At 56.9% G+C, this 56,165-nt stretch carries 56 protein-coding genes (2 of these 56 only partly in view); 24 read left to right on the top strand and 32 right to left on the bottom strand.

Annotated elements, in window-relative coordinates:
• The 3 genes from ACOSDM_RS05335 to ACOSDM_RS05345 form a co-directional block, all read right to left on the bottom strand.
• Positions 1-1,055: the 5' portion of a Fic family protein gene (locus ACOSDM_RS05335; protein ID WP_420723457.1), read on the bottom strand. It extends 34 nt beyond the left edge of the window; 1,055 of the gene's 1,089 nt are visible here — the first part of the coding sequence; it begins with the start codon at positions 1,053-1,055; its stop codon lies off the left edge, out of view.
• A gap of 88 nt (positions 1,056-1,143) precedes the next feature.
• Positions 1,144-2,697: a choline-sulfatase gene (gene betC, locus ACOSDM_RS05340; protein ID WP_420723458.1), complete on the bottom strand. Its 1,554-nt coding sequence runs from the start codon at positions 2,695-2,697 to the stop codon at positions 1,144-1,146.
• Between the two features lie 72 nt (positions 2,698-2,769).
• Positions 2,770-3,996 carry an MFS transporter gene (locus ACOSDM_RS05345; protein WP_420723459.1) on the bottom strand — a complete coding sequence of 409 codons (1,227 nt, stop codon included), beginning with the start codon at positions 3,994-3,996 and terminating at the stop codon, positions 2,770-2,772.
• Between the two features lie 342 nt (positions 3,997-4,338).
• On the opposite strand from ACOSDM_RS05345, the gene ACOSDM_RS05350 reads away from it, so the two are divergent.
• Together ACOSDM_RS05350 and ACOSDM_RS05355 are read left to right on the top strand one after the other, a co-directional pair.
• Positions 4,339-4,851, top strand: coding sequence for a hypothetical protein (locus ACOSDM_RS05350; protein ID WP_420723460.1), 513 nt, complete (start codon positions 4,339-4,341; stop codon positions 4,849-4,851).
• Between the two features lie 102 nt (positions 4,852-4,953).
• Positions 4,954-6,168: an argininosuccinate synthase gene (locus ACOSDM_RS05355; protein ID WP_420723461.1), complete on the top strand. Its 1,215-nt coding sequence runs from the start codon at positions 4,954-4,956 to the stop codon at positions 6,166-6,168.
• Between the two features lie 362 nt (positions 6,169-6,530).
• On the opposite strand, the gene ACOSDM_RS05360 is transcribed toward ACOSDM_RS05355, so the two are convergent.
• The 4 genes from ACOSDM_RS05360 to ACOSDM_RS05375 all read right to left on the bottom strand — a co-directional run bounded on the left by ACOSDM_RS05360 (position 6,531) and on the right by ACOSDM_RS05375 (position 10,484).
• Positions 6,531-7,508: an HpcH/HpaI aldolase/citrate lyase family protein gene (locus ACOSDM_RS05360; RefSeq protein WP_420723462.1), complete on the bottom strand. Its 978-nt coding sequence runs from the start codon at positions 7,506-7,508 to the stop codon at positions 6,531-6,533.
• Between the two features lie 100 nt (positions 7,509-7,608).
• Positions 7,609-8,520 carry a site-specific tyrosine recombinase XerD gene (locus ACOSDM_RS05365; RefSeq protein WP_420723463.1) on the bottom strand — a complete coding sequence of 304 codons (912 nt, stop codon included), beginning with the start codon at positions 8,518-8,520 and terminating at the stop codon, positions 7,609-7,611.
• A gap of 10 nt (positions 8,521-8,530) precedes the next feature.
• Positions 8,531-10,279, bottom strand: coding sequence for a hypothetical protein (locus ACOSDM_RS05370; protein ID WP_420723464.1), 1,749 nt, complete (start codon positions 10,277-10,279; stop codon positions 8,531-8,533).
• Positions 10,280-10,340: 61 nt separating this feature from the next.
• Entirely contained in the window at positions 10,341-10,484 is a 144-nt protein-coding gene (locus tag ACOSDM_RS05375; protein ID WP_420723465.1) for a hypothetical protein, read from the bottom strand.
• Between the two features lie 179 nt (positions 10,485-10,663).
• Between ACOSDM_RS05375 and ACOSDM_RS05380 the strand changes: the two genes are divergently transcribed.
• The 4 genes from ACOSDM_RS05380 to ACOSDM_RS05395 are packed head-to-tail and all read left to right on the top strand — an operon-like array spanning position 10,664 to position 14,346.
• The gene (locus ACOSDM_RS05380) at positions 10,664-11,224 is read left to right on the top strand and encodes a shikimate kinase (protein ID WP_420723466.1); all 561 of its coding nucleotides are present in this window, start codon (positions 10,664-10,666) and stop codon (positions 11,222-11,224) included.
• A 5-nt stretch (positions 11,225-11,229) separates the two neighbouring features.
• The gene (aroB, locus tag ACOSDM_RS05385) at positions 11,230-12,417 is read left to right on the top strand and encodes a 3-dehydroquinate synthase (RefSeq protein WP_420723639.1); all 1,188 of its coding nucleotides are present in this window, start codon (positions 11,230-11,232) and stop codon (positions 12,415-12,417) included.
• Entirely contained in the window at positions 12,414-13,703 is a 1,290-nt protein-coding gene (locus tag ACOSDM_RS05390) for an HlyC/CorC family transporter (protein WP_420723467.1), read from the top strand. Before aroB ends, ACOSDM_RS05390 begins: the two co-directional genes overlap by 4 nt.
• Before the next feature lie 25 nt (positions 13,704-13,728).
• On the top strand, positions 13,729-14,346 hold the full coding sequence (locus tag ACOSDM_RS05395) for a DUF2889 domain-containing protein (RefSeq protein ID WP_420723468.1): 618 nt from the start codon (positions 13,729-13,731) through the stop codon (positions 14,344-14,346).
• 24 nt (positions 14,347-14,370) lie between these two features.
• On the opposite strand, the gene ACOSDM_RS05400 is transcribed toward ACOSDM_RS05395, so the two are convergent.
• Together ACOSDM_RS05400 and ACOSDM_RS05405 are read right to left on the bottom strand one after the other, a co-directional pair.
• Positions 14,371-14,670, bottom strand: coding sequence for a ribbon-helix-helix domain-containing protein (locus tag ACOSDM_RS05400; RefSeq protein WP_420723469.1), 300 nt, complete (start codon positions 14,668-14,670; stop codon positions 14,371-14,373).
• A 136-nt stretch (positions 14,671-14,806) separates the two neighbouring features.
• Entirely contained in the window at positions 14,807-15,082 is a 276-nt protein-coding gene (locus ACOSDM_RS05405) for a BolA family protein (protein ID WP_420723470.1), read from the bottom strand.
• 111 nt (positions 15,083-15,193) lie between these two features.
• Here ACOSDM_RS05405 and ACOSDM_RS05410 point away from each other — a divergent pair, with 111 nt between their 5' ends.
• The 5 genes from ACOSDM_RS05410 to ACOSDM_RS05430 all read left to right on the top strand — a co-directional run bounded on the left by ACOSDM_RS05410 (position 15,194) and on the right by ACOSDM_RS05430 (position 20,184).
• Positions 15,194-15,790, top strand: a complete 597-nt coding sequence (locus tag ACOSDM_RS05410; protein ID WP_420723471.1) for a J domain-containing protein — start codon at positions 15,194-15,196, stop codon at positions 15,788-15,790.
• A gap of 80 nt (positions 15,791-15,870) precedes the next feature.
• Complete coding sequence (gene cobS / locus ACOSDM_RS05415) at positions 15,871-16,878, top strand: cobaltochelatase subunit CobS (RefSeq protein WP_420723640.1); 1,008 nt, start codon at positions 15,871-15,873, stop codon at positions 16,876-16,878.
• A gap of 15 nt (positions 16,879-16,893) precedes the next feature.
• A complete protein-coding gene (cobT, locus tag ACOSDM_RS05420; protein WP_420723472.1) occupies positions 16,894-18,801 on the top strand; it encodes a cobaltochelatase subunit CobT in 1,908 nt (635 codons plus the stop codon).
• A gap of 106 nt (positions 18,802-18,907) precedes the next feature.
• Complete coding sequence (locus ACOSDM_RS05425) at positions 18,908-19,864, top strand: acetyl-CoA carboxylase carboxyltransferase subunit alpha (protein ID WP_420723473.1); 957 nt, start codon at positions 18,908-18,910, stop codon at positions 19,862-19,864.
• Between the two features lie 26 nt (positions 19,865-19,890).
• Positions 19,891-20,184, top strand: coding sequence for a hypothetical protein (locus tag ACOSDM_RS05430; protein ID WP_420723474.1), 294 nt, complete (start codon positions 19,891-19,893; stop codon positions 20,182-20,184).
• Positions 20,185-20,192: 8 nt separating this feature from the next.
• On the opposite strand, the gene ACOSDM_RS05435 is transcribed toward ACOSDM_RS05430, so the two are convergent.
• From ACOSDM_RS05435 to ACOSDM_RS05450, 4 genes are read right to left on the bottom strand one after another with little or no spacing between them, the layout of a single operon-like run.
• Positions 20,193-20,621 (bottom strand): MarR family winged helix-turn-helix transcriptional regulator, encoded by a 429-nt coding sequence (locus tag ACOSDM_RS05435; RefSeq protein ID WP_420723475.1) that lies wholly within the window; start codon positions 20,619-20,621, stop codon positions 20,193-20,195.
• Complete coding sequence (locus tag ACOSDM_RS05440) at positions 20,618-21,514, bottom strand: DMT family transporter (protein WP_420723476.1); 897 nt, start codon at positions 21,512-21,514, stop codon at positions 20,618-20,620. The genes ACOSDM_RS05435 and ACOSDM_RS05440 overlap by 4 nt, the downstream gene beginning before the upstream one ends.
• 3 nt (positions 21,515-21,517) lie before the next feature.
• Positions 21,518-21,838, bottom strand: a complete 321-nt coding sequence (locus tag ACOSDM_RS05445) for a DUF3253 domain-containing protein (RefSeq protein ID WP_420723477.1) — start codon at positions 21,836-21,838, stop codon at positions 21,518-21,520.
• Positions 21,835-22,155, bottom strand: a complete 321-nt coding sequence (locus tag ACOSDM_RS05450) for a hypothetical protein (protein ID WP_420723478.1) — start codon at positions 22,153-22,155, stop codon at positions 21,835-21,837. Before ACOSDM_RS05450 ends, ACOSDM_RS05445 begins: the two co-directional genes overlap by 4 nt.
• Before the next feature lie 78 nt (positions 22,156-22,233).
• On the opposite strand from ACOSDM_RS05450, the gene ACOSDM_RS05455 reads away from it, so the two are divergent.
• Positions 22,234-22,935 (top strand): NnrU family protein, encoded by a 702-nt coding sequence (locus ACOSDM_RS05455; RefSeq protein WP_420723479.1) that lies wholly within the window; start codon positions 22,234-22,236, stop codon positions 22,933-22,935.
• 19 nt (positions 22,936-22,954) lie between these two features.
• Here the strand turns inward: ACOSDM_RS05455 and ACOSDM_RS05460 are convergent, their stop codons facing one another.
• Together ACOSDM_RS05460 and ACOSDM_RS05465 are read right to left on the bottom strand one after the other, a co-directional pair.
• The gene (locus ACOSDM_RS05460; RefSeq protein ID WP_420723480.1) at positions 22,955-23,182 is read right to left on the bottom strand and encodes a hypothetical protein; all 228 of its coding nucleotides are present in this window, start codon (positions 23,180-23,182) and stop codon (positions 22,955-22,957) included.
• Position 23,183: 1 nt separating this feature from the next.
• Positions 23,184-23,654 (bottom strand): Hsp20 family protein, encoded by a 471-nt coding sequence (locus tag ACOSDM_RS05465; protein WP_420723481.1) that lies wholly within the window; start codon positions 23,652-23,654, stop codon positions 23,184-23,186.
• A 198-nt stretch (positions 23,655-23,852) separates the two neighbouring features.
• On the opposite strand from ACOSDM_RS05465, the gene polA reads away from it, so the two are divergent.
• Positions 23,853-26,630 carry a DNA polymerase I gene (gene polA / locus ACOSDM_RS05470; RefSeq protein WP_420723482.1) on the top strand — a complete coding sequence of 926 codons (2,778 nt, stop codon included), beginning with the start codon at positions 23,853-23,855 and terminating at the stop codon, positions 26,628-26,630.
• A gap of 115 nt (positions 26,631-26,745) precedes the next feature.
• Here the strand turns inward: polA and ACOSDM_RS05475 are convergent, their stop codons facing one another.
• Positions 26,746-27,609, bottom strand: coding sequence for a DUF3800 domain-containing protein (locus tag ACOSDM_RS05475; protein WP_420723483.1), 864 nt, complete (start codon positions 27,607-27,609; stop codon positions 26,746-26,748).
• Between the two features lie 117 nt (positions 27,610-27,726).
• Here ACOSDM_RS05475 and ACOSDM_RS05480 point away from each other — a divergent pair, with 117 nt between their 5' ends.
• Positions 27,727-28,200, top strand: coding sequence for a DUF3429 domain-containing protein (locus tag ACOSDM_RS05480; RefSeq protein ID WP_420723484.1), 474 nt, complete (start codon positions 27,727-27,729; stop codon positions 28,198-28,200).
• Positions 28,201-28,205: 5 nt separating this feature from the next.
• Positions 28,206-29,081, top strand: a complete 876-nt coding sequence (locus ACOSDM_RS05485) for a 3-keto-5-aminohexanoate cleavage protein (RefSeq protein ID WP_420723485.1) — start codon at positions 28,206-28,208, stop codon at positions 29,079-29,081.
• On the opposite strand, the gene ACOSDM_RS05490 is transcribed toward ACOSDM_RS05485, so the two are convergent.
• The 5 genes from ACOSDM_RS05490 to ACOSDM_RS05510 form a co-directional block, all read right to left on the bottom strand.
• The gene (locus tag ACOSDM_RS05490) at positions 29,061-30,026 is read right to left on the bottom strand and encodes a DMT family transporter (protein ID WP_420723486.1); all 966 of its coding nucleotides are present in this window, start codon (positions 30,024-30,026) and stop codon (positions 29,061-29,063) included. The genes ACOSDM_RS05485 and ACOSDM_RS05490 overlap by 21 nt on opposite strands.
• 299 nt (positions 30,027-30,325) lie before the next feature.
• A complete protein-coding gene (locus ACOSDM_RS05495) occupies positions 30,326-31,075 on the bottom strand; it encodes an SDR family oxidoreductase (protein WP_420723487.1) in 750 nt (249 codons plus the stop codon).
• A 15-nt stretch (positions 31,076-31,090) separates the two neighbouring features.
• The gene (locus ACOSDM_RS05500; protein ID WP_420723488.1) at positions 31,091-32,428 is read right to left on the bottom strand and encodes an NAD(P)H-dependent oxidoreductase; all 1,338 of its coding nucleotides are present in this window, start codon (positions 32,426-32,428) and stop codon (positions 31,091-31,093) included.
• Positions 32,429-32,434: 6 nt separating this feature from the next.
• Positions 32,435-33,250, bottom strand: coding sequence for a phytanoyl-CoA dioxygenase family protein (locus tag ACOSDM_RS05505; protein WP_420723489.1), 816 nt, complete (start codon positions 33,248-33,250; stop codon positions 32,435-32,437).
• Between the two features lie 52 nt (positions 33,251-33,302).
• The gene (locus tag ACOSDM_RS05510) at positions 33,303-33,962 is read right to left on the bottom strand and encodes a GntR family transcriptional regulator (RefSeq protein WP_420723641.1); all 660 of its coding nucleotides are present in this window, start codon (positions 33,960-33,962) and stop codon (positions 33,303-33,305) included.
• Positions 33,963-34,122: 160 nt separating this feature from the next.
• Here ACOSDM_RS05510 and ACOSDM_RS05515 point away from each other — a divergent pair, with 160 nt between their 5' ends.
• Together ACOSDM_RS05515 and ACOSDM_RS05520 are read left to right on the top strand one after the other, a co-directional pair.
• Positions 34,123-34,938 (top strand): EI24 domain-containing protein, encoded by an 816-nt coding sequence (locus ACOSDM_RS05515; protein WP_420723490.1) that lies wholly within the window; start codon positions 34,123-34,125, stop codon positions 34,936-34,938.
• Between the two features lie 35 nt (positions 34,939-34,973).
• Positions 34,974-35,450, top strand: a complete 477-nt coding sequence (locus tag ACOSDM_RS05520) for a hypothetical protein (protein ID WP_420723491.1) — start codon at positions 34,974-34,976, stop codon at positions 35,448-35,450.
• A gap of 33 nt (positions 35,451-35,483) precedes the next feature.
• Here the strand turns inward: ACOSDM_RS05520 and ACOSDM_RS05525 are convergent, their stop codons facing one another.
• The 6 genes from ACOSDM_RS05525 to ACOSDM_RS05550 all read right to left on the bottom strand — a co-directional run bounded on the left by ACOSDM_RS05525 (position 35,484) and on the right by ACOSDM_RS05550 (position 42,982).
• Positions 35,484-35,936: a tetratricopeptide repeat protein gene (locus tag ACOSDM_RS05525; RefSeq protein ID WP_420723492.1), complete on the bottom strand. Its 453-nt coding sequence runs from the start codon at positions 35,934-35,936 to the stop codon at positions 35,484-35,486.
• A gap of 132 nt (positions 35,937-36,068) precedes the next feature.
• Positions 36,069-37,583 carry a tetratricopeptide repeat protein gene (locus ACOSDM_RS05530; RefSeq protein ID WP_420723493.1) on the bottom strand — a complete coding sequence of 505 codons (1,515 nt, stop codon included), beginning with the start codon at positions 37,581-37,583 and terminating at the stop codon, positions 36,069-36,071.
• 180 nt (positions 37,584-37,763) lie between these two features.
• A complete protein-coding gene (locus ACOSDM_RS05535; RefSeq protein WP_420723494.1) occupies positions 37,764-39,719 on the bottom strand; it encodes an acetoacetate--CoA ligase in 1,956 nt (651 codons plus the stop codon).
• Between the two features lie 678 nt (positions 39,720-40,397).
• Complete coding sequence (gene mutT, locus ACOSDM_RS05540; RefSeq protein ID WP_420723495.1) at positions 40,398-40,847, bottom strand: 8-oxo-dGTP diphosphatase MutT; 450 nt, start codon at positions 40,845-40,847, stop codon at positions 40,398-40,400.
• 9 nt (positions 40,848-40,856) lie between these two features.
• Positions 40,857-42,089 (bottom strand): bifunctional glutamate N-acetyltransferase/amino-acid acetyltransferase ArgJ, encoded by a 1,233-nt coding sequence (gene argJ, locus ACOSDM_RS05545; protein ID WP_420723496.1) that lies wholly within the window; start codon positions 42,087-42,089, stop codon positions 40,857-40,859.
• Between the two features lie 32 nt (positions 42,090-42,121).
• The gene (locus ACOSDM_RS05550; RefSeq protein WP_420723497.1) at positions 42,122-42,982 is read right to left on the bottom strand and encodes a peptidylprolyl isomerase; all 861 of its coding nucleotides are present in this window, start codon (positions 42,980-42,982) and stop codon (positions 42,122-42,124) included.
• 249 nt (positions 42,983-43,231) lie between these two features.
• Here ACOSDM_RS05550 and secA point away from each other — a divergent pair, with 249 nt between their 5' ends.
• Both secA and ACOSDM_RS05560 read left to right on the top strand, forming a co-directional pair.
• On the top strand, positions 43,232-46,003 hold the full coding sequence (secA, locus tag ACOSDM_RS05555) for a preprotein translocase subunit SecA (RefSeq protein WP_420723498.1): 2,772 nt from the start codon (positions 43,232-43,234) through the stop codon (positions 46,001-46,003).
• Positions 46,003-46,593, top strand: a complete 591-nt coding sequence (locus ACOSDM_RS05560; protein WP_420723499.1) for a hypothetical protein — start codon at positions 46,003-46,005, stop codon at positions 46,591-46,593. The genes secA and ACOSDM_RS05560 overlap by 1 nt, the downstream gene beginning before the upstream one ends.
• A 22-nt stretch (positions 46,594-46,615) precedes the next feature.
• Here ACOSDM_RS05560 and ACOSDM_RS05565 read toward each other — a convergent pair whose 3' ends face one another.
• The 5 genes from ACOSDM_RS05565 to ACOSDM_RS05585 form a co-directional block, all read right to left on the bottom strand.
• Complete coding sequence (locus ACOSDM_RS05565) at positions 46,616-47,323, bottom strand: hypothetical protein (RefSeq protein ID WP_420723500.1); 708 nt, start codon at positions 47,321-47,323, stop codon at positions 46,616-46,618.
• 11 nt (positions 47,324-47,334) lie between these two features.
• On the bottom strand, positions 47,335-48,153 hold the full coding sequence (locus ACOSDM_RS05570; RefSeq protein WP_420723501.1) for an ABC transporter permease: 819 nt from the start codon (positions 48,151-48,153) through the stop codon (positions 47,335-47,337).
• A gap of 11 nt (positions 48,154-48,164) precedes the next feature.
• A complete protein-coding gene (locus tag ACOSDM_RS05575) occupies positions 48,165-49,199 on the bottom strand; it encodes an ABC transporter permease (protein ID WP_420723502.1) in 1,035 nt (344 codons plus the stop codon).
• Positions 49,192-50,274 carry an ABC transporter ATP-binding protein gene (locus ACOSDM_RS05580; RefSeq protein WP_420723503.1) on the bottom strand — a complete coding sequence of 361 codons (1,083 nt, stop codon included), beginning with the start codon at positions 50,272-50,274 and terminating at the stop codon, positions 49,192-49,194. The genes ACOSDM_RS05575 and ACOSDM_RS05580 overlap by 8 nt, the downstream gene beginning before the upstream one ends.
• A gap of 83 nt (positions 50,275-50,357) precedes the next feature.
• Positions 50,358-51,485: an extracellular solute-binding protein gene (locus ACOSDM_RS05585; RefSeq protein ID WP_420723504.1), complete on the bottom strand. Its 1,128-nt coding sequence runs from the start codon at positions 51,483-51,485 to the stop codon at positions 50,358-50,360.
• A gap of 254 nt (positions 51,486-51,739) precedes the next feature.
• On the opposite strand from ACOSDM_RS05585, the gene ACOSDM_RS05590 reads away from it, so the two are divergent.
• From ACOSDM_RS05590 to accD, 5 genes are all read left to right on the top strand, one after another.
• Positions 51,740-52,453, top strand: coding sequence for a DNA-3-methyladenine glycosylase I (locus tag ACOSDM_RS05590; protein ID WP_420723505.1), 714 nt, complete (start codon positions 51,740-51,742; stop codon positions 52,451-52,453).
• Between the two features lie 57 nt (positions 52,454-52,510).
• Complete coding sequence (locus ACOSDM_RS05595; RefSeq protein WP_420723506.1) at positions 52,511-53,353, top strand: pirin family protein; 843 nt, start codon at positions 52,511-52,513, stop codon at positions 53,351-53,353.
• A 313-nt stretch (positions 53,354-53,666) separates the two neighbouring features.
• Positions 53,667-54,878, top strand: coding sequence for a tryptophan synthase subunit beta (gene trpB, locus ACOSDM_RS05600; RefSeq protein ID WP_420723507.1), 1,212 nt, complete (start codon positions 53,667-53,669; stop codon positions 54,876-54,878).
• Positions 54,875-55,738, top strand: coding sequence for a tryptophan synthase subunit alpha (gene trpA / locus ACOSDM_RS05605; RefSeq protein WP_420723508.1), 864 nt, complete (start codon positions 54,875-54,877; stop codon positions 55,736-55,738). The genes trpB and trpA overlap by 4 nt, the downstream gene beginning before the upstream one ends.
• 42 nt (positions 55,739-55,780) lie before the next feature.
• Positions 55,781-56,165: the start of an acetyl-CoA carboxylase, carboxyltransferase subunit beta gene (accD, locus tag ACOSDM_RS05610; protein ID WP_420723509.1), read on the top strand. It continues 605 nt past the right edge of the window; 385 of the gene's 990 nt are visible here — the first part of the coding sequence; the start codon lies at positions 55,781-55,783; its stop codon lies beyond the right edge, outside the window.

The raw sequence follows: 56,165 nt of genomic DNA on the forward strand, positions 1-56,165 counted from the left end.
CTGGTGTTTACATAATAATTGCTGCGCCCCTGAGTCACTTTTGTCACAAATTCGGCATCGGCCAGCATATCCAAATATTTTGCCGCGGTTTGGCGCGATACGCCAAGATCGTTTTGTATATATTCGATGCGTGTATAGGGGTGTCGAAATAAATTGTTCAGCAAGTCTTGGCTGTAAATCTTGGGCAATTTTTGGCGCAGTGTGTTTTTGTATTCCGCCATCAAATCCCGAATGCCCGTCATGAGCACAAGAGTGGTCTTTGACGTTTCTGCAACAGCCGTCAGAATGTACAGGATCCATCCTTCCCAGTCGCCCTCATCCCGGACCGCTTGTAAGTGGGTATAGTATTCCATCTTTGTTTTGGTGATGTGGCGGCTTAAGTAGAGGATCGGTGTGTCCAGCAATCCCATTTTTGTTAAGTACAGCACATTCAGGATGCGGCCGATCCGGCCATTTCCATCCGGGAAAGGATGTATGCTCTCAAACTGATGATGGATAATCGCCATCCTGATGATCGGGTCCAGTTCCGAAACCGGTGGATCGTTCACATATTGCTCAAGATTCGCCATGCATCGCTGAACGACATCGAACTCTTGAGGTGGAACATACACGACCCTCCCCGTGACCCCCTCTTTCAAGGCGGTGCCTGGTAGTCTGCGAAATCCGTCCTCTCGGGATTTCAAGATACGAAACATCGCGATTAAGGTATTGTTGGTTATATTGCCGTGCGATGCGCCAATTTCCTGAAAGCCTACTTTCAATGCCTCACGATATCGCGCGACTTCCTTGGCGGCAGGTGAATCGGGGGAGCCCATAATAGGGTCGGCCTTAAACAGGTCATCCTGAGTCGTAACTATATTTTCAACTTCCGAACTGGCCTTTGCTTCTTGCAAGGTCAGCGTGTCGATCAGAATACCCTGGTTAGGGATTGAGGCGGCGCGCCCTTTGACTTCAGCAAGATATCGATGTGCCGTCGAAAGCGCTTTCAGAACAGCTTTCGACTCGACATCAATATCCAGGGGAAGTGTGGGTATTTCATAGGATTGTTTTAACATGTTTGCTCGATATGTTAAATAATTCAGAAATTATTAACATATCGATGCTTCCTGTTAAAGAGTTTCCTGTATTCAGTCTTGTCGATCTTTAGCTCCATTTCGGTTTGAACGGAACCGGGCGAGGGGAGCGGCTGGTGATGTCGTGAGACGTTAAGTCCATATGACTGCGGGTATATTCCTGGGTCGCGTCGCGTTTGGGCTGCCAGTCCCAACCGGTATGCTGACCGATGCGCAATGCGGCTGACAGGACGCGGCGGCGGTTCTGGCTGTCCAGCACACGGGCATGGATATCCGCCGGGTCCCAATGGGCCTGTGCCCGGGCGCGAAAGTCGGCAATGCGCGGGGACTGTTCGGCGGTATCGGCCAGATTGATTTCTTCATTTGGATCAGATGCCAGGTCGAACAATTGATCGGGATCGCCAGGACAGCAGATATATTTCCACGGCCCGTCCCGCAGCATCAGCATCGCCTGACCGGTGCCTTCCGCGGTATATTCTGCAACCGTGGTGTCGCGCTGTGTCGTGCCATCCACAAACTGCAGCAGGCTGGTTCCATCCAATGGATCGATGGCGTCCGGAATGGGCACGCCGGTGGCCTCATGGGCTAATTGCAGCAGGGTTGGGGTTACGTCCACCTGACTGACCGGGTTGGCAATGCTGACACCCTGCCCGGCGCGGCCTGGCACATGCAGCACCATGGGAATACGGCAGGCCCATTCGCGGAAGGTCATCTTGTACCACAAGCCCCGTTCGCCCAGCATGTCGCCATGATCGGAAACCAGCAGGATCGCGGTATCGTCCGCCTGACCGGTTTCCACAAGCGCGGCGCGCAACTTGCCCAGCCAGTCATCGACATAGGATACATTGGCCATATAGGCCCGGCGCGCGCGGCGGATATCAGCATCATCAATATCAACGGCATCCAGCGCAATGGCATGTTCCAGCCGCAGGCTGTGGGGGTCGTTGTCGGCAGCATTGGGGCGGGGCGCGTGCGGCATGGGAATATCCGCATCGTCATACAGATCCCAATAGCTGGGGCGCGCCGCATAGGGATCATGGGGATGAATAAAGCTGGCGACATAGCAGAAGGGGCGTTCGTCTTCTGTCCGGGCTGCATCATAAATCGCCCGCAGCGTCGCCGCCCCGACCTCATCATCATAGGCCAATTGATTGGTGATGGAAGCCGGACCTGCCTGCACCACTGACGACATATTATGATACCACAAGTCAATCCGCTTTTCTGGTGAGCGCCAGTCTGGCACCCAGCCGAAATCCGCTGGATACACATCCGTGGTGTGGCGCTCTTCAAAGCCATGCAGCTGATCTGCCCCCACAAAGTGCATCTTGCCCGCAAGCCCGGTGCGATACCCCATCAGGCGCAGATAATGGGCGAAGGTCGGCACGGTCGACGGCAAATAGGCCGCATTGTCCCATCCCCCAAAGCGGGAAATATACTGGCCCGTCATAAAGGCATAGCGACCAGGTGTGCACAGCGGGCTGTTGCTATAGGCCGCATCGAACCGCACCCCCTGTGCCGCCAGTGCATCCATATGGGGTGTCTTCACCACGGGATTGCCATAACATCCCACCATGAAGGGCGTTAGCTGGTCTGCCATGACGATCAGGATATTGCGGGGGGCCATTGTGATCTCCTGTTGCGAAAGGGTAGTGCTGAGGGTCTACCCTGCTTTTATCTTTATCCAGAGTGTTTCATTTCATCGGTCGGCTGAGTGGTCTGGTTGCGTCAATTCTCCGATTCCCTGCGCCCCTACGGCGGCGATTGCTGTGGTTGGGCCAGTTTCCAGCGGCGCGGCGCTGCGATTGGTCCTCAGCCAAGCGATGCCAAAGGTGGTCAGCGCAATCCCAGCCATAAAGATCATGAATCCCGATGCGCCAAACATGCGGATTGCAGCAGGTCCCAGCAGTGCCCCGGTCAGGCTGCCGACATTCAACGCCATGACCAGGGTGCCGCTGGCGGGCACAATCTGGTTGGGCTGTAATCGGTCATTGGCATGGGCAACACACAGGGAGTAGATCGGGAATGTCACAGCCGCCATTCCTGCCAGGGCGGCGTAAAGCCAAATCCCCGTTGGCCCTACAGCCAAGAGCGCAAAGAAGCCAGCCCCAATCAGGGAGGCCCCGGCCACCACCAAGCGGCGATCCATCCGGTCTGATAACCAGCCGATGGGAAACTGGCATATCGCCCCGCTGAGTGTGACGATAACCAGCAGAGACGCTGCCTGTCCATCTGACATGCCGCGCGCCAGTCCATAGAGGGGAAGACCGACGAATAAAGCAACCTGGGCCATCCCATTCAGTACTGCGCCGCTGACCGCCATGGGGGATATGCCAATCAGGGTGCGGATCGACAGGCGATCGGGGGCGCTATACTCCGGGGCTTTGACCCGGGTGATCAGCATCGGTACCAGGCAGATCGATACCAGGATTGAAGTGATCGCGAATAGCAAGCCACCCGATGGGTCCGGCAGGCCGACCATTGCCACGCCACTGGCAGATCCCCCTGTCTGGACAATGAAATAGATCGACAGAATGGCGGCGCGGTTCTGATTTTGGGCCCGCGCGTTCAGCCAGCTTTCGGCGATGACATACAGGCCGGTGAAGCAAAACCCCGCCAGAAAGCGCATTGCCGACCAACTGAAAGGGTCCTGGGTCAGCATATGGATCAGGGCGGCTGTGGAACACAGGGAGGCGAGCGCGCCAAAGGTTCGGATATGCCCGACCTGCTCAATCAATCGGGGTACAACGACACAGCCAAACAGAGCCCCTAATGGATAGCAGGCTTGCATTATCCCGATGGTCGTCTGGGAAAATCCTAATTCCGCGCCGCGCAGTGTCAGCAATGTCACCAGCAGCCCGTTGCTGATCATCAACAGCAACAGCCCCAGGAACAATGTCCAACTTTCCTGCAGCGCGCGGACCATATCTTCGTCTCCACAGACCCTCGACCCGGTGATGGACCGGATCGACACCCATCCCGTGCCGGTATCACGCCGATGACCGGGCGGCAATCCAGATCAACGAAATGCGAAAATGAAGATAAATAGTATTTGCGAATGATTCGCATTTGCGGTAACGATGAGAGGTCCTATTTTTGAACGGAGAGGTTATATGCTTGCCCCGCTGAACAGAGTTCTTCATTGCAAATCCATCGCCGTGTCTGCCGAGCGGCTGGAGCGTTTCTTTGGCAGTCTTATGATACTACGCGGTCGCCGCCTGCATCGTGGAACCAAGCCCCTGCATCGTTCATGTTTGGAGGTGCTGGCATGTTGATCCGTATGGCGGGGCCCAGCCCTGTAGAAGCCCTGAACACCGCTTTGGAACTGGATAATCTTTGGTTTGGGGAGCGTTTTGCGGTTTGGACGATGCGCATGTGGTTTGCGACCTTGTCGCCAGACGGCAGCCATCGTCCGCTTCTGGACCAGGCCTATCGCACGGTGGGCGCAACAGAGGCCATGCCCAGCATTGATGGCGCACTGTGGGTTTTTAAGGTCGGCGCCAGGCGGCCGGTGGAAATCTCCGCCCCCTGCAAGCGCGCCCTGACCTGTGACGAGAAACGTGCGCTGCATCTTCTGGCCTGTCATCAACAGGGCATTGCCATAGCCGCCCAGCCGGTGGCGGAGGCGTTGTTTCCCCCCTCGGCAGCTAGGGCCAGTCACCGCCCGCTCAGCCTATGGGCGGATATTCTGGAGCGCGCGGGGCTAGACCTGCCGATGCGGGATTGGGACTTACCGGAGTTGCGCCGACCGGAAGGAGTCAGCCGCCACAGTCTTCACTGAGACAAGGTCTTAGCGCTCAGCTTGCCAACCGTCTGTGTGGCGATTAGAACCCCTGTGCGGGTCCTTGTGGACCTACTGGACAAATCGGTGCGCGAGGCTGGCATGAAAAAAGACGTTAATAAGGTCGTATTGGCATATTCCGGTGGCTTGGATACCTCGGTCATCCTGCGCTGGCTGCAAGACACCTATGGCTGTGAGGTTGTGACCTTCACCGCCGATTTGGGGCAAGGTGAAGAACTGGAGCCGGCCCGCAAGAAAGCCGAGATGATGGGGATCAAGGAGATCTTCATCGAAGACCTGCGCGAAGAATTTGTGCGCGACTATGTCTTCCCCATGTTTCGCGCCAATGCTCAGTATGAAGGCACGTATCTGCTGGGCACCTCCATCGCGCGCCCGCTGATTTCCAAGCGCCAAATTGAAATTGCCAAGATGGTGGGTGCCGATGCGGTTGCCCATGGCGCGACCGGCAAAGGCAATGACCAGATCCGCTTTGAACTCAGCTATTACGCGCTGAAGCCGGACATCAAGATCATCGCCCCCTGGCGCGAATGGGATTTGAATTCCCGCACAAAACTGATCGCCTATGCCGAACAGCATCAGATTCCGGTTTCCAAGGACAAGCGCGGCGAAGCGCCCTTCTCCCAGGACGCCAATCTGCTGCACATTTCCTCCGAAGGGAAAATCCTGGAAGATCCGGCTGTTGCCGCCGATATGGACCTGATCCTGTCGCGCATGGTGTCGCCCCAGAATGCACCGGACAAGGCCGAAGAGATCACGATTGATTTTGAAGCGGGCGATCCGGTCGCAATCAATGGGGAGAAGATGAGCCCGGCCACCCTGCTGACCAAGCTGAATGAAATGGGTGGGCGCAATGGGATCGGCTGTTTGGATATCGTGGAAAACCGTTTCATCGGCATGAAGTCTCGCGGTGTTTACGAAACCCCAGGCGGCACGATCCTGTTCCAGATGCGCCGCGCCATTGAAAGCCTGACGCTGGATCGCGGTGCGATGCATCTGAAGGACGAGTTGATGCCGCGCTATGCGGAACTGGTCTATAACGGATTCTGGTTCTCCCCAGAACGCGAAATGCTGCAAGCCGCCATTGATCATTGCAGCAGCGTCGTCACCGGTCAGGTCACCGCCAATCTGTATAAGGGCAACGTCCTGATCACCGGCCGCAGCGCGCCCAAGAGCCTGTATGACGCCGATATCGTGACCTTCGAAGAAGACACCGTCTACGACCAGCGCGACGCCGAAGGCTTCATCAAGCTAAACGCCCTGCGCCTGCGCCTGCGGGGTCGATTGCTGGGACGGTAGAGCCCTTCTTTCGAAGACAACGTCCAGCTTTTTGGTTCTGTCTTTTCCCTCCCCCTTGAGGGGGAGGATGGGTCTGTTTGTTCCCTCCCCCTTGAGGGGGGAGGGTTGGGGTGGGGGTGACAAGGCCGCAAGGCCTTCGCCTGCAGTAGGGTTGATTGCGGAGGAGAGAGCACCCCCCTCCCAACCTTCCCCCCTCAAGGGGGGAGGGGTAAAAAATGGGGCTCCCCCCTCAAGGAGGGAGGGGTAAAAGATTGGGCATCCCCTTCCAAAGGGGCCTTAATACAAGTTCGGCGGCTGCAGTGCTGATCCCGAAAGACCGCGCTGCACCCGCCGAACGGAATGAAGACCCCGAATCCCCGGAATCAATTCCCAGCGATCGCCTTTGACTTGGCGATCAGGTTTTCGGCCTGCTTGATGGAGGCGATGTCGATCAGGCGACCGTCCAGGGAGACGGCACCCTTGCCTTCCTTCTGGGCCTGAGCCATGGCGTCCAGGATGCGCTGGGCCTTGGTCACGTCGGCTTCAGAAGGGGAGAACAGCTCGTTCGCCATGGCGACCTGGCTGGGATGGATCGCCCATTTGCCTTCACACCCCAGAACCCCGGCGCGATTGGCCTGGGCCTTATAACCTTCGGGATCAGAGAAATCACCAAATGGGCCATCGACGGGGCGCAAACCATTGGCGCGGGCGGCAACCACCATGCGGCTGATGGCATAATGCCACATATCGCCCCAATGATAATCGCGGGGCGCATCGCCATCCTTGTCGGTCAGCACGCCATAATCCGCATGGGGGCCGCCAATGACAGTGGTGCGGGCCTTGGTTGATGCGGCATAGTCGGCAACCCCAAAGTGCAGCGATTCATTGCGCGGAGAAGCCGCAGCGCAGGCATCCACATTGGCCATGCCAAGCGCGGTTTCGATGATCAATTCAAAACCAATCCGCTTTTTGCGCTTCACAGCGGCTTCCACCTGGGTCACCAGCATATCGACGGCATAGATATCGGACGGGGTGCCGACTTTCGGGATCATGATCATATCCAGACGCTCGCCACCCTGTTCCAGGATATCAACGACATCGCGATACATGTAGTGGGTGTCCAGACCATTGATGCGAACGGACATCGTTTTGGTGCCCCAATCGATATCGTTCAATGCTTCGATGATATTCTTGCGCGCCTTTTCTTTCTCATCGGGCGCTACCGCATCTTCACAATCCAGGAAGATGACATCGACATCTGATTTTGCTGCCTTTTCGAACAATTCAGTTCGGCTGCCAGGAACGGCCAGTTCGCTGCGGTTCAGACGGGGGGTGGCTTGTTCAACAATCGTAAAACTCATGAGACGACTCTCCTGGGACGTATATTAACCGGGGACGTGGATTAAATTCATAAATGGAACCTATTCCACCTAACGGAAATCGCAAGCAAAAACTATGGATTTATGTTTTTGGTCGCTTTGCCAGGGGGTGTTTGTCCGCAACCAGGGACGCCAGACGCTCATTGAGGACATGAGTATAGATCTGTGTGGTCGAAATATCCGCATGGCCCAGCATCTGCTGAACGGACCGCAGATCGGCCCCATGGGCAACCAGATGCCCGGCAAAGGCATGGCGCAGCACGTGGGGGCTAATCTTGGCCGGGTCCAGCCCTGCCTGTAGGGCCAATTCTTTCAGCATTTGCCCAAAGCGCTGGCGTGTCAGATATCCTTCCTTGGACCGACTGGGAAACAGGTAAGGACTGTCCTTTACCCCATCGGGCAGAAAGGCATCACGAACCTTTCGATAGGCGGTCAGGGCGTCTCGCGCCGGGGGGGACAGCGGCACAAGGCGTTCCTTGCCGCCCTTGCCCCGCACCATCAGAAAGGGTTCTTCGCGCCGTGCGGCAGACAGGGGCAGGGTGACCAACTCGCTGACCCGCAACCCGGTTGCATACAGGACCTCCAACAGACACACCAACCGCACACCGTCCAGCCCCTTGGCCTTTCGGGCGGCGATCAGCAGGGTGTCCACCTCGGCCTCGCTAAGGAATTTTGGCAGGAGGCGTCCCTTGCGGGGCGCATCCACTGTGGCTGTTGCATCCCGTGGCGCATATCCTTCGCCATACAGAAAGCGATGGAATTGCCGAAGGGCGGACAGTTTGCGCGCCGCTGTAGCGGGTTTTGCCCCGCCGCGCGCCAGCGCGCTCAGATAGGCGGAAATTTCCTCCGGACCGACAGTTTGCGGAGTTTGGTCCTGGGCCTTTAAATAGGCAGTATAGTCCTTAAGGTCCCTGTCATAGGCGATGCAGGTGTTTTTTGAAGCGCCGCGCTCTGCCACCAGCATATCCAGGAAAGCGTCGATCCAGCGCGACATGACCTTTGCTCTATCGGTCCATCGGGACCGGGCTGGGGGCGGACAGAACGGCGGTTTCCAGCGCCAGTTGCCGGGCATCGCGCTGCAAGCCCACAGTGGTTAGCGCCCGCACGACCGCTATGGGCGTGGACGGATTTAGGTCCTGCGCCGGGCCGGTCGACAAAACGGCGATAGACAGGGCCACGACTTCCCCCATCCGTCTTGCCTCTGCGGCGCGCGTCAACAGATGCAGCGGCAGTGCGGCGGCGCCGATACCGGTTTCAGGATGGGCCGCCATGGCATCGGCGCGCAGGTCTGCCTCACTGGCCAGTGGTTCTCCTCCGGTAGCCGCCTGCACCAGTGCTTTTAGTGTTTCAAGATGGGCCCGACCCGCATCCGGGTCTTCGGCGCCGTCAATAATGGCCCGATCCCAATCACGGCGGGATTGGCCCAGCGCCTGTCCGGTTTCACCCGACAGCATGGCCAGATGCCACAATCTGGCGTTGGAAGCGGCACTGTCCGCATTGGTGGTCGCATGACTGCGCAGCAGCGCATGCCATTGGCGGGCCCGATCCGTGTGCCCGGTCATATAGAATAATCGCGCGGCATCCTCGGCAAACCACAATAGGTCATTGGACGGTGGGATTGTCATAGCCGGTGTTGCAAAAACCGGCGCAATGGCGATCAGCAATCCATCCGACCGCGCGCGGGTCAGGGCGACGGAAACAGCCTCTGCGCGCAGGGCCGGAATTTCCCATTTCAGCAGGACCTGATATAACAGCGCCCGTCCCGCCGCAGGGCTGATTTTGTCCAGCGCCTCCAGGGGGGCATCCAATGCGGCGGATTTAAAGGCCTCGGAAAGATATTTATCTGCAAGGGCCTCGGAGGAAAGCAGGCCGCGTCTGGCGGCGCTTTCCGCCACATCCAGGTCGGAGGCCTGTTGTACGGCCAATTGAGTGATCAAGGGGTCTGTGCTGCCAAAAGGCACAGGCGCCCCGGAAAATCGCAGCATCGCATAATGCATCGCCCCTTCAGGGGTCAAAGCCTTGAGTTCCGGCGCAAGCCCCAGGGTGATGCTGTCCATCAGGGTAAAATAGACCGGGTCTTTCACGCCTGTATCAAACAATGTTTGCGCCGCAAGGGAGGCCTGATCCTTCTGACCGGCAACTGCCTGGCAGAAGGCAATCAGTTTTTGCCAGAATACATCATTGGACTGTGCAACGGCATTTGATGCCGTGCTGCAGGCTTCGGGCAGGTCATAGGCGGCCAATTGGGCGCGCGCCACGGCGGCCAGTCCATCGGGATCCCGCAACGCATCGGCACCGGCGCGGGCCAGCATTCCTGCATCACCGGCAAATCCCAGACGGGCCAATGCTTCAATGCGGGCTTTTAGGACAGATACCTGTGTGCCGGAGTCCTGTGGCGGCAAGGCGGCGGCGGATAATAGCAGGCGTTTCGCCAGCCCCCGCGCGACGGGGTAATCGCCATTCCCATTCAGGCCATTGATCAAGGCCGCAATCGTATTGCGAGACAGGCCGCTCCACAGATCTGGCGGCAGAGCGGCAACAGAGTCCGGCAAAGCGCCAACGGCTTCTGTGTCCACCGCGCCCAATGTTTCAACCGCCATGCCAGAAGGAGCTGTAGGTTCAGGATTCGCCGACGGTTGATCAGGATTTTGCGAATTCGGCTGGTTCTGAGTTCCGCCTTGCAGTGACGGAAACAGTTGCACCTGTGCCCGCGCGATAGGCATAGCGGTCATCAGCAGACCGAACAGTGCCACGCTCCTTATCGTCAGGCTGAAAGCCTGGCACGATATCCAGCCAAGATTATGACTGCCGTGATTACGACTGCGGGAATCGGTCATTGTCGATCACACGCTCAACCGGGGCGACCGGGGCTGGGATATCATAGGCGATCAGATAGATCGCGCCGCCGATCAGCGCTGCGAATATCAGCGCGATTAGAAACAAGACAATCTTTCCCACCGTTCCTCCTTAAGGACGCTATTTTCACCACTTTAATGTGTCATCGGCCAGCACAGGCTTTACCCTATTCCCTGACTATGGCAATTCTGCGACAAGGTTTAAAGGCGCGAACGGCGCGACACAATCACAAGAGCAGGGAAATGGATTGATTTTGCCATGAATGCCCTGGAATTGTTGTTATGAAAAATGCAAATGCCGATCACACTGTCCCCCTGGATCGGTCTATCGTCTTGGTGGGGATGATGGGGGCGGGGAAATCCGCAGTCGGGCGTCAATTGGCGCAGCGCCTTGGCTTGCCCTTTGCCGATGCAGATCATGAGATTGAGCGGGCGGCCGATTGTTCCATCGCCGATATCTTTGCGCAGTTCGGGGAAGAGTATTTCCGCGCCGGCGAAAGGCGCGTGATTGCCCGGTTGGTCGAAGAAGGCCCGATTGTCCTGGCGACGGGCGGTGGGGCCTTTATTGATCCGGCCACACGGGCCTTGTTGCTGGAACAAACCCTTACCGTCTGGTTAAATGCAGAATTCGATGTCCTGTGGGAGCGCGTGTCAAAGCGCAGCCATCGTCCCCTGTTGCGCACTGAGGATCCGCAAGGAACCTTGCGCAGATTGATGGAAGAGCGCTATCCAATTTATGCACAAGCGCATGTGACGGTGATTTCCGACCGCGCGCCAAAGGAACAAACGATTTTGCGGGTAATTGAGGCGCTGAGCGCATCAAAGGAAAGCGATAGTGTATGACGCCAATGTCTGATTCTGGGACCCCTGCATCTTCTGGGACCCCTGTATCTTCTGGGGCCCTTCTGTCGGTTCCAAACCCGTCCAGCGCAATTGTGCCCGTCGCGTTGGGGGATCGGTCCTATGACATTCATATCGGTTCTACCATTTTGGCGCAGGCCGGGGATTTGATTAAGCCGGTCCTGGCCCATCCTCGGGTGATCGTGATCACCGATGAAACGGTCGCCGCGCTGCATCTGGAAACGCTGACAGAATCTTTGCGCAAAGCGGGTATCGTTCAGGAAACCATCATTTTACCACCCGGTGAGGGCACGAAAAGTATGGAGCGTTTGTCGCGCCTGCTGGATGATATCTTTGAAATTGGCATTGAACGGTCAACCACCCTTGTTGCCCTGGGCGGCGGGGTGATCGGGGATCTGGTCGGTTTCGTCGCCGCCATTGCCCTGCGCGGAATCAATTTTGTACAGATTCCCACCACACTGCTGGCCCAGGTCGACAGCTCCGTTGGGGGCAAGACCGGCATTAATGTGCCCGCAGGAAAGAATCTGGTGGGCGCCTTTCATCAACCCCGTCTGGTTCTGGCCGATATTGGCGCGCTGGATACGTTGGCGCGGCGGGAATTGCGTGCCGGTTATGCGGAAATCGTAAAATATGGCGCCATTGATGATTTTGCTTTCTTCCAATGGCTGGAAACCCATGGTGCGGATTTGATGTCAGGCGATCCTGCTGCGCGCATTGCGGCGGTTGAGACAAGTTGTCGCGCAAAGGCCCGGATCGTTGCAGAAGACGAGCTGGAACAGGCGGATCGCCGGGCCTTGCTGAATTTTGGACATACTTTCGCGCATGCGCTGGAATCGGCGACCGGATTTGGTTCCAGACTGCTGCATGGAGAGGCGGTCGCGATTGGCATGGTCATGGCTTTCGATCTGTCAGCCAGGCTGGGGCTGTGCGACGGCCAGGATGCTGCCCGGTTCGCCCGGCATCTGGCGGAGCTGGGCCTGCCGACCGGCCCCAATTCCGTCCCCGGTATTGCCTGGAGCGCACCGGATCTTGTCGCGCGCATGGCCAGTGACAAGAAGGTGAAGAATGGACGCCTGACATTCGTGCTGGCGCGGGGGATTGGTCAGGCCTTTGTCACGCAGGATGTCGCGCCGGAAGATCTGACCGCAATCTTGAACGAGGCGATATCCGCATGACCGACTATCCCATCTATGCGGGTCTGGCGATCCTGCTGCTGCTGATCCTGTCCTTCTTCTTCTCTGGGTCCGAAACGGCGCTGACAGCGACGTCCCGGTCGCGGATGCATCAACAGGCAAAGCAAGGCGACAAGAACGCAGGCACAGTCCTGAAATTGCTGGAGCGAAAGGACCGCCTGATCGGGGCGATCCTGCTGGGCAACAACATGGTCAATATCCTGGCATCCGCCCTGGCAACGACGGTGCTGGTATCGATTTTTGGAGAGGCCGGCGTTGTCTATGCCACCATCGCCATGACGGCCTTGGTGCTGATTTTTGCGGAAGTGCTGCCAAAGACATATGCACTAAGCCATGCTGACGCGGTTGCGCTGAAGGTGGCACCGGTCATGCGGTGGATTGTGTTCCTGTTTGCCCCGATCACCGCAACAGTACAAAGCATTGTGCGCGCCACATTGCGGCCCTTTGGCGTGGATTTATCGACCTCAATCAGTGTTGAACAACATGAGGAAGAACTGCGCGGCGCGATTGATCTGCATTCGGGGGAAGACCCCGATATCCGCCATGAGCGGGAGATGTTGCGGTCCATTCTGGAATTGGATGAGGTTGAAGTTGCCGACATCATGACCCACCGACAAAAGGTGGTAACGCTGGACCTGGATGATCCGGTGGAAGATCTGGTCGAACAGATTCTAGGCAGTCCCTATACCCGCCTGCCGGTGTATCGTGGCGATTCTGACGATATCTCCGGCGTCTTGCACGCCAAGGCGCTGTTGCGGGAAATTCATGCGCGGGGCGGCAATATCAAGGACCTGGATCTTGCCACCCTGGCAGCCCCCCCTTGGTTCATTCCGGATTCGACGACTTTGCTGGACCAGCTGCAGGCCTTTCGCGAACGCCGCGAGCATTTCGCCAATGTGGTGGATGAATACGGGGCCTTTATGGGGATTGTCACCCTGGAAGACATCCTGGAACAGATTGTCGGTGAAATTGATGATGAAACCGATATTGCCGTGCCGGGCGTTCGACCCCAGGCAGATGGCAGCTTTATCGTCGATGGGGCGGTGACCCTGCGAACCCTGGCGCGGGACCTGGATTGGGATCTGCCGGATGATAATGCCGCAACGGTTGCGGGGATTGTCCTGCATGAAGCACGACTGATTCCGGATCCCGGACAGACATTCCTGTTCCATGGGTTCCGCTTTGAAGTATTGCGCCGCCAGCGCAATCAGATCACGTCGTTGCGGATCACACCGCCCGATCCCAATGCGGATGATGAAGAGGACTGATTGTCCTCAAGTAAGGAGTGTTTAAATGCCATTGAGTGAGCCCGGTTGTGACCGTCGCCAGTATCATACCCGTGATATTCAAGTGAAAGGATTCTTCCGCGCCGACGGGCTGTGGGACATTGAAGGTCATATGCGTGACACCAAGACCTATCCTTTTGTAAATTCCCATCGCGGCACCATCGAACCGGGGGAAGCCGTTCATGACATGCTGCTGCGTATCACCATAGACGATGACATGGTCATCCATGGGGCAGAGGCGGTAACGGTGATGGGTCCTTATTCCCTGTGCGGGGACATCGCACCGGACTATGAGCAGTTGATTGGTCTGCGCGTTGGTGCCGGGTTTCATCGGGAGGTGAAAAAGCGCCTGGGGGGGCGTGCAGGCTGCACGCATCTGTCTGAACTACTCTATCCAATGGCGACTGTCTGTTACCAGACGGTTTATGCCTCCCGAGACGCAGCGCGGCGCGATTTTGGACTGCCAGAGGATCCGCCCTCTTCACAGGGCGACAAGCGCCCCGGGCATATTGATGCCTGCCACGCCATGCGCGCCGACGGCCCCTTGATCAAGGAAATCTGGCCACAATTCTATGAGGGTGAGGCGCGTGCGGATAGGGATGGCATACCACAAGCGGAAAAATAGCAATCAGGCGTTTCCAATAGCCGGTCAATCGCGCGGCTGAAACGCCGGCGGCATGTTTCCGGTCCGGGCCGCGAATACAGCGTATTTTATTGATCCAGACCAGATGTAAGCCAAAAGGAAAACGCGCATAGCAGCGGTCAGACTTAAGGCCTCATTCCACTCGTCAATTTTAGTGCATAAGGCATGAATGGTCAGGCCTTCCTTTTTGGCGACCCTTTCCAGAACCTGCCAAAAAGCGGGTTCCAGGCGGACGCTGGTGCGCCTGTCCCCAATGCGGACATTTCTCGTGCGCAACGCCGAATCCGCGCTGATTAATTGTTTCATGATTAAGAAGCCCCACCCTAATCTAGAAATTCGGTAATAGCACGATTGAAACAGGACGGCAACACACGGTTGCGTTCTTTACAATGGGTGGGGATTTAAGTTTGGCCGTGGCGCTGCTGAGCGAAGCCCTGCGGTATCAGCCTTCGGACGGTGCCTTCAGTCGAAGGGCAAGCGCGTGGATTGGCCCTGCCAGTTCCTCGGCCAGAACAGCGTAAACACTGCGTTGTCTGTCAACACGACCCATTCCTTCGAATGTCTGGGCCGTCATTGTAACAGAGAAGTGAGAAGTGCCCGTGCCAGGAGACCCCGCATGACCGGCATGGCGGTGGGAGTCATTTTCGATGATCAGCTCACTGGGTGCGAACGCCGTTCGCAGTTTCTGCTCCATCATTGTCTCAACCGGATTGGGCATGCATCCTCCAGGGTAAATAGTTATGGGCTATGGGTCGACTTGGGCTTGTCGCACCGTATTCGCAACCCCATAGTGAGGGTCGGATGATTGCAATGCAATATAGGATCAGACATGCGCCGGACACTGTATAAAGACCCCAGAGATCGTGCCACTGGCATGCGGGTCTGCGCGCATCCGGATTGCGTTGAACCTGGCTTGCATCCGGCACCCAAAACCAGGGACCGGCTGCGGGATTACTTCTGGTTCTGTAAGGTTCATGCCCGGGAATATAACGCCGCATGGGATTTTTGTCGTGGCCTGGGTCAGGCCCAGATTGATTCCATGATCCGTCATGATACGGTCTGGGGGCGTCCCACCTGGCCATTGGGCATGCAACAGGCGGCGCGAGCCGGGGCGGATTTCACATTTCATGACCATACCGGCCTGTTCAACGATGGACCGGGAGAGGGGGATCGGTCTGATTCCGCCGGTCGCACCGATCCTCCCAGCGGGTCATCGGGCATTGGAACAGAGGTTTGGGCCATGCGGGCACTAGACCTTTCCCACCCGCTCACCTTGACCGGCTTGAAGGCGCGTTATAAGGAATTGGCCAAGCGTCTGCATCCTGATGTCAATGGCGGCGATGCAGAAGCAGAGGAGCGGTTGAAACGGATCAATCTGGCCTATGCAACGCTTCGCGCTAGTTTGATGCCTAAACTTGACGATTGATGACCATTTCACGGGGCCTATGGCCTTCCTAAAGCAGCCAATTTGACGTAACGACACTGTATGAGAGCCCACACGATATGATGAAAAGCAGCGCCGCCGTCGCGGGAAATGATGAAGCCATGCCCCTCGACGCGCCCGATATAGAAGTTTCTGTTCGCGACGTATTTGGTCTTGATACCGATATGAAAGTGCCGGCATTTTCGGTTCGCACGGAACATGTTCCTGACATCGATCCGGCCTATGTCTTTGATCGGGATACAACAATGGCGATCCTGGCTGGGTTTTCCCATAATCGTCGCGTGATGATTCAGGGATATCACGGGACCGGGAAATCAACCCATATCGAACAGGTCGCGGCGCGCCTGAACTGGCCCTGTATTCGGGTCAATCTGGACAGTCATATCAGCCGGATCGATCTGGTTGGTAAGGACGCGATTGTTCTGCGCGATGGCATGCAGGTTACTGAATTTCGGGAAGGCATTCTGCCATGGGCGTTGCAGAATCCAGTCGCAATCTGTTTTGACGAATATGATGCCGGGCGGCCTGATGTGATGTTCGTGATTCAGCGCGTCCTGGAAATCGAAGGGAAGCTGACCTTGTTGGATCAGTCCAAGGTCATTCGTCCGCATAAATACTTTCGTTTGTTCGCCACCGCCAATACGGTCGGTCTGGGCGACACGTCGGGCCTGTATCACGGGACGCAACAGATCAACCAGGGTCAGATGGACCGTTGGTCCATTGTCACGACCCTGAACTATCTTCCCCATGAAGAAGAGGTGAAGATTGTTCTGGCGAAATGCCCTGACTTCGATACGGACGAAAAGCGCGACCAGATCGCGGCCATGGTGCATTGTGCCGATATGACACGGACTGGCTTTATGGGGGGCGATATCTCTACCGTTATGAGCCCGCGTACCGTGATTACCTGGGCAGAAAATGCTCGGATTTTCTCGGATATCGGTTTCGCCTTCCGGGTCACCTTCCTGAACAAATGTGATGAGACGGAACGCGCGACGATCGCGGAATATTATCAGCGCTGTTTCGGCGAAGAATTGCCGGATTCCAGCGCCGCAATTCAAGTGCACTAAGCCAGGGCAAACGCGATGGCAGGCAATGATCGGGATGGACCGCTGGAGGTGTTTAAACGCGCCAATGCGGCGTGCTTCCGGGCCGTTTCCAAGCGCCCGGAGCTGGAGGTAGTGTATGGGTCTGATCCGGCTCATATGACGGGAGAGCGCGCACGTCTGCCCCTGCCCAGCCGCCAATTGCCGCCGGAAGAAATCGCCCAAGCTCGGGGGGAAGGCGACCAACTGGCCTGTCGCCTGCGCTATCATGATGGCAAGGCTCATTCTGCGCTGCGCCCGACAGGGGAGGTCGCGCCGGTGCTGTTCGATGCGCTGGAAACCGCCCGCGTCGAAGCGATGGGCAGCAAGGACCGCAGCGGCCTGCAGGCCAATCTTGCCGCAGCCCTGGATCAGAAATACCGCCGTATGGGTTTCCATCGCATTGAAGAGCGGACCGAGAGCACAATGCCCGAAGTCGTGCGGCTTTTGGCCCGCGAATATATGACGGGTGAAGCGCCGCCGCCGTCAGCCCAGCGGGTGGTGGATCTGTGGCGTGACCATATTGGCCCGAAGATCGAAGGGTCGTTGGAAACACTGGCCCCCCTGATGAAAGATCAGCGCGCCTATGCGGAGGCCGCCCGCAAGCTGATTCGGGCAATGGATATCGATATGGGTCGCGAAGATCCCAGCGACAGCTCCGACGACGGTGACAGTCAGGACGATCAGGAAGAAACCGACAACCAGACCCAGGGCCAGAACGAGGATCAGGGGGGCGATGACAATGCCGCCCAGACCGAAGGTGCGTCTGATTCCGCCATGGGCGAGGGCCAGGACGACGATCAGGGGGAAGCCGCTGATGAGGATATGGCCGGCGAGATGATGGAAGCGCCTGGCGCGGAAGAACCCGGCGATTCCGGCAAGCGCTGGCGGCCTGAAAACGATCTGTCCAATGTGCCGAAAGAGAAATTCTATAAAGCCTATGCCGAAAGCTTTGATGAAATCGTCGGTGCCGAGGATCTGTGTGATCCAGAGGAATTGACCCGCCTGCGCACGATGCTGGATCAGCAATTGACCCATTTGCAGGGGATTATCGGAAAACTGGCAAACCGGTTGCAGCGTCGCCTGATGGCGCAACAGCAGCGGTCCTGGGAATTCGATCTGGAAGAAGGCTTGCTGGATACCGCGCGGATCGACCGTGTGGTGACGAATCCGGCGCATCCGCTGTCTTTCATGCGCGAAAAGGAAATGAATTTCCGCGATACGGTCGTGTCCTTGTTGATCGACAATTCAGGCTCTATGCGCGGGCGCCCCATATCGATTGCGGCCATGTCGGCGGATATTCTGGCGCGCACGCTGGAACGCTGTGGCGTGCGGGTTGAAATTCTGGGCTTCACCACGCGCGCCTGGAAGGGTGGCCAGTCCCGAGAGCGCTGGTTGGCCGACGGCAAACCTGCCAATCCTGGTCGCCTGAACGATCTGCGCCATATCGTCTATAAGCAGGCGGACATGCCCTATCGCCGGTCCCGCCGCAATTTGGGTCTGATGCTGCGCGAAGGCCTGCTGAAAGAGAATATTGATGGCGAGGCGCTGATATGGGCGCATCAACGGTTGCTGGCGCGGACAGAGGAACGCCGTATCCTGATGGTGATTTCCGATGGTGCGCCGGTCGATGACTCCACCCTGTCGGTCAATCCTGGCAATTATCTGGAACGCCATCTGCGCGATGTGATTGACCAGATCGAAACACGGTCCCCGGTGCAATTGGTTGCAATCGGCATCGGGCATGATGTGACACGCTATTATCGGCGCGCGGTGACCATCATCGATGTGGATCAACTGGGGGGCACGATGATGGAACAATTGGCGGATCTGTTTGAAGACGAATCGCAATTGCCCAGGGGTCGTCGCAAGGAAGCCAAGCTGGAACCGATCCGGGCCCGGCGGTGATCCATGGTAAATGGAATTTACGCTGCGAGGGTGATTTGCATCCCCCCCTGTCTGTGCTAGGAACCACGGGTATTTGTTGAAATCATTGGGATAGGCGAACCGCACCATGCGGAATTATCTGGATTTTGAGCAGCCAATTGCTGAGTTAGAAGGCAAAATCGAAGAGCTGCGCCACTTGGCGGATGATGGCGAAGTCAATATCGCCGATGAAGTGACGCGCCTTCAGGCCAAGGCCGACAAGTTGTTGCGGCAAAGCTATCAGAAGCTGACCGCCTGGCAGAAGGTTCAGGTCGCCCGTCACCCGGATCGCCCCCATTTCCGCGACTATATCGATGGAATAATTGAAGATTACATCCCGCTGGCCGGGGATCGCGCCTATGCCGACGACAAGGCAATTCAAGGCGGCATTGGTCGCTTCCGGGGTCGCGCCGTTGTAATCTTAGGTCATGAAAAAGGGGCCAATACGACCGATCGAGTTACCCATAATTTCGGCATGGCCCGGCCTGAAGGTTATCGCAAGGCCATTCGGTTGATGGAATTGGCAAACCGTTTCAACCTGCCGGTCATCACATTGGTCGACACACCCGGTGCCTATCCCGGCGTTGGGGCGGAAGAACGCGGCCAGGCCGAAGCAATTGCCCGGTCCATCGAAACCTGTCTGCGTCTGGATACGCCGATTATCTCCGTGGTTATCGGTGAAGGGGGCTCTGGCGGGGCCATTGCCATCGCCGCTGCGGATGCGGTTCTGATGCTGGAGCATTCGGTTTACTCGGTGATTTCTCCGGAAGGCTGTGCGGCCATTCTTTGGGATAATTCGGATCAGGCCAGCGCCATGGCGGAAGCCTTAAAGCTGACAGCAGAGGATCTGAAATCCCTGAACTGCATCGATGATATCATCGCGGAACCAATGGGCGGTGCGCATCGCAATGTGCCCCAGACCATGATTTCAGCGGCAGATGCGATAGAGGCGGCTTTGGCGAAAGTCGAAGGATTGAGTGCGACAGTCCTGCGTAAGGCGCGGCGCGAAAAATATGTCGCCATGGGGCGCGATGGCCTCGCCTGATCGTTAACCGAAACGGACGAAACGGCATGGTCCGGACTGTTTCCACCGCAGTTTCCTTGATCGTGATCGGGCTTGTATCGGCTTGTCAAACCGGTTCAGACCTTCCCCCTTCTTGCCGCATTGGCGTGCTTACGAATGAGGGGGCGACCTGTCAGGCATTGCGGGACGATCAGGGGACTTTATACACCTTTTACACGGATATGACCGGATACCATCTGGGGGATGAGGTCTGTCTGTGCGGTCCACAGGCCCAGATGTCTTTCTGTGCCCAGGGTACCGTGGTCGACGTTACCTATCTGGGGCGCACCTGCCCGAAATAGAATGGTTCTCACCCCAGGCGTTCCAAAAGATCCAGCAGTTGTTTCTGTTCCGCCGGTGTCAGTGGGGCCAGGGTCTTGGCACTGACTTCCTTGGCGCTGGGGACCAGGAATTTCGCCAGCGTGGCCCCTTCAGGCGTTACGGACAAGACCGTGCGGCGGCGGTCCGTCTGGTCGGGGACCCGGCTGACCAGCCCGCGTTCCTGGAGGCGACGGATCACGCCCTGGACCGTAGCGGGATCCATGGCGGCCAGGCGGCCCAGATGGTTCTGCGACATTGAGCCATCATCATGCAGCCGCATCAGGGCGGCAAACTGCATTGGCGTTAAGGCCTTATCGTCCAGCGTTTCCTGAAAGATGGCACTGGCACGTTGATGGGCCCGGCGCAGCAAATGGCCGATCTGTTGCTCTACGCGATAGGGTGGCTTTCCCCCTGTCATGGGGCCACGACCTTCTTCGTGCTGGGCCAGTTCACCAACAAAATACCAATCGCAACCGGGACCAACCCGCCGATATCGGTGACTGATATATGCTCATCCAGAACAACCCAGGCGATCAGCATGGCGATGCCTGGATTGAGGAAATGGAAGGCACTGGCCGCCCCGGCCCCTGCGGCCCGGATTAGGGCAAACCACAGCAGCAAGGCGCCAAAGGTCATGATGATCGCGGTATAGGCCAGGGTCCAGGCCAGGGTCCAACCCCAGACGATCTTTGCCGGATCTTCCATGAAATAAGCGGCTGGCAGCAAAACGACAGAGGCGGACAGGGCCTGTATGGCATTCATCGCCAGTGGGTCGGCATGGGCACCGCGTTTTTTATACAGGACCGTGCCACAGGCCAGGCAGATCATTCCAACAGTCGCAATTCCCAGACCAAAGGGGTCGTCGATCTGAATATCGCCCCCCAGGCGGTTCCACAGAATGAACCACGCCCCAAAGGTACCCAGCGCCAGCCCCAGAACCTTAAGCGGCGTTAAGGGTTCTTTCAGCACGGGCCAGGCCAGGGCTGCGGTGACCAGCGGCATCAGGCTGGCGATCAGGGCCACCATGCTGGAGGAGACGGACTGAAAGGCAATGAAGGCGAGCCCCAGATAGGCCCCGTTGTTTAATACCCCCAGCCAGATGGCCGTCCATCGATCCTGGCTGTTGCTGGGCAGATTGCGCCGCAGGATCAGCAATACAATCCACATCACGACAAATGCCAGGGCAAAGCGGATGGTCAGGAAATACAGCGGGGGCGCGGCGGTAATAGCGAATTTCCCAACCGTGAAGGCGGAGCTCCAAAGCGTGCAGAATGCCAGACCCAGCAAATAGACTTTCCAACCGATTTTCATAACTTATGACCGTTTCAACCGCATGCGCCAGACCCCTTTGAAATCATCGGGATTGACGGGTTCTCCCCGGCGCAGAATCTCTATGCGACCGGCCCGGGCCAGATGGATCGCCTGTTCTTTCACGGCGCGCTGATAGCGTTTGTAAAGGTCGCGCCCGTCACTTGGTTTGCGGCGGATTTCCGCATAGGCGCGCGCAACATCATCAGGTGCAGCGCTTTTATCCTGGGGCAGGGTCGCCAGATGGTCCAACAGCACGACTGCTACGGGATCCAGCGGGGCAGGTGTCTTTGGGGCTTCTGGGGCGTCATTCGTATCATCACTCACGGGAGTGCGTCCTTTTCAATTGGATAGGCCAGGCGATAGGTACCGCCCGCCATGACCGGATCGACGGGGCGCGCATCGCGTGTCGCCCGAAGCATCCGTTTGTTCACGAGAATCTGGGCGGCTTCATCAATCATGCCCTTGTCACTGTCAGTGGGCTCTCTATAGCCCCCGCGCTGTATATTCAAGCGCGCATACAGGAAAGCGGCATCCACCGCCCCATTACCATCAATAAAGGTCAGGATCTGACGCTGAACCTGTTCTGTCGTTGGCCGGGCACGCCCGGTCACCAGTCGCCCCAGTATTTCGGAGAGTCTCATCCCAACCCCATGGCGCTTTTTCCGCATCGCTTCCATTCGACTATGGACGGGCGCTTCGGCCTTGTCCATATTAGCAAAATGACACAAACCGTCTTAACACTTGTGATCGCAACGGCATTCTTTGTGGCCAGTCATTTTATTCTGGCCAGCCTGTCAGTGCGTGCATTTACCATTCAGAAAATAGGGGAAAACGGGCATCGCGCTGTGTTCTCCCTGATTTCTGCGGGTGCTATTACCTGGATGCTGATTGCCTATGGTGATGCACGATACGACACGACCCTGTTGTGGGTCTCGCCGGCGATCCTGTCGATGGTCCCTGTGCTGGTTATGCCCCTGGTGACGATCCTGCTGGTGTGTTCGCTGACGACGCGAAATCCAACCGCAGTGGGGGGAGAGAAAGTCGCCACAGATCCAAAGCCGCTGTCAGGTATCATGACGGTGACGCGCCACCCCATGATGGTGGGATTTGCCCTATGGGCGATATCTCATCTGATCGCGAATGGGGATCTGGCGTCTGTCATTCTGTTTGGCGGCCTTCTGATCCTGAGTGTCGGGGGTATGTTTCATATCGATTACCGCCGCAGTGTCACTTTGGGGTCGGATTGGGGGCCAATCGCCCTGACCACCAGCATTACGCCCTTCCTTGCGGTCATTCAGGGTCGAACGAAACTGGATTGGGCAGGGATTGGCCTGTGGCGGGTGGTGGCCGGGCTGGCGCTTTATGCCGCGTTGATTTTCGGCCATCCCTGGTTCGCGGGCGTTCCGGTCATGATGCACTGATCTGCCATCACAGACCTGATTACTGCAGCGTTACCGGCTCAATTTCCAGATGTTCTGCGGCGAACAGAGCGGCGGCTTCGGTTTCAGCCGTAGCCAGCTGGCTGCCATCGGCACCGCGCAATTCAAACTGGATGCCTTCATCGGTTTCGATCTGTCGGATATACCCGACATGACCTTCACCCAGCCCCGCCAATTGCGCGACGGTCAGGCTTTTCAGGTCTTCGATTTGAAGGTCACGATCTTCCATTTTATGCATCCTCTACATCTAACGTTTTCGGTGTTTGGCGCGCGGATTTGCTGCTGCCCTTGTTAATCACAATATTCTGCACCCGTGTTTCCGGTTTCGGGCGGCGTAAATCAATGTCCAACAAACCGTTGCTTAACGTGGCACCTTCGATCTCAATTCCTTCTGCCAGAACAAAGCGGCGCTGAAACTGGCGTGCCGCAATGCCGCGATGCAGAAAAATCCGATCAGTCTCTGCTGTATCCGCCATCTGGCGACCAACCACAACAAGCTGATCATCTTCCCGCTGAATTGTCAGGTCATCTTCTGAGAAACCTGCAACAGCCAAGGTAATGCGCAAACAGTCTTCGTCCAGTTGTTCTATGTTATAGGGGGGATAGCCGTCCGAAGACATTTTGGCAACCCGATCAAGGGTGCGTTCAATTTCATCAAAGCCCAGCAAAAGGGGGCTGTTAAAAAGCGTCATGCGCGCCATGGGGCGATCTCCTTATCAAAATCAAGCGAGTGCCATTCTCCGCGCCTGGACCCTGATAGAGGCATCCACCCGCGTTCTTCTTATTTTGTGCCATTGGCGGCAAAATTCAAGCGCGCCGGTATTTCCCCATCGTTAAGAGACGGGCATACTGTGCTGGAACGCCGTATCCCATTTGACTTTTCGTAAGGTTTTGCCCTGATGTCCGCCGATTCCAATGACAGCCCAAAGCATCTCTATCTCGTTGATGGGTCAGGGTATATTTTCCGTGCCTTCTTCGCGCTGCCGCCAATGAACCGTGCAGATGGGACGCCCACCAATGCGGTGTTTGGCGTCACAAGCATGCTGTTGAATCTGATTGAACAGACGGATGCGGATTATGTCGCGGTGATCTTTGATGCCAAGCGGATCAACTTCCGCAATGACATTTATCCGGATTATAAGGGGCATCGTCCTGATGCACCGGAAGAACTGATCCCGCAATTTCCGCTTATTCACGAAGCGGTCGCCGCGCTCAGCCTGCCCGCCATCCAGATGGAAGGCTATGAGGCGGATGATCTGATCGCGACCTATGCCGAACAGGCCAAGGCGCTAGGCGCGATTGTGACCGTGGTTTCGTCGGATAAGGATTTGATGCAATTGGTCGATGACAAGGTTTCCATGTGGGACCCGATGAAGAATATCGACATCAAATTCGATCAGGTGATGGAGAAATTCGGCGTCGGCCCGGACCGCGTTGTGGATGTTCAGGCGCTGGCCGGGGATTCGTCTGATAATGTGCCGGGCGTGCCAGGCATTGGGATCAAGACCGCAGCGCAATTGATCAATGCCTATGGCGATCTGGAGTCGCTGCTGGCGCGTGCCTCTGAAATCAAACAGCCCAAACGCCGTGAAAGCCTGATTGAATTTGCGGATCAGGCCCGAATATCGCGCCAATTGGTAACCCTGGTGCGCGATGTTGACGTGCCGGTCCCGCTGACCGAATTGAAACGATCGGTCATGGATAAAGACCGGCTGATGACCTTCCTGCAGGACAATAATTTCAAGCGCCTGATTGCGCGCGTCGGCGATGGCAGTGAAAAGGGTGGCGCACAGGAACAGGCCGCAGCCGCGCCAACCCCGACCGAAGCCACCTATGAATTGGTGCAGGATGTGGCGATGCTGAAAGACTGGATCGCCGCTGCCAGCAAAAAGGGAACGGTGGCCGTCGATACGGAAACCACCAGCGTCAATCAGATGCGCGCCAAGATCGTTGGTGTCTCTCTGGCGATAGAAGCAGGCAAAGCGTGCTATATCCCGCTGTCGCATGTCGCGCCGGGCCAGGGGGGGGATATCTTTGACCAGGGCGGCGAGGCCCCTAAGCAAATTCCAAAGAAAGAAGCCCTGGATCTGCTAAAACCGCTGCTGGAAGACCCAGGCGTGCTGAAGATCGGTCAGAACATCAAATACGATGCGGTCATTTTCGCTCAGGAGGGAATTTCCGTCGGCCCAATTGACGATACGATGCTGATCAGTTTCGTGCTGGAAGGCGGCATGCACGGCCACGGCATGGACGAATTGTCCGAACTGCATCTGGATCACAGCACGATTTCCTTCTCTGACGTGGCAGGTAAGGGCAAATCTCAGGTCACCTTTGATCAGGTGCCGCTGGACAAGGCCTGCGACTATGCGGCCGAAGATGCCGACATCACCCTGCGCCTTTGGCAGAAGCTGAAACCGCAATTGCTAACGGAAAAGCTGACCACGGTCTATGAGACGATAGAACGCCCGCTGGTCCCGATCCTGGCGGAGATGGAACGGACCGGCATTAAGGTCGATCCAACCGTTCTGCGCGCGATGTCCAAGGATTTCGCCCATCGCCTTGCAGATTTGGAGGTGGCGATCCACAAGGATGCGGGGCGGGAATTCAATGTCGGCTCCCCCAAGCAATTGGGCGAAGTGCTGTTTGACGAAATGGGCCTGCAAGGCGGCAAGAAAACCAAGACCGGGGCCTATTCCACCAATTCAGAAGTCCTGGAACCGCTGCGTGACGCCCACCCCATTGTTGCAAGGCTGTTGGACTGGCGCATGCTGTCCAAGCTGAAAAGCACCTATACCGATGCGCTGGTCGAAGACATCCATCCGGAGACCGGGCGGGTTCATACATCCTATATGATGACCGGCGCGCAGACCGGGCGGTTGAGTTCGACCGATCCGAACCTGCAGAACATCCCGATCCGCATGGAAGAAGGCCGCAAAATCCGCCAGGCCTTTGTGGCCCCCCAGGGCTCCACCCTGATCTCTTTGGATTATTCCCAAATCGAATTGCGGCTGGTCGCCCATGTCGCCAAAATCGAGCCGCTGATTCAGGCCTTTCTGGACGGTCAGGATATTCATGCGGCCACCGCGTCGGAGGTCTTTAACGTGCCCATGGCCGATATGACGCCCGATATTCGCCGCAAGGCAAAGGCGATCAATTTCGGCATCATCTATGGCATCTCCGCCTTTGGCCTGGCCAATCAGATCGGCGTGTCCCGGGGCGAGGCGCAGGACTTCATCACCCGCTATTTCCAGAAATTCCCCGGCATTCAGCATTACATGGATGAAACGGTGGACTATTGTCGCAAACATGGCCGGGTGGAGACCCTGTTCGGGCGGCGCATCCATATCCCGACCATCCTGGACAAAAACCCGATGCGCAAAAACTATGCGGAACGCCAATCCATCAACGCCCCGATCCAGGGAACGGCGGCAGACATCATCAAACGCGCCATGATCCGCATCCCCAAGGCCCTGGCCGATGCGGGCCTGACCGAAGACGCAAAAATGCTGCTACAGGTCCACGATGAATTGGTCTTTGAAGCGAAACAGGGCCGCGAAGACGCCGTCATCAAATGCGTCAAAGACACAATGCAAAACGCCGCCAACCCGGTGCTGGAACTGAGCGTGCCCTTGGTAGTGGAAGCAGGCACCGGTGCAAACTGGGCGGAAGCGCATTAAGAAAATTTATATTCAGGGTGGTATTGATTTCTTAATTCAACTTTTTTATGGACGCAGGCCCCTCAAGTGCTTATGTTTCCCATGGAGGCTTTGTCGGGAACGGCATTGCCTTTTTTTATTCTAATTGCCGATCATTCAAAGCCCGCAAGTCATTGATAACTTTAAAACCATAAACATTATAACCCCGGTCCGTGATATGGGTGAATCTTAGCTTCAGAATCTCTTCAGCAAAGGACGCCAATTCTGGGCGTCTTGGATAATCCATGTTCTTTAATCGGACCCCCCAACTGATGACATAGGCGATAAGGTCCGCCATTTGGACCAATGTTGTTAAATCGCTGTGCACAAAAAAAGGTTCCGGAATAATGAGGCGGGAGCGCGTTCGACCGTTTCGGGTTTCTTTAAAGTAAGCTTGAACCTGGTTTAGCAAAATCTGGCTTGCGGATTTTTCAAGTTCATCAAAGATCAAGTACCCCATCGGTTGATCGCGTTGAAGGTTCAAGTGGGAAAAGAACCTTTCGAATAGATATGCATAATCCTTCCGTAATCTATCTGTGCTGGGTCGCTGCGCGGATTGCGGTACGATCGAAGCAAAGGCGACGCCTCCAAACTGTCTCGTCGCGATGAGGGATTTCAAGCAATAGTCGAGCTTTGCCTGTGCCAAGGCAGTCAGCCGCTGTTTTGATACCGCAGACCCATCTTGCAAAACCTCATATGCCAATTGCCTTCTTAAAATGGGGTCAATTTGTGGAAGCTGCACCGCATGTTTGAACACTTTTGCCTTTAAAAGCTTTTGGGCTTTGGCTTCCTTTCCATAGGCAGAAAACAACGGGATACCAAATATCTGTATTTGGAGTTTGGTTAACTCCTGAATAAGAGGCCATATTTGACTATCTTTAATAGCAATTCCCGCGAGAACTTCGTAAGGGCTCGATTTTTGATCCTGCCCAGACTCGTCAATAAAAAGGGACCAACTCATTCAGATAACGCCCTATAATCGTAAAATGAAATATCCTCATAATATAGTTGTGTGATTCATATTAAGTCAATTTTGCTTTTGATTGACTTCAGGGCGCTTTCGAAAGACGTTTGCTTTATGAATACTCCTATCGTCACCATCCCCAAACCCGCCCTGATCCTCGGTCTTCTGGGTCTGATCCCCTTCTTTGCGCCAGTGGTTACGCTGTGGAACGGGGATCCTATGTTGGTCGGGGGGGCGTTGTCGCTGCAATTTGGGTATGCGGCGGTGATCCTGTCGTTTTTGGGGGGCGTGCATTGGGGACGGGCCCTGGCGGGGGATCGGTATGGGCCGACCGGGCCCAGGCTTTTGTGGTCTGTTTTACCGTCGCTGTTGGGCTGGGTCTTGCTGTTGACGCCGGATATTTCGGTAAAACTGATTGGTTTCATCATCGCCTTCGCGCTGGCCTTTTTGGTCGATATCAAGGCGGTGAAGGCGGGCATGTTTCCCGTCTGGTATGGTACCTTGCGCAAGATTCTGACCATCGGCGTGCTGGCAGCCCTGCTGTTGACCCTGGCGGCGAGTTTCTCAGCGGTTCCGGTTGGGGCATAGGTCCCATGGCGACCTGGCTGGAAGTGGCACTGAACGGGCCCTGGACGCGGGCCAAACAACCCTTGATGCCGATCACGGTGGAAGAGGTTGTCGCCGAAGGGCTGGCCTGTATTGAGGCGGGCGCGGCGATCATCCATGTCCATGCCTATGACCCGATCAGTGGACGCCAGGACGACGACTGGCGGACCTATGCCCGGATCATCGAGGGCATTCGCGCGAAAAGTGACGCGATGGTCTATCCCACCATTCCCTTCCCAGGCGGTTTAGGCGACCCCAATGGGATGAGCGCGGTTCAGCGCTTCTCCCATGCGGAGGAACTGGCCAAGCGGGGCCTACTGGAATGCGGCGTGGTCGATCCGGGCTCCACCCAGATTGCAGGTTTTGAAGAGATTGCGGACGGGGAAACGGGGTTTCTGTACGCCAATCCCGGCGACCATATCCAGCAGGGGCTGCGGCTGGCGGCCCAGTATAAATTCCACCCCGGCTATGCGATATACGAGCCTGGCTTTACCCGCCTGGGTGCGGCGCTGCATAAGGCGATGCCCGGCTGTCCGGTGCCGATCTATCGCTTCATGTTTTCGGACGGGTTTGCCTTTGGCTTTCCACCACAGGGTTGGGCGTTAGAGGCACATTGTAAGCTTTTGGATCACGTCGCCCCTCAGGCCTCCTGGATGATCGCAGGCTTGCGCGTTGATATCACATCCCTGATTGCCCCTGCGGTGCGGGCGGGTGGGCATGTGCGGGTCGGGCTGGAAGACGCCCCCTGGCAGTCACAGATCAGCAATCTGGATCTGACCCGACAAGCGATCAAAGAAATTGAGGCAGCGGGCGGTACACCGGCAAGTCCGGCACAGGTTCGATCAGTCCTGAACCGCGCGTGATTTCTTCGTCAATTGCTGTTCCCGCCGGGCAATGTAGATGGCGCTGCTGGCGATGATCGCGGCACCAATCCAGGTGATGTAATCCGACACCTGACCAAAGGCGAAATAGCCGACAATTGCGACGAAGGGCAGCCTGGCATAGTCAAAAGGGATAACGATGGAGGCATCGGCGGCGGCAAAGGCCTTGGTCATCAGGATATGACTGATCGCGCCCGTAACCCCCATACCAATGCCCAATAGCCACAATTCTGGGGTCATGGGCATCCAGACCGTCAGGGCGGGTATCAATGTCCCGACTGTCAGGCATACATTGGTCCAGAACACAATCCGCTCCGGTGGTTCCGTGCGGGTCAAAAGCTTGATCAACAGGGCAGACATCGCCATGCCCCCCGCTGCGGCCAGGGCCCAGAACGTGCCGGCTTCAAGCGGAACCATACCCGGTCGCAGGATTACCAGAACGCCGAAAAACCCGATTGCGACAGCGGTCCACCGCCGCAAACGCACGGTTTCGCGCAGGATCACGGCACTGCCAATCGTCGCGAAAAGTGGGGCTGCAAAACTGATCGCTGTGACCTCGGCCAGCGGCAGCATGGTCAGTGCGGTCATCCAGACGATGACCCCGACACAGGCGGTTGCGCCCCGAAACAGCATCAGAAAAGGTCGTTGCGGTATCAGATAGGCGAAGCCATTCTTGCGGATGGGCTGTATCAGAAAGGGCAGCATTGCGCCTGCTGCGAAGACGCTGCGCAGAAAGGATATCTGCAAGGCATCCATGCCCATCAGGTTCGTTTGTTTCACCAGCCCATTCAAACAGGCAAAAAGTGCGGCGGCCAATGTCATCAACAGGGCGGCCATCAAGGGGCGTCCGGGCCCTGAATCCAGGCGCACGGGAACGGCGGCGACCTTTGCCGCGACCTGATCAATCTCCGATACCGGAGGACTCATGGGGATGCCTCAGCTCACACTCTTATTGTTGGGGCGCAGTTTGCACTTGTCGTGGGGTGCCTACAAACCCCCTGAACGTTTCATCCTGTCCATCGCGGGAAAAGGTGTTGTGCCCGTTCATCGATTTTTGCGGATGCGAGCATAGAATACGGACGTATTGAGAATGAGTTCCTGCGGCCGCAGGATGCTTGGTTTATTGTTGAGCTCCTGCGGGCGCAGGATGCTGAACTGTTTATTTTGCGCTCCTGCGGTCGCAGGATGCTGACGTGTTTATTTTGCGCTCCTGGCGGCAGGATGCGCTAGCGCCCACCGCTGACAGGCAGGATCACGCCCGTTGTATAGCGGGAGTCATTAGACAGCAGCCACAGGATCGCTTCGGCCACTTCTTCCGCGGTGCCGCCCCGCCCCATGGGGACCATGGATTGCAGCCGTTCCACCCGGTCGGGCGCGCCAGCTGTGGCATGAATGTCGGTATCGATCAGGCCCGGTGCGACGGCATTCACGCGGATTCCTTCCTGGGCGACTTCTTTTGCCAAACCAATGGTCAGGGAATTTGTTGCGCCCTTGCTGGCAGCGTAATGCACGAATTCGTTGGGGGATCCCAGCCAGGCAGCGGCGGAAGAGACGATGACGATGGTGCCACCCTTCCCCCCGCTTTTCGTCGACATCCGTTTGACCGATTCCCGCGCACACAGCATCGCACCGACGATATTCAGGTTCATAACAGCCTGGATATCCTCAACGGACATATCGACCACGCGCTTGATCCTGCCTGTAATTCCAGCATTGATCACCACCTGATCCAACCTGCCAAAGCGCCCATCAGCAGCAGTGAAAAGGGCCAGAACCCCGTCTTCCGTTGCCATATCTGCCTTGATCGCCAGGGCCTGTACGCCCGCCGCCTCAATCTCTGCAGAGACAGTGGCAGCGGCGGCATCATTCGCGGTATAGGAGAAGGCGACATCATAGCCCCGTGCCGCCAGCATCCGGCAACACGCCGCCCCAATCCCGCGCGATCCTCCTGTGACGATGGCGACAGGATTGGTCATGGCGGCGGTCTCCTTTTAAGAGAAGGCGGCTTCCATCTCTTTCCGGAAGCGCAAAGTTGGGTCTTGTTCGTCCAGGACCACATCGTCCCAGGTCAGGACCTGGTCGGTGGCGACGGAACGTTTCAATGTGATCCCATGGGCAAGGCCAATCGGCAAGGCCCCTTTTGCGCGGGATGTGGCCGCAGGCATCAATTTGCCATAGACGGTATAACCGCCTTCGCCATCCAATTGGTCGCCCTGTTTCAGCGGCTTCTTGGCGGTGGCAACGGCATCGCCTGCCCAGGCGCGCGGCGCGCCGGTGGCTTCCTGACGCAGGGCGGCGCTGGCAACGGATATTCCCAGTTCCAGCCCGATCAGGTGATAGGGCTTGTACATCGTGGAATAGCGCCCGGTTGGATCCGTCAACAGGCCGTATTCGGAAAAACAGCGGGCGACATAATCGCTGGGCGCTTCGAAGGTGACATAAACGCCCCAGCGCAAGTCCCGGAAGACCGGGCGGCCATCCCGTTCCACGCTGGACACCACTTCCACCGTACCCTTGCGGCTCAGGACGCCGCCTGTCTCTCTGGGTGACAGGATGCGGGGCAGGTCGTCCACGCCACAAGGCGGAAAGGCCAGACCATCATCTTGCGGAACCAGATCACAGGCGTTGGAAACGGCGGCCATTTCAATCGCGGATTTGGTGCCATCCAGGAAGCTGTTGAACATTTGCGGATTCATACCCCCGGCCTTGGCCTGTTCTGGCGTCAATCCGTAGTGGGTCCAGACATCATCGGGCGTGACATGGTGATAGGCAGGCAGATATTTCGTGCCCTTCCCGGCACAGACGATATCCATGCCAACAGTCCGGCCCCAATCGACCATTTCGGCAATCAGGGCAGGTTGGTCGCCATAGGCCAGACTGTAGACCAGACCAGACTGTTCCGCTTTTTTCGCCAGTAATGGACCGGCCAGAACATCGGCCTCCACATTCACCATGACCAGATGGCGACCGTTTTCGATGCCTTTCAGGGCATGGCGAATGCCTGCTGCCGGGTTGCCGGTGGCGTCGATCAGGACCTCCAGGCCATCCGCCTCAATCAAGGCATCGGCGTCTTCGGTGATCCAGGTCTTCTTCTGGGCCAGGGCGGTGGCAGCATCGGGGGCGTCATAACGCTCTTTTGGCCAGCCAACGCGATCCAGGGTTGCCCGGGCACGATCGGCGCTTAAGTCCGCAATACCCAGAACGTGATAGCCCGGATGGTGTCCGCATTGGCTCAAAAACATCGCGCCGAATTTACCGGCACCGATGATGCCAACGCGAACGGGATTCCCCTCCGCCGCGCGGCGACGGAGTTTTGCATCAAGGTTCATACCAAATTACTCCGCCGCCTGGGCTGTTCGAGAGGCCTGATGGGCTGCGACCAGATCGTCCAGGCAATTGTCTTCCAAGGGCGTGATCGGCGTGAAATCGCGATGGGCGATCCATTCCTTGCGCTTGAACTGGCGGATATGATTGGAAACCGCACACAGGCTCAAATAGACGATGGTGCGGTCAAACGGGCTGATATTGGCCGGGCTGGCATGAACCAGATTGCCATGGAACATCACCACAGACCCTGCCGGGCCAACGGGGGCCTCGCAGCCGCCTTCCTTTGCCAGACGTGACACTGTTTCACGGTCCAGAGTCCACAGCGGGTAAGAGGTGGTTTCCAGGTCATGCCCGGCTTCCAGCACACCGGCCTCATGGCTTTCCGGAATGAACAGCAGCGGCCCATTGGCGGGTGTCACGTCTTCCAGGAACAGGGCGATGTTGAAGGCGCGGGGTTCGGGCATATCGTCGTCACGCTGCCAGGTACCGTAATCCTGATGCCATTGCCAGACATCGCCGTCAAAGGCGGCTTTGGCGTTGATCTTGTATTGATGCATATAGACCTGTTCTTCCAGGATCTGCATCACAGGGTCCAGCAGACGCGGATGGGCGCCCAGACGACGGTGCGCCTCGTTATAGGTATGGGCGGCAAAGGCTGTGCGCGCGACACCAGAAGATTCGCGCCAGACCTCTTCCCGGTCGGTCGCGTAAATGGCTTTCGCCTCGTCCAAAAGAAGGGCTGCTTCTTCGCGGGAGAACAGTTCAGGCAGGAAGACGAAGCCTTTCGTCTTGAAATCGGCCAGGGCCGCTTCGCTCAATTTCATGATACTCTCCTTTTCCTCCAATGAACCCGTCCAATCTTGTCTGTCGGTGGGGTCAGTTTCTTTCAATCATCCACCCGATCAGCTGATCTGCGGCGTCTCGGGCATGGTTTACGGCACGGGTTTCCGCCAATGCGGCATCCCCCTGTCGAATGGCGGCGGCAATGCCGGCATGTTCTTCCCAGACCGAAGCCCGGGCGGTGCGATGTTCCAGGACTGCGCGCATGACGCGGCGAATTTGACGCCACACAGCAGCAGAAGCCTCTGGCAGCATGGGATTTCCAGATAATTCATAGACCGCTTGATGAAAGGCGATATCGGCCTGTACCAGGGCGGTCGTGTCTTCCGCTTTCAGGGCCAGATAGCCCGCCTTCATTTCCTCGATCAGGGCATGGCGGCGCACGGTGTCCGACTGTCCCGCCGCCAGCCGTGCCGCCAGTCCATCAAAGGCGGCGCGCAGGTCATAGACATGGCGGGCGGTTTGCGCATCGACGGCGGTCACCTGAAAGCCGCGTTTCCCAGCCGGTTCGATCAGCCCATCGCGTTTCAACATCGACAAGGCCTGAATGATCGGCTGCCGGGACACGTTCAGTTCTTCCGCCAACCATTCCTGGCGCAACGGGGTGCCGGGTGCCAGATCGCCAGAGCAAACGGCCTCAACCAGGCGCGCATGCACCTGATCCACCAAACTCATCCGTTCCGCCACCGGTTCCATTCCAGACACAATGATTTCCTTACCAGGGTATTCTTTTGAATTACTGTATTCTGTATACAGAATGAAATGCATGCAACAAAATTCGATGCTGCACTGCGGTCGGAAGGGAAATGCGACGGCATCTTGTAATTCCGGCAGAATCTCAATAGATATTCCGCTGATGAAAGAGGGGCATGCCGTTCGACGAAGCGGCTTGGACGCTGTGCGTCCCGTTCCCCCGCAAGTAAGGTTGATCGATCTGATGTTTAGCGCGTTTGGCAAAGCCATGGAGCAATTGCCCGACCCTCGTTTTTTGCGGGTGGTTGTGATGGGAATTGTCGGGGCAATCTTGACGATGATCCTGTTGTGGTCCGCTGTAGGCTGGGCCTTGCAACAGGTCAATTGGACCCAGCTTTGGCTGATCGGGGGCGCGATTGAATCATTGGGCAATGCTGCGGATGAAATTGGCTGGATTTCTTTTGCGTTGGGCGCGGGGGGGCTGACCTGGCTGTTGTTTCCGGTCACGGCGGTTTCCGTGATCAGTATTTTTCTGGACAGCGTGTGCGAAGCAGTGGAGGCCAAACATTACCCGCAACGCACAAATGCGCGCAGCCAGCCGATCCTGGAAGCAGTCTATGGCGCGCTAAAGTTTCTGGGTATCACGGTTCTTTTGAACCTGATCGCCTTGCCGGTCTATCTGATCTTATTGGTCGTCTTTGGATCGGGGGCGTTTCTGTTTCTGTTCGTGAACGGATATCTGGTGGGGCGCGAGTTTTTTGAACTGGTGGCCGCCCGGCGTATGCCCGACGGACCGGCACAGCGATTGCGCAAGGCCTATGCTACGAAATTTATTGTTTTCGGCATCCTGTCGGTCCTGTTGATGTCTATCCCGATTGTTAATTTGATTGCGCCGGTCCTGGTCGCCGCTGCTGCAGTCCATCTGTATGAATCCCTGCCCAGAAAGGCAGAGTTTGAAGCCATGTCCGGTGATGCATAAGAAATGCTCCGCACGGTCGTAAAGGAATACCGTAAATGATTACCCGCCTTCCCATTGCCGTTGCCGCCTTGCTGGCCGTGTCGGCCCTGGCCTTAAGCCCTGGCTGTCAGGTGTTTGAAAATTCCATCACCACGGCGAACGCCCCGGCTTCGCCGACCGCCCAGATCGCGATTCCTGCCGTACCACCGGCAGCAACGGGGGATACCGGTGGCAGCATCGCTGTGGCCCCTGTCGCAGCCGTTGAGCGGGTCAATGATGATCCTATGCAGTTCATGGGGCTGAATGGTGATTTGCTGGATGGTCAATTGGGGCATCCGGATTTGGTGCGTCGCGATGGCCCGGCAGAGGTTCGCCAGTTTCAGGGCGGGGCCTGCACCTTGGATCTGTTTTTGTACCCTCAGAATGGCACAATGGCGGTCAAGCATGTGGAATTGCGCGGTGCCAGCCTGGATAATCTGGCCAGACGAACCTGTCTTGCCGAAATGATCCGCGCCAGAACCATCGCCGGATAGATTTACCCAGCGATGGTCTTGTAGGGGTGTCAATCAGGACTGACTGGCGGCTTTCTGGATGGAAGCTTCTAAAGTCTCGGATTCTGTGCAGCCGGTCGGACACAGCATTTTCAATTTGTCCAACTGTGCCTTGGCAGAGGGCATATCGCCCTGCATCAGATACCATTCTCCCAGATATTCATGGGCGCCTTTGTGGTTGGGATTGATGGTCAGGGCGCGTTCATAGGCATCCCAGGCATTGCCGCTGTCACCAATGTTCCGATAGCTAAAGCCCAGCATGTTCCAGGCATCGGCATTCTTGGGGTCATCGGCGACAACCTTTTTCAGAACCTCGATCGCCTCGCTGTACTGACCATCCATGGCCTTCTTATAGCCCATATCATAGGTCATTTCACCGTCGTTCGAGGAGGAATTGCCAAAGCCCATGGCCAGGGCAGATACTGGCAGAAAAAGCGCGATCAGCGCGATTGCCAAGAAATGTCGCATTAAGAATCTCCTAATTCACCTATCGGTGGATGACATCATCCACCGGTCCGTCCCGCCCACAGACTATACGCTCACATGTGGTAGGGCGATCAGATTTCAAACAATTCGTCTAATATCTCAATCAATTTGCCGTTATGAATCAGGTGTATCGGTGTCCAGGGCCAGGTCCCCCTGGCCGTCGCGGATGGCCGTCAGGCGACGGGACATGAATTCGAATACATCCAGATAGGTTCCCCCCTTTGGCTTTCGCAGGCATTCCAGGGTGGGATACCAGGCACTATGGGTCGGGTGCCATCCAAACCGCCAATCCCCGCCTTCCGGCAGCACCACCCAGCAGGGGCGTGCCAGGGCGCCGGCCAGATGCGCAATGGCAGTATTGGCGGTGATGATCAGGGCGCATTCCTGCATCACAACGGCTGTATCGATAAAAGCCCCGTCGCCTTCATCCATTTCTTCGCTGGGATCATAGATCGGGAAGGGGACGGCATCGATTTCCCGCCGACCTTCGCCCTTTTGCAGGCTGATCAATCGAATGCCGGGAACCTGCGCCAGGGGGGCGAAATCCGCCAGGGGAATGCTGCGGCGCTGGGTGTCAAACAAGGGTTCCCCGCCATGCCAGGCAATGCCAATCTTTGGTCCCGGTCCCAGACGCTCCCGCCAGGCGGCGAACAGGCTGGGATCCGGACGCAGATAGGGGACCTCATCGGGGATTGAATCGGCATCGATTTTCATCAATCTGGGCAGGGACAGCAGCGGTGCCCAGCAATCCGCCTGAGGCAGGGGATCGCCCTGGGCTATGACGTCCGATACCCGATGGCTGGCCCGCAGAATGGGGACCAGTGCCGGCGGGGCCTCTACAATCACACGACCGCCGGTGATCAATCCGGCCAATCGAAAGAATTGCAGGCATTCACTCATCCCCTGTTCACAGCGTACCAGCAATTTGCGCCCCGCCAGAGGATCACCGGTCCAGGGGGGCAATCCGGGGTTAAGATTTGGCAATGCACCGGTTTTCCAGCGCCAATCATATTCTCGAAAACCTTTGGCGATTTTTCCATCACACAGCAGGGTAATGGCATGCTGAACATGAGCCTGGGCCACTTCCGGTCTGGATAAGGCACAGTCAATCGCCCGGTCCAGGCTGCGCAATGATCCGGCGGTATCGCCTTCCTGGCGTTGGATCTGGCCCAACAGCGTCAGCGCCGGCGCGAAGGGCGTGCGCGCGGCAGCAGCAGCCTCCAATGCGGCCCTGGCCAGCATCTTCTCCCCTTGGCGGGCCTGCAATGTCGCCAACAGGGTCAGCGGCACGGCATCGCCGGGCATCAAGGCAATGGCGTTCTCTGTGATTTCAATCGCTTCGTCGATCCGATTCCAATCTGCCAGGGTCTCTGCCAGGGCGATCATGATCTCCGGCGCGTCGGGGTGACGCTCCAGCGCCGTGCGCAAAACCGCTTCTGCCTCCGCCACCCGTCCCAGGCGGCGCAAGGTCACGCCCAATTGATGCAGGGCGGGGCGATAATCCGGTTGCGCCAACAAAACAGCCCGGAACGCGACAACAGAATCCTCCAACCGCCGCCGATCCGAAGACGTCGTGGCAGAAGAAAACAATTTCAGCAGCGCCGAATTGGTCAAGGCGGAGTCAGTCATCGCTCAGACAGGTCTCACACAAGGTTGTTTCCAGAGCATCATGCGCTCGCATGAGCTCACACACGATGCGCTTACCCCTTTTATTCGGCAAATACGTCGTCGTAGACGCTGCCGTCTACTCGGGATTTGCTTTAGTGTTAGAGCAGACTCGGCCCTAGGAGAAGAGAGATCAGCGGTATCCTAATCCTGAAGCTCCGGCAAATCCTTGTACTGCTCCAGGGCTTCTGGGTTTGCCAGGGCCTCCTGATTCTTGATGGCGCGACCGTGGACGACGTCGCGGACGGCCAGTTCGGTGATCTTGCCAGACCTTGTGCGGGGAATATCCGTGACCGCGATGACCTTGGCCGGTACATGGCGCGGGGTGCAATTGGTGCGGATGCGCTTCTTGATCGCGGTGATCAGATCATCGGTCAGTTTTTGACCGTCCTTCATGCGCACGAACAGGACAACGCGGGTGTCATTGTCCCAATTCTGACCAATGACGATGGATTCCAGCACGTCCGGGAAAGATTCGACCTGTCGATAGATTTCTGCCGTGCCGATCCGCACGCCACCGGGATTGAGCGTCGCATCGGACCGACCATAGACGGTAAAACCGTGATGGTCCGATTGCGCAATGAAATCACCATGGGTCCAGATGTTCGGATATTTCTCAAAATAGGCAGCGTGGTAGCGCTCGCCTGTCTCGTCACCCCAAAAGCCAACCGGCATACAGGGGAAGGGCTTCACACAGACCAATTCGCCCTGTTCGCCGGTCGCGGCAGGTTTGCCCTCGTCATCATAGACTTGCACGGCCATACCCAGGCCAGGCGACTGGATTTCCCCGCGCCAGACCGGCTTGACCGGATTGCCCAGCATAAAGCAACTGACGATATCGGTCCCGCCAGAAATGGAGCTCAGCTGAACATCCGCCTTCACATCGCGATAGACATAATCGAAGCTTTCCGGCACCAGCGGTGACCCGGTGGAGCACATCACCCGCATGGACGACAGATCGTGCGTCTCGCGGGGCTTCAAATCCGCCTTGGCGCAGGCATCGATCCATTTTGCAGAGGTGCCGAAGATCGTCCACTTTTCCTCAGCGGCAAAATCGAACAGAACATTGCCGCTGGGATAGAAGGGGGAGCCATCATAGAGCTCTAATGTCGAGCCACAGGCCAGACCGGCGACCAGCCAGTTCCACATCATCCAGCCGCAGGTGGTGAAATAGAAAGTGCGGTCCTTAGGGCCTGCATCACAATGCAGCAGATGTTCTTTCCATTGGTTCAACAGCGTGCCACCCGCCCCATGGGTGATGCATTTCGGCTTCCCGGTCGTGCCGCTGGAATACATGATATACAGCGGGATGTTGAAGTCGAAGCGGGGGAAGTTGATTTCTTCTGCCGGGAAATCAGCAATGAAATCCGCCAAAGACTGCGCATCCAGGATCATTTCGCAATCAGGTGTATCGTGCAGCAAGGGCAGCACCACGACCTTTTTAACACTGGGCAGGTAGGTCAGGAATTCCCGAACCCGGGGCAGGCTTTCATGGCCTTTGCCATTGTAGAAATAGCCATCTGCGGTAAACAGAACCTTGGGTTCAGATTGCCCAAACCGGTCCAGCACACCCTGCAATCCAAAATCCGGTGAGCAACTGGTCCAGATTGCCCCCAGCGAGGTTGTCGCCAGCATGGCCGCAATCGTCTCTGGCATATTGGGCACAAAGCCCGCTACCCGGTCTCCCTGACTGACGCCTTGCGCGGCAAGCGCCTGACGCAGCTTTGAGACCAGATCATACAATTCGCGCCAGCTCATGCGGCGCTGTACCTTGTCCTCAGCCCGGAATACCAGCGCGTCGCTATCATCGCGGCGGGACAGCAGGTTTTCTGCGAAGTTAATCTTTGCATCGGGGAAGAATTTCGCGCCCGGCATCTTGTCGCCATCGACCAGAATGCGGCTGCCCTTGGTTTCCGCCTTCACGCCTGCGAAATCCCAGAAACTGTCCCAGAATTTCTCAACCTCTGTCACTGACCATTGCCACAGCGCATCGTAATCCGGCAGATCAACAGACCAACGCGCCGCACAGGCCTCGCGGAATTTGGTCATGTTGCTGTCAGCGATCGCCTTGGGGGTGGGTGTCCACAGTGGCTCAGTCATTCCTGGCAACTCCCTCTATTCTTGGATTTCTCTGAAATTGGGGATAGCACGAAGCGGAAAGGTCGCCAAGACGCAGCAGCGTTAGAGCTTGCCGCCCTGGACCCCGGATCAATAAACCAGCGCCTTACCCTGAGGAGCGCAGCGTCTCGAAGGGTGTGCCCGCTGAAAGCACCGCCCTTGCATCCCCTCCTTCGAGACGCGGCGTTGCGGCTCCTCAGGATGAGAATGGTGTTGGCTGCTAAGGGTGGAACATCTAAATCGCTGCCTGCCGCCCTGGACCCCGGATCAGGGTCCGGGGTGACGAAAAATGCGAGTATCGGCCCCTCAGCGTCCTTACCCCTTCTTTGCGCCCTTTGCGGTTAACTTCAAAAAGAGGGGACTTCACACCACCCTCGTCATACCCGCGCAGGCGGGTATCCAGGGCCACACGTACCAATCGCGCCTGCCGCCCTGGACTCCGGATCAATAAACCAGCGCCTCACCCTGAGGAGCGCAGCGTCTCGAAGGGTGTGCCCGCTGAAAGCACCGCCCTTACATCCCCTCCTTCGAGACGCGGCGTTGCCGCTCCTCAGGATGAGAATGGTGTTGGCTGTTAAGGGTGGAACATCTAAATCGCTGCCTACCGCCCTGGACCCCGGATCAGGTCCGGGGTGACGATTTTTATGCGGCTGCGCGTTCCTAAACCCAATCGCGCAATTGGGCGATCAGGGGAATGTCGGCAGGCGGCATGGGATAATCGCCCAGGCGCTGCGGACGAACCCAGGCCAGTTCCTGGCCTTCGCGGCCTTGGGGTGTGCCCTGCCAGACGCGACAGACATAGAGTGGCATCAGCAAGTGAAAGTCTTCATAGGCGTGACTGGCAAATCCGATTGGGGCCAGGCAGCTAGCCCGTGTATCAATGCCTAATTCTTCCTGCAATTCCCGGATTAAGGCACGCTCAGGCGTTTCTCCAGGATCAACCTTGCCACCCGGAAATTCCCAAAGGCCCGCCAGCTTTTTACCCTCCGGCCGTTTGGACAGCAGAATGCGACCGTCCTTGTCCAGCAGGGCAACTGCGACCACCAGCAGGGTTTTGACATCCCGCTGTGCCTCTGCAAGCCCACCACTGGCATCCCAACATCCATTCATCAGAATTGGCTAGCTTCGGTAATCGGCATTGATGTCGATATAGCCATGGGTCAGGTCACAGGTCCAGACTCGGGCCTTGCCGCGTCCGACACCAACATCAACTTCGATATCAATCTCCCGGCCCTTCAGATGGGCGGTGACGGGGGCTTCATCATAGCCCTGCACGCCTTCCCCCTGTTCCGCAATGACGGTGCCGCCCATGGCGACCGTCAGGCGGTCACGGTCGGCGCGCTCTCCTGCCTTGCCAACGGCCATGACGATGCGGCCCCAATTGGCGTCTTCGCCCGCAATCGCGGTCTTTACCAGCGGAGAATTGGCAATCGACAGGCCGATCTTTCGGGCTGCGGCGTCGGAGGCGGCCCCCGTCACATCGATGGTGACAAATTTCGATGCACCCTCACCATCCTTCACAACGTGATGGGCCAATTGTGTCAGCACATCCAGCAAGGCCGCCCGGAAGCCTTTCAGCGCTTTGTCCGATGCCTTTTTGGGCGCTGTGTTTCCAGCTTTACCAGTGGCGGCCAATAACAGCGTATCGCTGGTCGAAGTATCGCCATCAACGGTGATGCAATTGAAGGTCTTGTCGGTTGCCTTGCGCAACAGCTTTTGCAGTACGGCGTGGGGGATGTTTGCATCGGTAAAGACGAAAGCCAGCATGGTCGCCATGTCCGGTGCGATCATGCCGGACCCTTTGGCAAAGCCTGCAATAGTGACCTCAACGCCACCAATCTCACAGGTCGCCGATGCGCCTTTCGGAAATGTGTCCGTCGTCATAATGGCGCGCGCAGCAGTCGGCCAGCCAGTGGGTTTCAGATTGGCATGCAGCCTGGGTACAGCCTTTGAAATCCGGTCGGTGGGCAGTTTCTGGCCAATCACGCCGGTTGAGGCAACCAAGACCTCTTTCTTTTTGCACCCGACGGCGGCGGCGGCGACTTCCGCCATTGCCTCGGTCCCTTCCATGCCCGCCTTGCCGGTGAAGGCATTGGCGTTGCCAGCATTCACCAGCATGGCTCGGGCAGCACCCTTCTTCAGGACCTGGGCACACCAATCAACCGCAGAAGACCGGGTCAGCGAGGTGGTCAACACCCCTGCCACTGTGGTGCCCGGATCCAGTTCTGCCATGAACAAATCCGGGCGACCTTTGTATTTCACCCCGGCGGCAATGCCCCCCAGGCGAACCCCCGCAACTTCCGGAAGGGTCGTGAAACTCTTGGGAGCGAACGGGGATTTGGTCGTTGCCATGGCGGTGCCTTCTGCTGGTTGAAGTCAGTTTTTTATTGGGCGGCCGGCATCGGATTGCCGTCCATATCAAAGCGCTCAACAGTGGCCCCTTTAATGGCCTCCTGAATGATACCCCGAACTTTGGATTCCGCCAATTGTTCCCGAATGCGGGGTGCGACTTCTTCAAAACTGGGCGGTTGGATATCGCGTTTGCCTTTGACCAGGATGACATGCCAGCCGAACTGGGTCTTTACCGGTTCTGCCGTGAATGTGTTGGGTTCCAGCGAAAAGGCTGCATCTTCAAAGGGTTTCACATACTGTCCCTTACGACTCCAGCCATAGCTGCCGCCATTGCTGGCAGAGCCAGGATCCTGGGACCGTTCTTTGGCCAGTTCAGCGAAATCCTTACCATCTGTGATCTCCTTGATGATCTCTTTCGCTTCGTCTTCTGTTTCAACCAGAATGTGACTGACATCAACTTCCTGGCCCGGCGCCTGTTGTGCGACCAGCGCGTCATAGCGGGCGCGAACTTCGGCATCATCGACCTGCTTTTCCGCTTCCTTGATGACATAGTAATTATACAGCAATTCATTTTCGACCTGCTTCAGGCGCGCCTGAAGTTCCGGGTCGTCCTGCACCCCGGCGGCACGGGCCTTGTCGGCAATGACGTGTCTGCCGATCACTTCTTCCAGCAGCAACGGATAGATCCCCTGCATGCCGGCCCCTTGCACTTCCTTGGGCAAATCCTGAAAGAAATTGACCAATTCCGATTGCTTGATTTCGGTACCATTCACAATGGCAACGGTCTTGTCATCGGATTGCGCCAATGTGGGTGCGGCCGCCGCACAGCTAAGGCCGCCGATCAGTACAGCAATGGAAAGCGTCGAACGAAGGGCGTTAATAGAAAACGGCATGGTATCCTCATCTAAAGTGTCGCAGGGCAATGTTTCAGGACGGCTTTGCGACCTGATTTCGGGCGCACGAAACCATGGATAGCCGGGGATCACAAGCAGAACTGACGGACACTTGCGGCAAGGGTACGTTGACAGAGCGGCGTTGGACCCTTATCTCCAATCGCAGTGTCATCGGGCCTGAAAACCCGATTGTCTTTGTGTCTTCACGCCCAGGGTTCTTCTGGCAAAAACTTGAAAGTGACGTCTTTCATGCTCGGCGGCTTGCTTAAAAGCGTATTTGGGTCTGCGAATGACCGGACTGTTCGGATTTTGCGCAAACGCGCTGAGGCGATCGGGGCCCTGGAAGAGGGGTTCAAGGCGCTGGATGATGCTGCCCTGCAGGCCAAAACGGCAGAGTTTCGCAAGCGCCTGGCAGAGGGTGAAACCGAAGACGACATTCTGAATGAAGCCTTCGCAACGGTTCGCGAGGCCGCCAGACGCGTTCTGGGCATGCGGCATTTTGACGTGCAGCTGATCGGCGGGATGGTCCTGCACCAGGGCAAGATTGCGGAAATGAAAACCGGTGAAGGCAAGACCCTGGTCGCGACGCTGCCGGTATATCTGAACGCCCTGTCAGGCAAGGGTGTGCATGTCGTCACGGTGAATGATTATCTGGCCCGTCGTGACTCTGTCTGGATGGGTAAGATTTACGAATTTCTGGGCCTGACAGTCGGGGTTGTGGTGCCGGGTATCGACGAACACGCGCGCCAGCATGCCTATCGCTGTGACATCACCCATGCGACCAATAACGAGCTTGGCTTTGATTATCTGCGCGACAATCTGAAATTCCGATTGGAGCAGATGGCCCAGCGCGAACCCAATTTCGCGATCATTGATGAGGTCGACTCGATCCTAATCGATGAGGCCCGCACCCCCTTGATCATTTCGGGTCCGACCGATGATTCATCGACCATGTATATGACGGTCGATGCCTTGATCCCGCATCTGACCCAGGATGATTACGAAAAGGATGAAAAACAGCGCGCTGTGACCCTGACCGATCAGGGGACGGAACATATCGAAGCGCTGTTGCGGGAAAAGACGGATCTGTTGGGGGAAGGCGGTCTGTATGACGTGCAGAACGTCACCGTCGTCCATCATGTGAATCAGGCCCTGCGCGCCCATAAACTGTTTACCAAGGATATCGATTACATCGTCAAGGACAATAAGGTGATCATCATTGATGAATTCACCGGTCGGATGATGGAAGGGCGGCGCTATTCCGAAGGGCTGCACCAGGCCTTGGAGGCCAAGGAAAATGTGGCAATCCAGATGGAAAACCAGACCCTGGCGTCTATCACATTCCAGAATTACTTCCGCATGTATCCCAAACTGGCAGGCATGACCGGGACAGCCCTGACAGAAGCGGGTGAATTTTCCGAGATTTACAGCCTGGATGTGGTGGATGTCCCGACCAATAAGCCCATGGCGCGCAAGGACAATGATGACGAGGTGTATCGCACCTCTGCGGAGCGCGACACGGCGGTGATCGAACAGATCGTTGCGTGCAATAAGAAAAAGCAGCCGGTTCTGGTCGGCACGGTTTCAATCGAGAAATCAGAAGACCTTTCCCGTCAGTTGAAGAAACGCGGGATCAAACATCAGATCCTGAATGCCCGTCATCATGAAAGCGAAGCCTTTATTATCGGTGAGGCTGGTGTGCCGGGTGCGGTGACCATCGCCACCAATATGGCCGGTCGTGGAACGGATATTCAATTGGGCGGCAATATGGAATTGCGGGTCCAGCGCGAATTGGACGGTATTGAGGACGAGGCGCTGATCGCCCAGAAGAAACAGGAAATCCTCGACGATATCGCGACCAAGAATAAGGAAGTCCTGGCAGCAGGCGGTCTTTTCGTTCTGGGAACAGAGCGTCATGAAAGCCGCCGCATCGACAATCAGTTGCGTGGTCGCGCCGGACGCCAGGGGGATCCAGGGGAATCGAAATTCTTCGTCAGTCTGGAAGACGACCTGATGCGGATCTTCGGGTCGGAACGGATGGATGGTGTTCTGCGCAAACTGGGTCTGGAAGAGGGAGAGGCGATTGTCCATCCCTGGGTCAACAAGGCGCTGGAAAAGGCCCAGTCCAAGGTTGAGGCGCGCAACTTCGAAATCCGCAAGCAATTGCTGAAATACGATGACGTGATGAACGATCAGCGCAAGGTGATCTTCGAACAACGCAAAGACCTGATGCGGGACGAGGACGTCAATGAAACGATCCGCGACATGCGGGCCGAAACCATTGACGATGTTGTCAATCGCTGCGTGCCGGAAAAGGTATTGCCGGAAGAATGGGCACTGGAATCCCTGCATGAAGAATGCCGCCGCCTGTTTGCCCTGGATCTGCCAATTGCGGAATGGGCGAAAGAAGAAGGTGTCGGTCATACAGAATTCCGGGACCGGATCACATCCGCCGTGGAACGCAAAATGGCCGAAAAGGCCTCAAAATATGGCCCCGACGTGATGCGCATTGCGGAACGCAGCCTGTTGCTGCAACTGCTGGACAATGCCTGGAAGGACCATCTGCTGCAGTTGGATCATCTGCGCCAGGGGATCGGTCTACGCGCCTTTGCGCAGCGGGACCCGCTGAATGAATATAAAAGCGAAGCCTTTGCCCTGTTTGAATCGCTCTTGGTTGGTTTGCGCAGCCAGGTGACCCAGGTGCTGTCGCATGTTGAACTGCGCACCAATGTCGAAGAGGCGATGGAAAAGCAGCGGGAAACAGAGTCCCAGCAGGCCATTAAACCAGCCGCAGATGAAGACATTGCGCAGTTGAAGAGCCGCAGCCTGTCAAACCCTGGCCCGTCCCAGTCTGACAAGCCATTGACTGCAGAAACGGCGCCGAAAGGCTATGTCCTGCATGAAGCGACCGGGCGCTATGTGCATCCGGGCGATCCCAGCACATGGGGTAAGATTCCGCGCAATGCGCCTTGTCCCTGTCAATCAGGCAAGAAATACAAACAATGCCACGGTAAGGCCTGATGGGTGGGGCGGCGACCAAAATTGCCGCACTGACCCAGGATGCCCTTGCGGCCTATCAGGCCGGTGATCTGGAACGCGCGGAAACGCTGTTTAAGAAAGCGGCAAGTGCACCGTCCGCACCACCCCAAACAGCCTATAATTTTGCGGTTTTCCTGCGCCGAGAAGGGCGTGGAAAGGACGCGCTCTATTGGCTGGACCGATGTCTTAGGTCCGCACCGGATCATCGTAATGCGCAAATTGAGCGGGGTCTGGCTCTGATCGATCTAGGGCAATTGCAACAAGCAGGCGATTGTCTTCAGGCCTTTCCGGACGATCCAGATGCCTTGCGCGGCGTTTCTGTTGCCATGTTCAAGCTTGGATATTGGGAGAAGGCTGCAGAGGCGGTCCAGGGACTGGCTGTTCAGGCCAGCGCAGAGGATCGTTTGCTTCTGATCCGAGCATTGACAGAACTGGGGCGTCTGGACGAAGCAGAGGCGGCAGGGGCTGCCCTGAAGGCAGAGCGGGCAGAGTTAAGAGCGGACGTATCCAAAGCCCTCACCCGCCGCTCAAAAGGGCGGTTTAGCCTTGTCGAATCTTCTGCACTGGTGTGATGCTTTTTGGTCTTATCTAGGATCAGTGGTCCGATGCGCGGTGGTTCTTTCGATACCCGCCGCGCGCCTGGCCGATCAGATCCAGGGTTTCTTCAACCTGATCGGCATATGGCCCTTCCAGCGTTTCGAAATGCGCGGTCATTGCGCGGGGCACGGGCCAAAGCTGGGCGACAGGGGTGCCTTTTGGTAGGGTCCCGGTCCAATCCCGATCCTGCCACAGGGCCGGGAAATGCACGAAGCCAGTATTGAAGGCGTCGCAATCGACCAATCCGGTTAAGGTCTGGAAGGGCAGGTCCAGTCGATTGACCGGATGCGTAAACAGCACCGACCAGCCTTTTGGTACCTCAACCGTCCAGGCAGAGTTGAATTTCAGAGCGGCCATCCCCGGCTCAGCAAAGGGTACCCCATCCAACTGGGCGGAGGGATGCCAGGAGAGCGGCGCACGGGTCAATCGATCCAGGCGGCTGACCGGCAGGTCCAAATCCCAGGAAAAGGTGAGCCCGTCCTGTACCGTGACATCACATAACAGCGGCATCATCCAGCCGCCGCCCATCGCATCCAGAAAGGGCGGGCATTGCTTCACCGTCCGCACGTCCTGACCCAGCAGCGCGCTGTGGGCCTCAGATGGCATGGTTTTCAGCCAGTCGGGCAACCCCTGCCGCCCTGAAATGGGTCGGGGCAGCACGTCCTGCCATTCAGGCGGGCAACGGAAGGTGATGTCGATGCTCACAGCGGGTCTGTTTATCCCAAGGCGGCGCGGCGTTGTTTTTCCCGTTCTTTCTGGATCGTATAGAGCGTCGCGGCGATGACGGTCAGGACCACGAAAAGAACCCCGATCACATTGATAACCGGTGACAGGCCAAAACGGAAGCGCGAGCCTATCTCTGTTACCAATGTCCAGTCTCCGCCAATGGCGAATATGGTCGTGTTATAGTTTTCAATCGATTGCAGAAAGCCAATAACAGCCCCGGTAATCAGGGTGGGGGCCAGAAAAGGGACGGTGATCCGACGGAACATGAAAAAGCTGGATGCGCCCAGATCCAGGGCCGCTTCTTCCAGAACCCGATCCTGCCGCTGAAGCCTAGCCATGAACAGCAGCATGGAATAGGAGGCGATAAAGCTGGTCTGCGCCAGGACCGTCAGGAACAATCCGCCTGGCACATCGACCCGCCCCCAGAAGATCAGGGTGGAAATCCCCAGAATAATGCCGGGAATCAGCAGCGGAGAGACCAACACCGCATACAGCACATTGGTATAGCGGCTTTGCAGGCGTGTCAGGATCAGCGCCCCTGACAGGCCCAGCGGCAGGGACAGCCCCACAACGCCCACGGCGACCAGCACAGAATTCACGATCCCTTGCAGAATGCGATCATCCTGCGCCAATTCTCCGAACCAGTGCAGGGTCCAGCCGCGCCATTGCGTCACAGACGGATATTCATAGGAATTAAAGGCGGCCAGTGACATCACCAAAAGCGGGGCAAAGAGATAGACAAAGAACACCCCGATATAAATTTTCAAAATCAGGCCCGACAGTCCGGGTCCATTGGATTGCGTGCTCATCCCATCGTCCCCTATTTCGAAATGTCGCGAATGCCGACCTTGAACACCTTCATCATGATCAGGATGAAGGCGAGGCAGACAAGAACCAGACTGAACGCATAGGCTGCGCCCACATTCCAGTTCTGGGTTTCGAAGAATTGTCGATAGATCAATTGCGAGAACCAGTCGCCCGATTTCCCCCGCGTCATGATTTGCGGCACGGAATAGGAGCCAACAGACAGCATGAAGGTCATGATGCACCCTACGGCGATACCGGGCTTGGCATGGGGCAGAACCACCCGCCAATGGGTCAGGAACACCGACCCGCCCAGATCCTGCGCCGCCTCTAACTGGTTTTTATCCAACGTATCGACGGTGTTGTAGATCGGGAAAATCATAAACAGGACATAGGCATAAATCAGGGCGACAAAGACAGAGCCTGGATATTCCAGGAATGGGACCCAGGTCTTGTCGGCAAAACTGACAACCCCCATCCAGGCCAGCAGGCTGTTGATCACCCCCTGATAATCCAGGATCATCAGCCAGGCATAAACCCGCAGCAATTCGTTGATCGCATAGGGAATAATCAGCCCCAGCATCAACAGCGCGGCGCGCTGGGGGGTCGCCAGCTTGGCGATGGTAAAGGCAACTGGATAACAGACCGCAAAGGCCAGAACTGTGACTGCCAGGGCATAGACAATGCTTTTCACGAAGATTGAGAAATGCAGGGAGGACATGCGGGTATAATTTTGCAACCCATACTCTCTGGGCGGATCGGTTTCCTGAGACTCCAGCGTTGAGATTTCTTCTTTCAGGGCGTCAATCTTCGCCTGGACGGCGGGTTTGGTATCGCCGGTGGCCTGTTGGACATCATATTCCAGCAGACCCAGATCAGAATAGGCGCGGTCGATCTTCATACCCAACTGGTCGTCTTTGTCGATCGACCACAGCGATTGGTCCAGCATGAAGGCCTGCGGCAGGATAATCAGCAGCAACAGCCAGAACGCCGTTAGGGTTATGAAAATGCCGGTCAGACCCTTCCCGTAGCTGCGGATCAGGCTATTCATCGCTCAATTCCCCCGATCGCATGACGATGGCGTCCGATGCGTTGAACCCGATCTTCGCGCGGCCTTCCAGCTCTTTGTGCTGACCCAGATTGGCTTCATGGACGATGATGGAGCCTGTGTTGGTCTTAAAAAACAGATTGACGAAGGCACCTTCCAGATCGCGGCGCTCAAAATCCACTTCGAAGGTATTGTCCAGGGCCGCTCCGTTCAGCAGTTTTGTGCGCTCTGGCCTGACGAATACCATGGCCTTGTCGCCAACAGTTGCCTTGTCCTGATTGATACCGCGAATTGCACCCTGCTGGGTTTCAACGACGGCATATCCGTCTTGGAGGTCCGAAATCTTGCCCTCAAGGACGTTGTTTTCGCCAACGAAGGTCGCCACGAAGGGCGTCCGGGGATGGGCGTAGAGATTATCGACGGTATCAACCTGTTCCACCACTCCGGCCTTCATCACCGCAATCCGGTCGGACATGGTTAGGGCTTCGCCTTGATCATGGGTAATGAAGATGAAGGTAACGCCGGTTTTGCGCTGAATTTCCTTCAATTCGGCGCGCATATACTGGCGCAGTTTTAAATCCAGCGCTGACAATGGCTCGTCCAGCAACAGAACGGCCGGTTCCACGGCCAGGGCGCGGGCGATGGCGACGCGTTGCTTCTGGCCGCCAGACAATTCGTTGGGGGTTTTTTCTTCATGCCCCTGCAGACCAACCAGCGCCATCAGTTCATAGGCGCGGTCGCGACGCTTGGCCTTTGCAACACCCCGGGCTTCCAAACCAAAGGCAACATTCTCCCAATTGGTCATCAGGGGAAACAGGGCCAGATTCTGGAAAATCAGGGCTGTGGGGCGTTTCGCAGGCCCCAGGCCATTCATCTGTTCCCCGCCGATCAGCACCCGGCCTTCGCTGGGATCAATGAACCCCGAAACCATGCGCAGGATCGTGGTCTTCCCACATCCTGATGGCCCTAGAATAGAAAAAAACTCACCGGCTTCGATTGTTAAATTGGTTTGCTGGACGGCTGTGAAGCTTCCAAAACGCATCACAACATCTTCCAGACGAACATCTTTCCCGCGCATAAAAGCCCCCCAATTCTGAAAAAGTAACGAAAGAAAGTGGGGTCCAGGCGTTAAAATATCGCCCGGACCCCGAATAGGACGCGTTAGGAGTTGGTGATCTTCTCTACATATTCCTGACGCAGGGATGCGAAGTATGGGGTGTCAGCCTGCCACCACCACAGATTTGCCAGGGCGGCATCTGTGTAAACTTCGTTGAATTGCTTCTGGTATTCATCACCGGCAAAGTCCGCAGCACTTTTCACAGCAGAATTATACCCGGTGTTCATGGCGAACATGCCGGCCATTTCCGGTTCCAGCATGGCGTTGATGAAGGCATAGGCCTGGTCCGTATTGGCTGCTCCGGAGGTCACGCCCATGGAATCCATCCAGGTGATGCCGCCTTCTTTCGGCATGCGGTATTTCCATTTTGCATCTTCACGGTTCAGCAACAGGCCGGTCGTATCCCAGGTCTGACCGATCAAGGCGCCGGAATCGGTGAAGGCAGAGGTTGCTTCGGTGGCATTGTTCCAGAACGCGGCGATGTTTTCCTTATGCGCCAGGATGAATTTGGTGCAGGCATCCCAAACGCGGCGGGCATCTTCTTCAGATTTATAGATGTCCATTGCACGGTTGGACGGGACTTCACCGGTTGCGTCCAAATAGATCGCAACGCCCATGATCACAGATTTCTGACGGAAGGCGGATGCACCTTTTGCTTCAGGAACCCACAGGGAGCCGAAGGAAACTTCGGCATCGCTCATCGGCATCTTTTCGGAATTGAAGGTAATGGCTTCCGTGCCCCAGTCGAAGGGCAGCAGATAGCGCTTGCCGCGATAGGTGGCACCCAGATTGAAGGAGTCACGGACCATCGACGGGATGATGTTATCCATCTTGACCTTGCTTTCATCCAGCGGAGCCAACAGGCTGTCTGGATAATAGTTCGGGCCGTTGGTGATGGACGGGAAGATCACGTCAAACCCTTTGCCACCGGCGGCGCGCAGCTTGTTTTCGGCTTCGTCGTTGGAGCCATAGGTCGACAGGTTCACTTTGATACCGGTGTCGCCTTCGAATTTCTGGATCATGTTTTCTTTGATATAGTCACCCCAGGCATAGACATCGACCTGCCCGGAGGAGGCCAGGGCGTCATGGGCGCGCAGGATGGCAGGCGCAGCAATCGCCACGGCGGTCGCGGCGGCAGAGCTTTTCAGCAGGGAACGGCGAGTCACGGACATAGAGTCATTCCTTCTTTCGGTCATTTTTGAAATGTGTAAAGAGCGGTCGTACCGGCATGGTTGACCGATGCGAACTGGCATACCCGCAATGCTTGACGATCTGGTGAAGGTGCTGTTTCCGTTGCATGACGAAACCATGGACTTCTGGTGACCGGCGTATGACGGTTTCGCGATGCAGCAAGGGGCATGCCGCAAGTGCTTTTCGGGGTTTGCTTTTTGGATGTATTCTCTGTTCTCAAATCGGATGATGGGTCATGGCGATAAAATCTTTCGCAAAAATTCATAAACGCGCAGCCGAACGGAAGGGAGGAGAGGAAGCTCTGGCCCGCTTGGTTTCCCGCGCCCCGGATCCGTCTGAATTGAAAATGCTGGGTGATGACCGCATCCTGGCCGCGATGGCGAAATGTATCTTTCGGTCGGGCTTTGTCTGGCGGATTATCGATCATAAATGGCCGGGATTTGAAGCGGCGTTTTTGGAGTTTCAGCCGGGTCCTCTATGCTTTCAGCCCGATGAATTCTGGCATGATCTGGCCAGTGACACCCGCATCGTGCGCCACGCGCAAAAGATCAGGGCGGTTCATGCCAACGCCCTGTTTGTGCAGGATATCGCTGCAGAACATGGCAGTTTTGGCGCATTCCTGGCGGCCTGGCCTCAGGAGGATCAGGTTGGTCTGATGGCGTTCCTGTCAAAGCGGGGATCCCGCCTGGGGGGTGCCACTGGACAGTACCTCTTGCGCATGGTCGGTTGGGACGCTTTTGTGTTATCTCGCGATGTTGTGGCGGCGATCCGGGATGCGGGTATTGATGTTGCCGATATGCCGACATCCAAAGGCGATTTGGCAAAAATTCAGGCGCAATTCAACATCTGGCGCAAGCAATCCGGCCTCAGTGGCGTGCAAATGTCGCGCATTCTGGCCCTGTCCATTGGTGAAAATTACGATCAGACTGTTTCCCAGGAGGCCGATTAACCCTGTGTCGCGCAGTATTATATAGAGGTAACGAAACAACGAGGATGGAGTGGCGCGATGTATATCGGGAAGGTGCTAAAAGGACTGGAAACATCCGATGGTGACGGCGTGCGCCTGACCCGTATGATCGGGACACAGCAATGCGACATGATCGATCCTTTTTTGATGCTGGACCGTTTCGATAACAATGATCCCAACGCCTATGTCGGCGGGTTCCCGGACCATCCCCATCGTGGCTTTGAAACCGTCACCGTGATGCTGGACGGTCGGCTGCGTCACCAGGATTCGACAGGCGGTGCTGGGATCATCGGCCCGGGCGATGTGCAATGGATGACCGCCGGGCGCGGCATCATTCATTCGGAAATGCCCGAACAGATCGAAGGCCGGATGCGCGGCTTTCAACTATGGGTCAATCTGCCTGCTGCCGATAAGATGACACCGGCAGGCTATCAGGATCTGACCGCGGACAAGATTCCAACGGTGGAAGGTGACGGTTTGTCCGTACATGTCATTGCGGGCACGTATCGAGATGTAACCGGCCCGGCCAAAACAGCAACCGCGATCCGCCTGTTGCGCATTAATGCTCAACCGGGCGCAAAGATATCAATTGACACGCCACCGGGCCGGAATGCTTTCTTCTGTGTCTATGAAGGCCAAGTCACCGGCTCGTCCGATCAGGGCAAGGACAGTGCCGTCATCGCACCGTCCCTGGCGCAACTGGGCGGCAGTGGCACGGTAGAGGTCACCGCAGGCCCTGACGGCGCAGCCCTGTTTTATGGTGAAGGCACGCCGATCAACGAGCCCGTCGCCCGCTATGGCCCCTTTGTCATGAACACCCGCGATGAACTGATCCAGGCCGTGGAAGACTTTCAGAATGGGCGGCTGGCAGGGCAAGCATAGGTCCCTAATTTTCAATTGACATTACTGATAAATACTTACACATAAAGTGTAAGGAGACTTTGGGGTTCGCGGGCAACTTGCCTTCCCTCATCGTCGATAGATTAGGGAAAGCTCGCCGTTCTGGCGAGCTTTTTCGTTTTTGCCATTATTGCTGTCGGGCGGGCTCATCTGATTTGGTCAAGCGCAGCACTTGTTATCCGCACACTTTATCCACCGTATGGACAGGCCCCCGCTGCTGGTTTAGAACCGACCTCGCACAAAATACCCGATTGCGGGCCGTGGGGGGTCACGGAACAGTTAAGGTCTGATACCCATGCAACAGTTAAATTCCTATCGCACCGGTCCGGATGAAAGCGGGCGTTTTGGTCTTTATGGCGGGCGCTTCGTCGCGGAGACCTTGATGCCGCTGATCCTTCAGGTCCAGCAAGCCTATGAAGATGCCAAGGCGGATCCAAGCTTTCAGGCGGAAATCGACTATTATGCAAAGCATTATGTCGGTCGGCCCAGCCCGCTGTATTTTGCCAAGCGCATGACCGAGCATCTGGGCGGCGCGAAAATTTATTTCAAGCGCGATGAGTTGAACCATACCGGCAGTCACAAGATTAACAATGTGATGGGCCAGATCCTGCTGGCGCGCCGCATGGGCAAGACCCGCATCATTGCCGAAACCGGCGCGGGCCAGCACGGTGTTGCGACCGCAACGGCCTGTGCGCTGTTTGATATGCCTTGCAAGGTTTATATGGGGTCTGTTGATGTGGCCCGCCAATCCCCCAATGTCTTTCGCATGAAACTGCTGGGTGCCGAGGTCGAGGCGGTGGAAAGCGGATCGAAGACCTTGAAGGATGCCTTGAACGAGGCGATGCGCGATTGGGTCGCGAATGTCGAAGATACGTTCTACATCATCGGGACGGTGGCCGGACCCCATCCTTATCCCGCCATGGTGCGCGATTTCCAATCCGTGATTGGCAATGAAACCAAAGAACAGATGATGGAAGCGGAAGGCCGTCTGCCCGACACACTGGTCGCCTGTATCGGGGGTGGGTCGAATGCGATGGGTCTGTTCCATCCGTTCCTGGACGACAAATCCGTCAATATCATCGGCGTTGAAGCCGCTGGGAAGGGGATTGAGACGGGAGAACATGCTGCGTCGTTGACCGGCGGGCGCCCAGGCGTCCTGCATGGCAATCGCATGTATCTGATCCAGGATGACGATGGTCAGGTGGTCGAACCTTATTCAATCTCTGCCGGGCTGGATTATCCGGGCATCGGGCCAGAACATTCCTGGCTGAAGGATACAGGCCGTGTGACCTATGCGTCGGCCACCGATATGGACGCGGTTGAGGCATTTCAGTTCTGTTGCAAGATGGAGGGGATCATCCCCGCGCTGGAGCCGTCTCATGCCCTGGCCCATGTCATGCGGATCGCGCCTGACCTGCCGAAAGATCATATCATCGTGATGAATTTATGCGGTCGGGGGGACAAGGACGTCACCACCATCGCCAATCTGTTAGGGGTGAAGCTGTGAGTGAGGCGGCAGTGACTGAGGCGGCAGTGGCGATTGCGCCGGATTCAGGGCGCATTGCGGCGCGATTTGCGGCGCTGAAGGCGGAAGGGCGCGGCGGACTGGTTACCTATGTCACCGCAGGCGATCCGAATTACGAAACCGGGTTGGAAATTCTGCTGGGCCTGCCGGATGCAGGGGCGGATATCGTTGAAATCGGTATGCCCTTCACCGACCCGATGGCCGACGGACCGGCAATTCAGGCAGCGGGCCTGCGCGCCCTGCATAATGGTCAGACGATGAAGAAGACCCTGACGATGGCGACTGCATTCCGGGCCAGACATCCTGAAACACCGCTGGTGCTGATGGGCTATTACAACCCGATCTATTCCTATGGCGTGGATCGGTTCCTACAGGATGCCATCGCTGCGGGGATTGATGGTTTGATCGTGGTCGATCTGCCGCCGGAAGAAGATGTTGAATTGTGCATTCCAGCCCTGCAGGCCGGGGTGAATTTCATCCGACTGGCGACGCCCACGACCGATGACAAACGCCTGCCAAAGGTTCTGCAAAACACATCTGGTTTTGTCTATTACGTGTCGATCCTGGGGATCACCGGGACAAAGGAGATTCAGGCCGATCCGGTGCGAGGTGCCGTGGCGCGGATCAGACGGCACACGGACCTGCCGATTGTCGTGGGCTTTGGCATTCGCAGCCCAGAGCAGGCCCGTGAAATTTCGCGGGCAGCCGATGCGGCGGTCATCGGGTCTGCGATTATCGAACAGGTTAAGGCGAATCTGGATGATCAAGGGGCTCCCTTGCCAGGGTGCGCCCAGGCCGTGCTAGACTATGTTGCCGCACTGGCCGATGGCGTGCGAAGCTAACGTTAGACCAACACAATCAGGATCAGAGGGGCTAACCGGTTCATGAACTGGCTTACCAATTGGGTGAAACCGAAGATCAAGGCACTGGTGGGTGAATCCGATGTGCCAGATAATCTATGGCATAAATGTCCAAGCTGCGGACAGATGATCTTTCATCGGGATTTGGAAAGCCATCTGCATGTCTGTCAGCATTGCGGCTATCACCTGCGCCTGCCCCTGACCAAGCGGCTGGATCATCTGTTTGATGATGCGGACTATACCCGCATCCAACTGCCCCGGGTGAAGATCGACCCGCTGAAATTCCGTGATAAAAAGCGCTATACAGACCGTTTGAAGGATGCCCAGGCGAAAACCGATGGCGGGGATGCCATCGTTGTTGCCCACGGGAAACTGCTGGGTCAGAAGGTCGTCGTTGCTGCGTTCAATT

Source organism: Hwanghaeella sp. LZ110 (genome assembly GCF_048892525.1).
Classification (GTDB): domain Bacteria; phylum Pseudomonadota; class Alphaproteobacteria; order UBA8366; family Aestuariispiraceae; genus Pacificispira.

Excerpts from the sequence above, each read along its gene's own strand:
- betC (WP_420723458.1), bottom strand. The coding sequence starts at position 2,697 with ATGGCCCCCCGCAATATCCTGATCGTCATGGCAGACCAGCTAACGCCC.
- ACOSDM_RS05345 (WP_420723459.1), bottom strand. The coding sequence starts at position 3,996 with ATGGTCCGCGCGCTGCAGGAAAGTTGGACATTGTTCCTGGGGCTGTTG.
- ACOSDM_RS05350 (WP_420723460.1), top strand. The coding sequence starts at position 4,339 with ATGTTGATCCGTATGGCGGGGCCCAGCCCTGTAGAAGCCCTGAACACC.
- ACOSDM_RS05355 (WP_420723461.1), top strand. The coding sequence starts at position 4,954 with ATGAAAAAAGACGTTAATAAGGTCGTATTGGCATATTCCGGTGGCTTG.
- ACOSDM_RS05360 (WP_420723462.1), bottom strand. The coding sequence starts at position 7,508 with ATGAGTTTTACGATTGTTGAACAAGCCACCCCCCGTCTGAACCGCAGC.
- ACOSDM_RS05365 (WP_420723463.1), bottom strand. The coding sequence starts at position 8,520 with ATGTCGCGCTGGATCGACGCTTTCCTGGATATGCTGGTGGCAGAGCGC.
- ACOSDM_RS05380 (WP_420723466.1), top strand. The coding sequence starts at position 10,664 with ATGAAAAATGCAAATGCCGATCACACTGTCCCCCTGGATCGGTCTATC.
- aroB (WP_420723639.1), top strand. The coding sequence starts at position 11,230 with ATGTCTGATTCTGGGACCCCTGCATCTTCTGGGACCCCTGTATCTTCT.
- ACOSDM_RS05390 (WP_420723467.1), top strand. The coding sequence starts at position 12,414 with ATGACCGACTATCCCATCTATGCGGGTCTGGCGATCCTGCTGCTGCTG.
- ACOSDM_RS05395 (WP_420723468.1), top strand. The coding sequence starts at position 13,729 with ATGCCATTGAGTGAGCCCGGTTGTGACCGTCGCCAGTATCATACCCGT.
- ACOSDM_RS05400 (WP_420723469.1), bottom strand. The coding sequence starts at position 14,670 with ATGAAACAATTAATCAGCGCGGATTCGGCGTTGCGCACGAGAAATGTC.
- ACOSDM_RS05405 (WP_420723470.1), bottom strand. The coding sequence starts at position 15,082 with ATGCCCAATCCGGTTGAGACAATGATGGAGCAGAAACTGCGAACGGCG.
- ACOSDM_RS05410 (WP_420723471.1), top strand. The coding sequence starts at position 15,194 with ATGCGCCGGACACTGTATAAAGACCCCAGAGATCGTGCCACTGGCATG.
- cobS (WP_420723640.1), top strand. The coding sequence starts at position 15,871 with ATGAAAAGCAGCGCCGCCGTCGCGGGAAATGATGAAGCCATGCCCCTC.
- cobT (WP_420723472.1), top strand. The coding sequence starts at position 16,894 with ATGGCAGGCAATGATCGGGATGGACCGCTGGAGGTGTTTAAACGCGCC.
- ACOSDM_RS05425 (WP_420723473.1), top strand. The coding sequence starts at position 18,908 with ATGCGGAATTATCTGGATTTTGAGCAGCCAATTGCTGAGTTAGAAGGC.
- ACOSDM_RS05430 (WP_420723474.1), top strand. The coding sequence starts at position 19,891 with ATGGTCCGGACTGTTTCCACCGCAGTTTCCTTGATCGTGATCGGGCTT.
- ACOSDM_RS05435 (WP_420723475.1), bottom strand. The coding sequence starts at position 20,621 with ATGACAGGGGGAAAGCCACCCTATCGCGTAGAGCAACAGATCGGCCAT.
- ACOSDM_RS05440 (WP_420723476.1), bottom strand. The coding sequence starts at position 21,514 with ATGAAAATCGGTTGGAAAGTCTATTTGCTGGGTCTGGCATTCTGCACG.
- ACOSDM_RS05450 (WP_420723478.1), bottom strand. The coding sequence starts at position 22,155 with ATGAGACTCTCCGAAATACTGGGGCGACTGGTGACCGGGCGTGCCCGG.
- ACOSDM_RS05455 (WP_420723479.1), top strand. The coding sequence starts at position 22,234 with ATGACACAAACCGTCTTAACACTTGTGATCGCAACGGCATTCTTTGTG.
- ACOSDM_RS05460 (WP_420723480.1), bottom strand. The coding sequence starts at position 23,182 with ATGGAAGATCGTGACCTTCAAATCGAAGACCTGAAAAGCCTGACCGTC.
- ACOSDM_RS05465 (WP_420723481.1), bottom strand. The coding sequence starts at position 23,654 with ATGGCGCGCATGACGCTTTTTAACAGCCCCCTTTTGCTGGGCTTTGAT.
- polA (WP_420723482.1), top strand. The coding sequence starts at position 23,853 with ATGTCCGCCGATTCCAATGACAGCCCAAAGCATCTCTATCTCGTTGAT.
- ACOSDM_RS05475 (WP_420723483.1), bottom strand. The coding sequence starts at position 27,609 with ATGAGTTGGTCCCTTTTTATTGACGAGTCTGGGCAGGATCAAAAATCG.
- ACOSDM_RS05480 (WP_420723484.1), top strand. The coding sequence starts at position 27,727 with ATGAATACTCCTATCGTCACCATCCCCAAACCCGCCCTGATCCTCGGT.
- ACOSDM_RS05485 (WP_420723485.1), top strand. The coding sequence starts at position 28,206 with ATGGCGACCTGGCTGGAAGTGGCACTGAACGGGCCCTGGACGCGGGCC.
- ACOSDM_RS05490 (WP_420723486.1), bottom strand. The coding sequence starts at position 30,026 with ATGAGTCCTCCGGTATCGGAGATTGATCAGGTCGCGGCAAAGGTCGCC.
- ACOSDM_RS05495 (WP_420723487.1), bottom strand. The coding sequence starts at position 31,075 with ATGACCAATCCTGTCGCCATCGTCACAGGAGGATCGCGCGGGATTGGG.
- ACOSDM_RS05500 (WP_420723488.1), bottom strand. The coding sequence starts at position 32,428 with ATGAACCTTGATGCAAAACTCCGTCGCCGCGCGGCGGAGGGGAATCCC.
- ACOSDM_RS05505 (WP_420723489.1), bottom strand. The coding sequence starts at position 33,250 with ATGAAATTGAGCGAAGCGGCCCTGGCCGATTTCAAGACGAAAGGCTTC.
- ACOSDM_RS05510 (WP_420723641.1), bottom strand. The coding sequence starts at position 33,962 with ATGGAACCGGTGGCGGAACGGATGAGTTTGGTGGATCAGGTGCATGCG.
- ACOSDM_RS05515 (WP_420723490.1), top strand. The coding sequence starts at position 34,123 with ATGAAAGAGGGGCATGCCGTTCGACGAAGCGGCTTGGACGCTGTGCGT.
- ACOSDM_RS05520 (WP_420723491.1), top strand. The coding sequence starts at position 34,974 with ATGATTACCCGCCTTCCCATTGCCGTTGCCGCCTTGCTGGCCGTGTCG.
- ACOSDM_RS05525 (WP_420723492.1), bottom strand. The coding sequence starts at position 35,936 with ATGCGACATTTCTTGGCAATCGCGCTGATCGCGCTTTTTCTGCCAGTA.
- ACOSDM_RS05530 (WP_420723493.1), bottom strand. The coding sequence starts at position 37,583 with ATGACTGACTCCGCCTTGACCAATTCGGCGCTGCTGAAATTGTTTTCT.
- ACOSDM_RS05535 (WP_420723494.1), bottom strand. The coding sequence starts at position 39,719 with ATGACTGAGCCACTGTGGACACCCACCCCCAAGGCGATCGCTGACAGC.
- mutT (WP_420723495.1), bottom strand. The coding sequence starts at position 40,847 with ATGAATGGATGTTGGGATGCCAGTGGTGGGCTTGCAGAGGCACAGCGG.
- argJ (WP_420723496.1), bottom strand. The coding sequence starts at position 42,089 with ATGGCAACGACCAAATCCCCGTTCGCTCCCAAGAGTTTCACGACCCTT.
- ACOSDM_RS05550 (WP_420723497.1), bottom strand. The coding sequence starts at position 42,982 with ATGCCGTTTTCTATTAACGCCCTTCGTTCGACGCTTTCCATTGCTGTA.
- secA (WP_420723498.1), top strand. The coding sequence starts at position 43,232 with ATGCTCGGCGGCTTGCTTAAAAGCGTATTTGGGTCTGCGAATGACCGG.
- ACOSDM_RS05560 (WP_420723499.1), top strand. The coding sequence starts at position 46,003 with ATGGGTGGGGCGGCGACCAAAATTGCCGCACTGACCCAGGATGCCCTT.
- ACOSDM_RS05570 (WP_420723501.1), bottom strand. The coding sequence starts at position 48,153 with ATGAGCACGCAATCCAATGGACCCGGACTGTCGGGCCTGATTTTGAAA.
- ACOSDM_RS05575 (WP_420723502.1), bottom strand. The coding sequence starts at position 49,199 with ATGAATAGCCTGATCCGCAGCTACGGGAAGGGTCTGACCGGCATTTTC.
- ACOSDM_RS05580 (WP_420723503.1), bottom strand. The coding sequence starts at position 50,274 with ATGCGCGGGAAAGATGTTCGTCTGGAAGATGTTGTGATGCGTTTTGGA.
- ACOSDM_RS05585 (WP_420723504.1), bottom strand. The coding sequence starts at position 51,485 with ATGTCCGTGACTCGCCGTTCCCTGCTGAAAAGCTCTGCCGCCGCGACC.
- ACOSDM_RS05590 (WP_420723505.1), top strand. The coding sequence starts at position 51,740 with ATGGCGATAAAATCTTTCGCAAAAATTCATAAACGCGCAGCCGAACGG.
- ACOSDM_RS05595 (WP_420723506.1), top strand. The coding sequence starts at position 52,511 with ATGTATATCGGGAAGGTGCTAAAAGGACTGGAAACATCCGATGGTGAC.
- trpB (WP_420723507.1), top strand. The coding sequence starts at position 53,667 with ATGCAACAGTTAAATTCCTATCGCACCGGTCCGGATGAAAGCGGGCGT.